The 56,239-nt window shown below is 43.6% G+C and carries 54 protein-coding genes; 30 read left to right on the top strand and 24 right to left on the bottom strand.

All coding sequences use genetic code 11. The annotated features are described in order from the left end of the window. Positions 1-14 precede the first annotated feature (14 nt). Both Q7P97_RS01275 and Q7P97_RS01270 read left to right on the top strand, forming a co-directional pair. Positions 15-956 carry a thymidylate synthase gene (locus tag Q7P97_RS01275; protein WP_303965375.1) on the top strand — a complete coding sequence of 314 codons (942 nt, stop codon included), beginning with the start codon at positions 15-17 and terminating at the stop codon, positions 954-956. A gap of 13 nt (positions 957-969) precedes the next feature. Further along, complete coding sequence (locus Q7P97_RS01270; protein ID WP_303965373.1) at positions 970-1,452, top strand: dihydrofolate reductase; 483 nt, start codon at positions 970-972, stop codon at positions 1,450-1,452. Positions 1,453-1,461: 9 nt separating this feature from the next. Here Q7P97_RS01270 and trhA read toward each other — a convergent pair whose 3' ends face one another. Beyond that, positions 1,462-2,097, bottom strand: a complete 636-nt coding sequence (gene trhA / locus Q7P97_RS01265; RefSeq protein WP_303965380.1) for a PAQR family membrane homeostasis protein TrhA — start codon at positions 2,095-2,097, stop codon at positions 1,462-1,464. Positions 2,098-2,179: 82 nt separating this feature from the next. Here trhA and Q7P97_RS01260 point away from each other — a divergent pair, with 82 nt between their 5' ends. The 10 genes from Q7P97_RS01260 (at position 2,180) to Q7P97_RS01215 (ending at position 9,786) form a co-directional block, all read left to right on the top strand. Next, complete coding sequence (locus Q7P97_RS01260) at positions 2,180-3,016, top strand: DegV family protein (RefSeq protein WP_303965370.1); 837 nt, start codon at positions 2,180-2,182, stop codon at positions 3,014-3,016. A 25-nt stretch (positions 3,017-3,041) separates the two neighbouring features. Then, entirely contained in the window at positions 3,042-3,845 is an 804-nt protein-coding gene (locus tag Q7P97_RS01255; protein WP_303965368.1) for an SGNH/GDSL hydrolase family protein, read from the top strand. An 8-nt stretch (positions 3,846-3,853) separates the two neighbouring features. After that, a complete protein-coding gene (locus Q7P97_RS01250) occupies positions 3,854-4,426 on the top strand; it encodes a YpmS family protein (RefSeq protein WP_303965365.1) in 573 nt (190 codons plus the stop codon). A gap of 13 nt (positions 4,427-4,439) precedes the next feature. Next, on the top strand, positions 4,440-4,970 hold the full coding sequence (msrA, locus tag Q7P97_RS01245; RefSeq protein ID WP_099692862.1) for a peptide-methionine (S)-S-oxide reductase MsrA: 531 nt from the start codon (positions 4,440-4,442) through the stop codon (positions 4,968-4,970). Then, complete coding sequence (gene msrB, locus Q7P97_RS01240; protein WP_303965361.1) at positions 4,967-5,392, top strand: peptide-methionine (R)-S-oxide reductase MsrB; 426 nt, start codon at positions 4,967-4,969, stop codon at positions 5,390-5,392. The genes msrA and msrB overlap by 4 nt, the downstream gene beginning before the upstream one ends. Before the next feature lie 15 nt (positions 5,393-5,407). After that, on the top strand, positions 5,408-5,632 hold the full coding sequence (locus Q7P97_RS01235) for a YozE family protein (RefSeq protein ID WP_303965358.1): 225 nt from the start codon (positions 5,408-5,410) through the stop codon (positions 5,630-5,632). Positions 5,633-5,709: 77 nt separating this feature from the next. After that, positions 5,710-6,414 carry a purine-nucleoside phosphorylase gene (deoD, locus tag Q7P97_RS01230; RefSeq protein ID WP_303965356.1) on the top strand — a complete coding sequence of 235 codons (705 nt, stop codon included), beginning with the start codon at positions 5,710-5,712 and terminating at the stop codon, positions 6,412-6,414. Between the two features lie 75 nt (positions 6,415-6,489). After that, positions 6,490-7,986: a lmo1851 family serine protease gene (locus Q7P97_RS01225; RefSeq protein ID WP_099625242.1), complete on the top strand. Its 1,497-nt coding sequence runs from the start codon at positions 6,490-6,492 to the stop codon at positions 7,984-7,986. Between the two features lie 64 nt (positions 7,987-8,050). Beyond that, positions 8,051-8,950, top strand: coding sequence for a CobW family GTP-binding protein (locus Q7P97_RS01220; protein ID WP_303965350.1), 900 nt, complete (start codon positions 8,051-8,053; stop codon positions 8,948-8,950). A 179-nt stretch (positions 8,951-9,129) separates the two neighbouring features. Further along, complete coding sequence (locus tag Q7P97_RS01215; RefSeq protein ID WP_303965348.1) at positions 9,130-9,786, top strand: CAP domain-containing protein; 657 nt, start codon at positions 9,130-9,132, stop codon at positions 9,784-9,786. Positions 9,787-10,118: 332 nt separating this feature from the next. Here Q7P97_RS01215 and Q7P97_RS01210 read toward each other — a convergent pair whose 3' ends face one another. Beyond that, positions 10,119-11,477, bottom strand: a complete 1,359-nt coding sequence (locus Q7P97_RS01210) for an MATE family efflux transporter (protein ID WP_303965345.1) — start codon at positions 11,475-11,477, stop codon at positions 10,119-10,121. Positions 11,478-11,559: 82 nt separating this feature from the next. Between Q7P97_RS01210 and murG the strand changes: the two genes are divergently transcribed. From murG to Q7P97_RS01190, 4 genes are all read left to right on the top strand, one after another. Continuing rightward, positions 11,560-12,633: an undecaprenyldiphospho-muramoylpentapeptide beta-N-acetylglucosaminyltransferase gene (gene murG, locus Q7P97_RS01205; RefSeq protein ID WP_303965342.1), complete on the top strand. Its 1,074-nt coding sequence runs from the start codon at positions 11,560-11,562 to the stop codon at positions 12,631-12,633. Between the two features lie 186 nt (positions 12,634-12,819). Continuing rightward, positions 12,820-15,630 (top strand): 2-oxoglutarate dehydrogenase E1 component, encoded by a 2,811-nt coding sequence (locus Q7P97_RS01200; protein ID WP_303965339.1) that lies wholly within the window; start codon positions 12,820-12,822, stop codon positions 15,628-15,630. Positions 15,631-15,729: 99 nt separating this feature from the next. Next, positions 15,730-16,953, top strand: a complete 1,224-nt coding sequence (odhB, locus tag Q7P97_RS01195) for a 2-oxoglutarate dehydrogenase complex dihydrolipoyllysine-residue succinyltransferase (RefSeq protein WP_303965336.1) — start codon at positions 15,730-15,732, stop codon at positions 16,951-16,953. Between the two features lie 63 nt (positions 16,954-17,016). Beyond that, entirely contained in the window at positions 17,017-17,214 is a 198-nt protein-coding gene (locus Q7P97_RS01190) for a DUF6501 family protein (RefSeq protein ID WP_303965333.1), read from the top strand. 273 nt (positions 17,215-17,487) lie between these two features. On the opposite strand, the gene Q7P97_RS01185 is transcribed toward Q7P97_RS01190, so the two are convergent. Together Q7P97_RS01185 and Q7P97_RS01180 are read right to left on the bottom strand one after the other, a co-directional pair. Beyond that, positions 17,488-18,678 carry a toxic anion resistance protein gene (locus Q7P97_RS01185; protein WP_303965330.1) on the bottom strand — a complete coding sequence of 397 codons (1,191 nt, stop codon included), beginning with the start codon at positions 18,676-18,678 and terminating at the stop codon, positions 17,488-17,490. Then, entirely contained in the window at positions 18,668-19,327 is a 660-nt protein-coding gene (locus tag Q7P97_RS01180) for a 5-bromo-4-chloroindolyl phosphate hydrolysis family protein (protein ID WP_303965328.1), read from the bottom strand. Before Q7P97_RS01180 ends, Q7P97_RS01185 begins: the two co-directional genes overlap by 11 nt. Before the next feature lie 234 nt (positions 19,328-19,561). Between Q7P97_RS01180 and Q7P97_RS01175 the strand changes: the two genes are divergently transcribed. Together Q7P97_RS01175 and Q7P97_RS01170 are read left to right on the top strand one after the other, a co-directional pair. Beyond that, positions 19,562-19,855, top strand: coding sequence for a DUF1033 family protein (locus tag Q7P97_RS01175; protein ID WP_303965325.1), 294 nt, complete (start codon positions 19,562-19,564; stop codon positions 19,853-19,855). 210 nt (positions 19,856-20,065) lie between these two features. Further along, a complete protein-coding gene (locus tag Q7P97_RS01170; RefSeq protein ID WP_085426218.1) occupies positions 20,066-20,266 on the top strand; it encodes a cold-shock protein in 201 nt (66 codons plus the stop codon). 47 nt (positions 20,267-20,313) lie between these two features. On the opposite strand, the gene Q7P97_RS01165 is transcribed toward Q7P97_RS01170, so the two are convergent. Both Q7P97_RS01165 and Q7P97_RS01160 read right to left on the bottom strand, forming a co-directional pair. Next, entirely contained in the window at positions 20,314-21,000 is a 687-nt protein-coding gene (locus Q7P97_RS01165) for a hypothetical protein (protein ID WP_303965318.1), read from the bottom strand. Between the two features lie 167 nt (positions 21,001-21,167). Then, complete coding sequence (locus Q7P97_RS01160) at positions 21,168-21,926, bottom strand: hypothetical protein (RefSeq protein ID WP_303965317.1); 759 nt, start codon at positions 21,924-21,926, stop codon at positions 21,168-21,170. Between the two features lie 252 nt (positions 21,927-22,178). Here Q7P97_RS01160 and Q7P97_RS01155 point away from each other — a divergent pair, with 252 nt between their 5' ends. Next, complete coding sequence (locus Q7P97_RS01155; protein WP_303965315.1) at positions 22,179-22,544, top strand: helix-turn-helix domain-containing protein; 366 nt, start codon at positions 22,179-22,181, stop codon at positions 22,542-22,544. A 109-nt stretch (positions 22,545-22,653) separates the two neighbouring features. Here the strand turns inward: Q7P97_RS01155 and Q7P97_RS01150 are convergent, their stop codons facing one another. Beyond that, positions 22,654-24,252 carry an ABC-F family ATP-binding cassette domain-containing protein gene (locus tag Q7P97_RS01150; RefSeq protein WP_303965312.1) on the bottom strand — a complete coding sequence of 533 codons (1,599 nt, stop codon included), beginning with the start codon at positions 24,250-24,252 and terminating at the stop codon, positions 22,654-22,656. 150 nt (positions 24,253-24,402) lie between these two features. Here Q7P97_RS01150 and Q7P97_RS01145 point away from each other — a divergent pair, with 150 nt between their 5' ends. From Q7P97_RS01145 to Q7P97_RS01135, 3 genes are all read left to right on the top strand, one after another. Next, positions 24,403-25,581 carry an MFS transporter gene (locus tag Q7P97_RS01145; protein ID WP_303965309.1) on the top strand — a complete coding sequence of 393 codons (1,179 nt, stop codon included), beginning with the start codon at positions 24,403-24,405 and terminating at the stop codon, positions 25,579-25,581. Positions 25,582-25,655: 74 nt separating this feature from the next. Continuing rightward, positions 25,656-26,612 (top strand): LCP family protein, encoded by a 957-nt coding sequence (locus Q7P97_RS01140; RefSeq protein ID WP_303965307.1) that lies wholly within the window; start codon positions 25,656-25,658, stop codon positions 26,610-26,612. Positions 26,613-26,685: 73 nt separating this feature from the next. Beyond that, positions 26,686-27,882 carry an AI-2E family transporter gene (locus Q7P97_RS01135; protein ID WP_303965377.1) on the top strand — a complete coding sequence of 399 codons (1,197 nt, stop codon included), beginning with the start codon at positions 26,686-26,688 and terminating at the stop codon, positions 27,880-27,882. Between the two features lie 201 nt (positions 27,883-28,083). On the opposite strand, the gene Q7P97_RS01130 is transcribed toward Q7P97_RS01135, so the two are convergent. Beyond that, on the bottom strand, positions 28,084-29,037 hold the full coding sequence (locus Q7P97_RS01130; RefSeq protein WP_303965305.1) for a substrate-binding domain-containing protein: 954 nt from the start codon (positions 29,035-29,037) through the stop codon (positions 28,084-28,086). 161 nt (positions 29,038-29,198) lie between these two features. Between Q7P97_RS01130 and modA the strand changes: the two genes are divergently transcribed. From modA to Q7P97_RS01100, 6 genes are all read left to right on the top strand, one after another. Then, positions 29,199-29,990, top strand: coding sequence for a molybdate ABC transporter substrate-binding protein (gene modA, locus Q7P97_RS01125; protein WP_303965303.1), 792 nt, complete (start codon positions 29,199-29,201; stop codon positions 29,988-29,990). Positions 29,991-30,017: 27 nt separating this feature from the next. Further along, complete coding sequence (gene modB, locus Q7P97_RS01120) at positions 30,018-30,692, top strand: molybdate ABC transporter permease subunit (RefSeq protein ID WP_369823309.1); 675 nt, start codon at positions 30,018-30,020, stop codon at positions 30,690-30,692. Between the two features lie 17 nt (positions 30,693-30,709). Further along, entirely contained in the window at positions 30,710-31,378 is a 669-nt protein-coding gene (locus Q7P97_RS01115) for an ABC transporter ATP-binding protein (RefSeq protein WP_303965298.1), read from the top strand. A 117-nt stretch (positions 31,379-31,495) separates the two neighbouring features. Then, on the top strand, positions 31,496-32,041 hold the full coding sequence (locus Q7P97_RS01110) for a DUF6155 family protein (protein ID WP_303965296.1): 546 nt from the start codon (positions 31,496-31,498) through the stop codon (positions 32,039-32,041). A gap of 33 nt (positions 32,042-32,074) precedes the next feature. Continuing rightward, positions 32,075-33,106, top strand: a complete 1,032-nt coding sequence (fni, locus tag Q7P97_RS01105) for a type 2 isopentenyl-diphosphate Delta-isomerase (protein WP_303965294.1) — start codon at positions 32,075-32,077, stop codon at positions 33,104-33,106. A 39-nt stretch (positions 33,107-33,145) separates the two neighbouring features. Continuing rightward, entirely contained in the window at positions 33,146-33,520 is a 375-nt protein-coding gene (locus tag Q7P97_RS01100; RefSeq protein ID WP_303965293.1) for an rRNA methyltransferase, read from the top strand. A 1,121-nt stretch (positions 33,521-34,641) separates the two neighbouring features. Here the strand turns inward: Q7P97_RS01100 and Q7P97_RS01095 are convergent. The 14 genes from Q7P97_RS01095 to parE form a co-directional block, all read right to left on the bottom strand. Further along, entirely contained in the window at positions 34,642-36,642 is a 2,001-nt protein-coding gene (locus Q7P97_RS01095; RefSeq protein WP_303965291.1) for a helix-turn-helix domain-containing protein, read from the bottom strand. A gap of 144 nt (positions 36,643-36,786) precedes the next feature. Beyond that, positions 36,787-37,773 carry an electron transfer flavoprotein subunit alpha/FixB family protein gene (locus Q7P97_RS01090; RefSeq protein ID WP_303965289.1) on the bottom strand — a complete coding sequence of 329 codons (987 nt, stop codon included), beginning with the start codon at positions 37,771-37,773 and terminating at the stop codon, positions 36,787-36,789. Between the two features lie 30 nt (positions 37,774-37,803). Next, complete coding sequence (locus Q7P97_RS01085) at positions 37,804-38,577, bottom strand: electron transfer flavoprotein subunit beta/FixA family protein (protein ID WP_303965287.1); 774 nt, start codon at positions 38,575-38,577, stop codon at positions 37,804-37,806. Between the two features lie 33 nt (positions 38,578-38,610). Next, positions 38,611-40,053, bottom strand: coding sequence for an MFS transporter (locus tag Q7P97_RS01080; protein ID WP_303965286.1), 1,443 nt, complete (start codon positions 40,051-40,053; stop codon positions 38,611-38,613). 148 nt (positions 40,054-40,201) lie between these two features. Further along, positions 40,202-41,689 carry an aldehyde dehydrogenase family protein gene (locus Q7P97_RS01075; RefSeq protein WP_303965284.1) on the bottom strand — a complete coding sequence of 496 codons (1,488 nt, stop codon included), beginning with the start codon at positions 41,687-41,689 and terminating at the stop codon, positions 40,202-40,204. 18 nt (positions 41,690-41,707) lie between these two features. Beyond that, entirely contained in the window at positions 41,708-42,841 is a 1,134-nt protein-coding gene (locus Q7P97_RS01070; RefSeq protein ID WP_303965282.1) for an acyl-CoA dehydrogenase family protein, read from the bottom strand. 20 nt (positions 42,842-42,861) lie between these two features. Then, entirely contained in the window at positions 42,862-44,058 is a 1,197-nt protein-coding gene (locus Q7P97_RS01065; protein WP_303965280.1) for an acyl-CoA dehydrogenase family protein, read from the bottom strand. A gap of 31 nt (positions 44,059-44,089) precedes the next feature. Further along, on the bottom strand, positions 44,090-44,527 hold the full coding sequence (locus Q7P97_RS01060) for a Zn-ribbon domain-containing OB-fold protein (protein ID WP_303965279.1): 438 nt from the start codon (positions 44,525-44,527) through the stop codon (positions 44,090-44,092). Between the two features lie 11 nt (positions 44,528-44,538). Then, on the bottom strand, positions 44,539-45,699 hold the full coding sequence (locus Q7P97_RS01055; protein WP_303965277.1) for a thiolase C-terminal domain-containing protein: 1,161 nt from the start codon (positions 45,697-45,699) through the stop codon (positions 44,539-44,541). Between the two features lie 30 nt (positions 45,700-45,729). After that, positions 45,730-46,155: a MaoC/PaaZ C-terminal domain-containing protein gene (locus Q7P97_RS01050; protein ID WP_303965274.1), complete on the bottom strand. Its 426-nt coding sequence runs from the start codon at positions 46,153-46,155 to the stop codon at positions 45,730-45,732. Positions 46,156-46,169: 14 nt separating this feature from the next. Further along, positions 46,170-46,613 carry an FAS1-like dehydratase domain-containing protein gene (locus tag Q7P97_RS01045; protein WP_303965271.1) on the bottom strand — a complete coding sequence of 148 codons (444 nt, stop codon included), beginning with the start codon at positions 46,611-46,613 and terminating at the stop codon, positions 46,170-46,172. Between the two features lie 19 nt (positions 46,614-46,632). Further along, complete coding sequence (locus tag Q7P97_RS01040; RefSeq protein WP_303965270.1) at positions 46,633-48,783, bottom strand: acetate--CoA ligase family protein; 2,151 nt, start codon at positions 48,781-48,783, stop codon at positions 46,633-46,635. Positions 48,784-49,117: 334 nt separating this feature from the next. Then, a complete protein-coding gene (gene parC / locus Q7P97_RS01035; RefSeq protein WP_303965269.1) occupies positions 49,118-51,544 on the bottom strand; it encodes a DNA topoisomerase IV subunit A in 2,427 nt (808 codons plus the stop codon). Then, a complete protein-coding gene (parE, locus tag Q7P97_RS01030; protein WP_303965267.1) occupies positions 51,541-53,556 on the bottom strand; it encodes a DNA topoisomerase IV subunit B in 2,016 nt (671 codons plus the stop codon). Before parE ends, parC begins: the two co-directional genes overlap by 4 nt. A 231-nt stretch (positions 53,557-53,787) precedes the next feature. Here parE and plsY point away from each other — a divergent pair, with 231 nt between their 5' ends. Both plsY and Q7P97_RS01020 read left to right on the top strand, forming a co-directional pair. Then, positions 53,788-54,390, top strand: a complete 603-nt coding sequence (gene plsY, locus Q7P97_RS01025; RefSeq protein WP_303965264.1) for a glycerol-3-phosphate 1-O-acyltransferase PlsY — start codon at positions 53,788-53,790, stop codon at positions 54,388-54,390. 28 nt (positions 54,391-54,418) lie between these two features. Then, entirely contained in the window at positions 54,419-54,712 is a 294-nt protein-coding gene (locus tag Q7P97_RS01020) for a HesB/YadR/YfhF family protein (protein WP_303965261.1), read from the top strand. 21 nt (positions 54,713-54,733) lie between these two features. Here Q7P97_RS01020 and Q7P97_RS01015 read toward each other — a convergent pair whose 3' ends face one another. Continuing rightward, positions 54,734-55,051, bottom strand: a complete 318-nt coding sequence (locus Q7P97_RS01015; protein WP_303965258.1) for a hypothetical protein — start codon at positions 55,049-55,051, stop codon at positions 54,734-54,736. After that, positions 55,051-55,476: an acyl-CoA thioesterase gene (locus tag Q7P97_RS01010; RefSeq protein WP_303965255.1), complete on the bottom strand. Its 426-nt coding sequence runs from the start codon at positions 55,474-55,476 to the stop codon at positions 55,051-55,053. Before Q7P97_RS01010 ends, Q7P97_RS01015 begins: the two co-directional genes overlap by 1 nt. Positions 55,477-56,239: the final 763 nt, after the last annotated feature.

Genomic DNA, 56,239 nt, shown 5'->3' with positions numbered 1-56,239 from the left:
AGGGAGCTTGAAGCATGAAGCAATATTTGGATCTATGTCAACATATTCTGGATACAGGAACAAAAAAGGGAGATCGTACGGGTACGGGGACATACAGTGTCTTCGGTTATCAGATGCGTTTTGATTTAGCGCAAGGGTTTCCTTTATTAACGACAAAAAAGACGGCGTTTCGTTTGATTGTCTCGGAATTACTATGGTTTATAAAAGGTGATACGAATATCCGCACATTGATTCAGGAACGTAACGGGATTTGGGATGAATGGGCATTTGAGCGGTATGTGAAAAGTGAAGCGTATACAGGACCGGATATGACGGATTTCGGTCGCCGTGTACTTAAAGATGAGGAGTTCGCGGTTACGTATAAAGCGGAGCTCGCTTCATTTAAAGAGAAGATTTTAGCGGATGAAGAGTTTGCGAAGGAGCATGGTGATCTCGGACCTGTTTATGGTAAGCAGTGGAGAGCGTGGGACAGCGCAAACGGTGTCATTGATCAGCTGGCACAAGTGATCGACAGCATCAAAAACAATCCGGACTCCCGCCGCCACATCGTCACGGCGTGGAATCCTGCAGAAGTGGATGATATGGCGCTACCGCCTTGCCACTTGCTGTTCCAGTTCTACGTAGCGGACGGCAAATTATCATGCCAGCTCTATCAACGCAGTGCGGACGTTTTCCTCGGCGTCCCGTTTAACATTGCGTCGTACGCGTTACTTATTCATTTAATTGCGCATGAATGTGGTTTAGAAGTAGGCGAATTCGTCCATACACTAGGTGACGCACACTTATATCAGAACCATATCGATCAAGTGCATGAACAATTGTCGAGAGAACCAAAAAAAATGCCGACGTTGCACGTAAATTACGATGGACGGTCGATCTTTGATTTGACGACGGAGGATATTTCGATCGAAGGCTATGATCCGCATCCACGAATCAAAGCGCCGATCGCAGTATAAAGGAGGACATACATTGATTTCATTATTGGTGGCACATGATCTTGGCCGAGTAATCGGCAAGGACAATGAGATGCCGTGGTATATTCCGGAAGAACTTCAGTATTTCAAAGAGAAAACGATGGGCAAGGCGATGATCATGGGACGTAAGACGTTTGAATCGATCGGTCGCCCGTTAAAAGGTCGGTTGAATATTGTCATCACACGCAATAAAGATTACGAAGCGGACGGGGTAACGGTCGTTCATGATCTAGATAGTGCCGTGAAACTCGCGAAAGACTATGCCGACGAAGTAATGGTCATCGGTGGCGCGGAAATTTTCAAAATGTCAATGGCAGACGGTGCAGACAGATTGTATGTGACGGTCATTGAGAAAAATTACCCGGGTGATACGTTTTTCCCGGAATACGAAGAGGATTACACATTAACGAGTAAATCCGAGCCACATTACGCGCAAGACGGAACGGCGTATACGTATCAAATTTGGGATAAAAAATAACGTTCTCCTCTATACATAGAGAAGAACGCTAAAGAACATCGATGCGCTGCCTGCCATGACAAATAAGTGCCAGATCGCGTGATTGTACGGAACACGGCGTGACATGAAGAAGTACGCGCCAGCTGTATAGAATAATCCACCGATCACGAGCAACCAAACGCCTTCTGGCGGCAGTGCGTTATATAATGGTTTGATCGCAAGGACGATGAGCCAGCCCATAACGAGATAAAGGGCAAGCGACAGTTTGGCGAAACGGTGAATATAAAAGACTTTGAACAAGATGCCAAACAAAGTCAATCCCCAGATGATGCCGAATAACGTCCAGCCAAGTGCACCTTGTAACGTGATAAGCAAAAACGGTGTATACGTACCGGCAATGAGTACATAGATGGCGGAATGGTCGAGAATCGCAAAAAACGATTTCACTTTAACCGGCATACTATGTAGTAGCGTACTTGCGAGGAATAGCAATAACATGGACACGCCAAAAATCGTGTAGCTAGTTATGGCGATGCCTGTTCCTTGTTTCACACCTTTTAGAATTAGCAAGACCAATGCAGGTATGCTGAGTAAGAATCCAATCGCATGAGTGATCGCATTCCAGCGTTCTTCATGTAAATTCTTGTAATCGAATGATTCTTCCATTCTCATAAGCACCTCCTGCATCACACTATACCAAATACAGCGAAAAAAATCGCAGAAGCCACACGCTAAGGAGATAGAAATCATGAAAAAAATTCATATCGTCACGGATTCCACTGCAGACTTAACGGATGAACTGATTGAGCAATACAATATTCACGTGGTACCTTTAACACTGATCGTCGATGACAAGTCTTATATTGACGGTGTAGAGTTGCAACCTGATGAATTTCTCGACTTGATGCGCGACGCAAAAGAATTGCCGAAAAGCTCGCAACCAGCAGTCGGCGTATTCCAGAACCTCTATGAAGAACTAGGGGCGGATGGATCGCAAATTATCTCGATTCATATGACTGGTGGCATGAGCGGGACAGTGAAATCGGCGGAGACAGCAGCCCGTGCATCAGAAGCAGATGTTACGGTAATCGACTCGATGTATATTTCACATGCACTGACTTTCCAAGTGCTTGAAGCATGCCGACTCGCTGAAGAAGGCAAGACGGTAGCCGAGATTGTCGAGGGCATTGATCACGTCCGTAAAAGTTCCTCTTTATTTGTCGTACTGGACGTGCTGGATAATATGGTCAAAGGCGGTCGGATCGGGAAAGGGAAAGCGATGTTTGGCTCGCTTATGAATATTAAGCCAATTGCGTCACTAAAAGACGGAGTCTATACGCCGGTCGCAAAGGTGCGCAGCCATAAACAAGTAGTCTCTTATTTGTTTGACGAGTTTAAGAAGGAAACAGCGGGGAAAGTAATTCGTAGTGTCGGGATCGCACATGCGAACGGACTTGCGATGGCGGAACCGCTGAAGAATAAGATTGAAGAAATGGGTATACAAGTGAAGTTGACGTTCACAACACCGATTGTTAGTACGCACACCGGTGAAGGCGCAATCGGCTTCATGTATTACACCGACTGATTCTAACTACAAAGGATATGACATTATGAGAAGAATGCTAGTGCTGTGTTTCGTCTTCTCATTGTTCTTAGCAGGGTGCCAGGCCCCATTTAGCCAAAAAGAGACGACGCTTTCGGAACGTGAAACCGTCGCGTTCGAGCCATTCATTGTGCCGGAAACGTTTATCCCTAGACGCGTAAATGTCTTAGGCTTAGGCGATTCATTGACACAAGGAGTTGGCGACGAGCGCAAAGAAGGCGGATATTTCGGCCGTTTGACGTCGGACATGGAACAATGGAAAGGCATTATGGAAGTGGACGCTGTGAATTTAGCAAAACGCGGGCGGCGCAGCGACCAGTTTTTAAAGCAATTGCAAGATGAAGATGTACAACAAGCGGTCATTCAGGCAGATTATATCGTCTTTACGATTGGCGGCAATGATGTGATGAAAGTGGTAAAAGGGAATTTCATGCAGATGAAGATGTCGGATTTCTATAAAGCACTTGGAAAATTTGAAAATAGAATTGAAGAGTTGTTTGAGGTCCTTCGTCTCTACAACCCGGATGCCCCCATCATCGTAGCCGGTCTCTATAATCCGTTCTCCGTCGTAACGGACGAAGTACAAGAGTTCGAAGAAATTATTGGAGACTGGAACCGGTCGATCGAAGAACAAGTGGAAAAAGACGGCATGGCTTGTTTCGTGCCCGTGGAAGATTTATTTAATTCGAATGAAAACCTGGTTTATCACACAGACTTCTTCCATCCGAACAGTAAAGGATATGACTTGATGGAGGAGCGTTTTGTGGAAGAAATTAAAGGCTGTTCAGCGGTTGATCTGGAAGTGGAGTGAAGTACAAGATGAATATTTGGAAAGTAGCGTTTTTCAGCCTGGCAGGAATAATGGTGGCGGTGCTCGTAGGAGTAATCATCCTCATCAGTAGCGCCACTGCTTCTCCCCCTCTACCGGAAGATAAAGCGGTGAATGAAGCTGGCTATACATTGGCATTAAATACGACCAAAGATAATTTTGAAGGCATTGCGAATACCTATATACGAAAAGCTGTAAAAGGCGCGTTACCGGTGGAGCTTGAAATGGGTGATGATGTATTGTTGACATCTGAACTTACGGTGTTCTCGCATACATTACCGCTCGCGATGCATTTTGATCCGATTGTACGAGAAGACGGAAACTTAATTCTCAAACAATCGTCAATGGAATTAGGACATTTGACCATTCCACCCTCAACAGTATTGAAATTACTGAAAAATTCAGTGGAGCTTCCATCGTGGATGGTTGTCCGACCAAAAGAAGAGGAAATTTTCATCGATTTGAAGGATTTACCGATCTCTGGTGATGTTCAAGTCAAAGCTAAAGAAGTGAATTTAGAAAAAGATGAGATTATATTGGAAGTATTGATACCGAAAAACTAAGGAGGCAATAACGATGGCAATACAATACGCAACATTTGCAGGCGGGTGCTTCTGGTGTATGGTCAAGCCTTTTGACAAATATGACGGTGTCCACTCCGTAGTAAGTGGTTATACAGGCGGGCATACTGTCAATCCGACATACGAAGAAGTATGTACGGATACAACGGGACACCGTGAAGCGGTACGTATCGAATTTGATGACAGCGTGATCAGCTACGAAGAATTGCTGAATATTTTCTGGCAAGTGATGGATCCGACAGATGCAGGCGGACAATTCGGCGACCGCGGAGAGTCGTACAAAACTGCGATCTACACGAACTCCGATGAACAGCAGCAAGCAGCGGAAAAGTCAAAGCAAGCATTACAAGACAGCGGCAAGTTCAGTTCGCCTATCGTCACAGATATCTTCCCAGGTAAAGAGTTCTACCCGGCCGAAGAACATCACCAAGAATATTACAAAAAGAATCCAAGTCACTACGAGCGTTATTCAGTTGGATCAGGACGCGCAGGATTCATCGAAAAAAATTGGGGGAATCGTTCATGAAAAAAGACTTACGCAACGAATTAACGGAAATGCAGTATCATGTGACGCAGGAAAACGGAACAGAACCACCATTTCGCAATGAATATGACGCGCATTATGAAGATGGTATTTATGTAGACGTGGTGTCAGGTAAACCGTTATTCAGTTCAAACGATAAATACGACGCGGGTTGCGGATGGCCAAGCTTTACGAAGCCGATCGAAGCGGTAGAAGTAACGGAGCATTTCGATACAGCTCATGGCATGCGCCGCACGGAAGTACGCAGTAAAACAGCAGATTCTCATCTAGGACATGTGTTCCCTGATGGACCACAAGAGCAAGGCGGATTGCGTTACTGCATTAACTCTGCAGCACTACGTTTCGTTCCAGCGACAGACTTAGATAAAGAAGGCTATACAGAATACAAAGGATTATTTGAGTGAAGGAAGGTGACGGCGATGGATCGATCCTTTTACCATTTCGCACTACGCTATCGTAACGGCGGAAAAGATGACGCGAAGGCATTGTTTGCGGACAAGATGTTTCTCGATGCCGGTTTCCCGAAAGACTTAGAGGATTTCGATTCATTGTCTCGTTACGTCGAAGACATGGCGGACGAAGATTTACGTTCCACCACTTTTGATGAAATATACGCAATCTATCAAGATCTGTGCAGCAGGTAAATGGCGAGGGTTTCATTGCATCTCGCCATTATACACTGTATGATAAAAACAAAATAGTGAAAAGAGGCTAAAAAAAGATGAGTATACATATCGATGCAAAACTAGGCGATATCGCGGAAACCGTTCTTCTACCAGGAGACCCATTGCGCGCCAAATATATCGCGGAAACATTTTTGGAAGATGTAGTACAGTACAACGAAGTACGTAATATGTTTGGCTATACAGGAACATACAAAGGCAAGCGCATTTCCGTACAAGGTACTGGAATGGGCGTTCCATCCATCTCCATTTACGCAACAGAATTAATGCAGGAGTTTGGCGTACAGCAATTGATCCGTGTCGGTACATGTGGCGCGATTCAAAAAGACGTAAAAGTACGTGACGTTATCCTTGCGCAAGGTGCGACAACGAATTCGTGCCTAAACGATGTAACATTCGGACCGATCCGTTTTGCACCACTAGCGGACTTCGACTTATTGTTGAAAGCATACACTGCTGGTAAAGAAAAAGGCTTGCACTTGCAAGTAGGTAACATCTACACGGAAGACTTCTTCTACAATGAAAATGCTCAGCATGAAGAGCTAGCACGCCACGGCGTTCTGGCAGTTGAAATGGAAGCGGCAGCACTCTATACATTAGCTGCTCGTTACGGCCGTAAAGCACTTGCTGTTCTTACAGTTAGTGACCACATCATCACGGGCGAAATCACGACGCCTGAAGAGCGTCAATTGACATTCAACGACATGATCGAAGTCGCGCTAGACGCAGCCATCGCTGAATAATAGAATAGATAGAAACTAGCAAAAGACCGCTCTTGGCAGCGGTCTTTTGCAGGGATTTGGAAAGTAGGGAAGACAATGAACGAAAACGATTCGCATGAGAACGGGAAACAAGAGCCGGAAGCGCCGAAACCTAATCGCTATATACGGATCAAACCGTTTTCTCTGATCATGCTCATTTTTTTCCTTGTGCTAGCAACAGCAGCGGTTACCTTCATTGCACTGACAGTCGGTGACGAAAAGGTTGTAGAAGTCGTCAAACCGCAGCAAGTAGGCATGGAGCGAAAAGAGTTCAAGAAACTGTATGATGCATATGATCAACTGAAAGAAAGTTATTTTGACGAAGTAGACGATCAAGTCGTGATTGACGGCGCGATCAACGGAATGGTCGATTCACTAGGCGACCCATACTCCGACTACTTGAATGAAAAAGAAGCCAAACAATTGAATGAAAGCATCTCTTCTAGTTTTGAAGGAATCGGTGCAGAAATTCAAGAGTCAAACGGCTATATTAGCATTGTGTCACCTATCAAAAACTCTCCAGCTGAAAAAGCCGGTTTATTGCCAAACGATACTGTGCTTTCGGTAGACGGTGAAAGTATTCAAGGTCTATCTTCTTCTGAAGCGGTTTTACTGATTCGTGGGGAAAAAGGATCGACGGTGACATTGTCTGTACGACGCGGAGAGAAATCCGATCCGTTTGATGTGAAAATTGTCCGTGACGTGATTCCGATCAATACGGTGTATGCGGAAATGCTTGACGACAATATCGCGCATATCAATATCACATCGTTCTCTGAACATACGTATGAGGAATTGCTCGAAGCGTTGAATGAAATGACCGACAAAGGCATGGAAGGCGTACTCATTGACGTGCGTCAAAATCCAGGCGGTATTCTAAGCGGTGCTATCGATATTTCCGATCTATTTGTTCCAAATGGCAAAGTGTTATTCCAGACAGAAGAAAAAGGTAAAGCACCAGAAGCTTACCCTTCATCTGACGGACAAAAAGTAACAGTTCCTGTGGCATTGATCGTAGATGACGGCAGTGCGTCCGCTTCAGAGATCCTAGCAGGTGCGTTAAAAGAGTCTGCAGGCATTCCAATTGTAGGGGTCAAGACGTTTGGTAAAGGGACCGTTCAAACACCGACTCAATTACCAGACGGCTCGAACTTGAAACTAACGACCGCAAAATGGTTAACACCTGACGGTAACTGGATTCATAAAAAAGGAATTGAGCCAGACGTGAAAGTGCCATATCCTTCATATGCATCCCTACCGTACCTCGATTCATCCGAAGAGATGGACGAAGGTCTTGTCTCTCCTTCCGTACAAGCGGCAGAAGAGATGTTAGAAGCAGTAGGTTATGACCCAGGCGAAACAGACGGTCTCTACGACGCGGATACAGCAGCAGCTGTTAAAACGTTGCAGAAAGACTTAGAACAAGAACAAACAGGCATCTTGACTGGCGATACAACAGTCGGCTTAATGCAGAAATTACGGGACAAGATGAAAGATGATGATCCGCAATTGCTGAAAGCGAAAGAAGTCGTGTTAAAAGAAATCAACTCATAATCAAAGAAACACGCGTCCAGCAATCGTTGGGCGCGTGTTCTCTATGGAAAAGGATGATACAACTATGATCGATGTATATTTACTCAGCGGCTTTCTAGGAAGCGGCAAGACTTCACTACTCGTTAATCTTGTAGACCAAGTAAAGAAGTCCGGAAGACAACCGGCTGTTCTAATGAATGAATTCGGAGAACTGAATATTGACAGTCAAATCGTTGAAGATGCAGGGGACGTTCCGTTAAAAGAATTGTTGAATGGCTGTATTTGCTGTACGGGTGCCGAATCTACGGAAGCGCAACTGCAAGGTTTACTCGCGGATTATCCGGAGATTGACGTGCTGTTCATTGAAACGACAGGTGCCGCTCACCCGGTAGAAGCGTTGGACGCTGTATACTCGCCGTTGTTCGCAGAGAAACTAGACTTCAAGGGAATTGTCACCGTAGTAGACGCGAAGCGCTGGGTCGACCGTGACAAGCTCTCACCACGTATACAAGCATTATTCCTTGAACAGATCCGTCACGCCCACTTCATGGTGCTCAATAAAACGGATTTGCTAACGGACAATCAATTGGCTTTCGTGACGATGCAAGTGACACAGTTCAATAGTCACGCACCGCTCGTCCAGGCCGTCAACGCAAAAGTCGACTTCAGCTATATTGAGAAAATGGTGAATGTGGCGGCACCGAAACAGCCGATCACGTCAGGTAGTGGATTGCCGCTTGATTCAAAAGTGCTGTCGTTTGATACACCAATCAACCAACGACATTTTGAAGACTGGGTTCGCACATTACCGGAAAGTGTCTATCGCATGAAAGGGTATATCCAGCTCGAAGATACGCGGTATTCGCATTTATTCCAATACGCTTATGGCATGGTCAACTGGATACCGGAATACATGCAAATCCCGTCCAAATTGGTGATCATCGGAGAACAGGTAGACGGCATCGAATATTCGCCGAAAAACTAGTTGTCAATAGCTTTTTATTGTTAATAGTCCTCTCCGCTGGACAGAGTTACCAAAATTTCATCTCTCAGACTCTCATTTCATAGCTTCGCAGAGTTCATTGGCTAAATTGGCAAGATTGGCCAAGTTTCCTTCTTTTCTTTGACGTTATGCTAGGTTGCGTAAAGAAGGAGGGGAACAAGATGAAAAAACCTTTATCACTCATCTTATTAAGCTCAGCTATTTTATTGCCTACTCATGCAGCAGAGGCAAGTACGACGAAACAGGTGCAGACACAGACGTATACGTGGAATGCATCAAATCACCAAGTATATTCGTATTACTATGGAAACTACCACTACCAAAAGCCACAGCAGCCTAGTAGACCGGTAGAGAAACCAACAGTACAACAACCAACTCAACCAAACCAACCAGTGGAGAAACCACAAACGAACAAGCCAGCGCAGCAACAGACAGCGAACGTGTCCGCTACAGAGCAAGCCGTACTCGATTTAACGAATGCGGAACGTACAAAAGCAGGACTCAAGCCGTTGCAGATCGATGCAGCCTTGCAAAAGTCTGCGAAGCAAAAATCAGCGGATATGGCAGCGAACAATTATTTCTCTCATACGAGCCCTACATACGGTTCACCGTTTGACCAAATGAAGCAGAATGGCGTTACCTACCGTTCGGCAGCAGAGAATATCGCAATGGGTCAGCGCAGTGCACAGGAAGTCGTGAAGGCTTGGATGAACTCAGCTGGACACAGACAGAATATCTTGACACCAGGGTTTACGCATATCGGTATCGGATATGATGCGAATGGACAGTACTGGACACAGCAGTTTATACAGAAGTAAGAATATCAAAGGTCAATGGATTTATGTCCATTGACCTTTTTTTATTGGAGAGAGTTGGGGAGTGATAGCAAGTAGATACGCGCGGGGGGAGCAGGCTATGAGCGGTTACACGTCCGCTATGATCGCTTAGATTGTTTCTATGAGCGGTCACGGACGCGTATAGAGCGTTCAGCGGGTTTGATAGGGCGGTTAACTAGGTTCTATGATCACTTACACGAATTATTGAGCGTACACGTACTTCCCTAAGCATTTACCCACGTAACCAAAAATCACTACGCCTTCACAATAAAAAAAGGCCAATGGAATAAAAACCCCATTGACCCATAAACTTATCATGACTTCACTTCACGATACTTATTCTGTATAAACCGCAAACGGAACGACAGAATGACCGCACCGACCGTTAAGCCGGCAATCAGACCGACCCAATAGCCGAATGCGCCAAGTTCCGTAAAGCGTGCTAGCACGAACCCAGTAGGCAATCCAATCAGCCAGAACGACACGACACCAACCAAGAACGTCATCGTCACATCTTTATATCCGCGTAGCGCACCTTGAATCGGAGCCTGCACAGCATCCGATAACTGGAACAACGCTGCATAAATAAAGAAATGCACGGCGAGTGTAATAATCTCTGCGTCCATCGTATACATAGAAGCAATAGACTCACGAAACATTAGTAATATGAATATGGATAGGAAACTGAAAATCACGGCGAACGCTATGCCGAGATATGTATACTCGCGCGCGTCTTTCGTTTTATTCGCACCAATTGACTGACCGACTAGTATCGTCGTACCCATCGAGACGCTTAACGGTACCATGTATAGAAGAGACGTAAAATTAAGCGCAATTTGGTGAGCTGATATGACTTGTGCAGTATAGCTACTCATCAACAACGTCACGACAGAAAAGATACTTGTCTCGACGAAGATGGAAAGTCCTATTGGCACACCAATCAGTAAAATCTCTTTCCACCGTGGGAATGAAATCCGTTGCCAACCAGTAAACAGCGTAAACTCTTTAAAGTGGCGGGACGTCCAGGCAATCAATACCGCAATGAAAAATACGAGCCAGTACGTAAATCCGGATGCATACCCAGCACCCGCACCCCCAAGCTCAGGGAAACCGAAGTTACCGAATATCAAGAGATAATTCAACATGATATTGATCGGTGCTGATAACAGGATGATGAACATCGACACGCGTGTTGCCCCTAACGCGTCAAAGAATGAACGCAGTACAGTGTAGGCCATCAACGGAACCAATCCGATGCTCATACCCGTTAGGTAGGCGGACGCCACTTCTATAACCGGTGCATCCAGTGGCATTCTGGTGATAGCGGGTAACACGACCCAGTGGATCAAGACGAAAATGATTGCTGAAAGAGCGAGAGATACGTATAATGCTTGCTGGACAGTAGGGCGGACATCCTTTTTGTTCTTCGCACCGATTTGCTGTGCGATAATAGGAGTTAGACCCATAAGAATTCCGGAAAGGCCGGTATAGACCGGTATCCAGAAGGAACTGCCAATGGTCACGCCTGCTAAGTGGAACGTGTCGTAGCGCCCTGTCATGAGAATATCGAAGAACGACATCAAGTACAGCGCCACTTGCGTAATGACAATGGGAATCATGATCTTAATGAAAATGGATGTTTTTTGTTGCAAAGGGTTTGTTACAGTAGTCATAGTTTTGATTTCCTCTACTAAAGTTTTTACTTTGACTATTGTAGCATGAAAATATAGTAAGTAACGCGGAAGGATGGAATGAATGAAGCAACCGGTAGTCGTATTAACAGGTGGCGGGACAGCAGGGCATGTGTCCGTCAACCAAGCGTTAATTCCCATATTTTTAGATAAAGGATATAGTGTGCATTATATTGGTTCTCATGAAGGTATTGAAAAAGAGTTGATTGGAGAAGGTCATCCGGAAGTAGTCTATCACGCAATACAAAGTGGTAAGCTACGCCGGTATTTCTCAATGAAGAATTTTACGGATCCATTTCGTGTCGGAGCGGGTACGCTACAGGCACTCGCTATTCTCCGTAAATTGAAGCCGGAGATCATCTTCTCTAAAGGAGGCTTCGTTTCAGTGCCCGTTGTCATGGCAGCTAAACTTGCGAATGTACCTGTCGTTGTCCATGAATCAGACGTGACGCCAGGACTTGCGAATAAATTGGCCTTGCCATTCGCCTCTCAAATTTTTACGGTCTTTGAACAGACGTTGCAATATGTGCCGACAGCGAAATCTGCGTGCACGGGCCCGATTATCCGTCCAGAGCTGTTTACGGGTAACCGAGAAGAAGGGTTGCGTAGAACGGGTCTGAATTCGGAAAAGCCCGTGTTCATTATAATGGGAGGGAGTCAAGGCTCTGCTGTATTGAATGTGGCGGTGCGCAATGAATTGCCTGCTTTGCTTGAAAAATATCAGATCATTCATTTATGTGGCAAGGGGAATGTGGATGACAGTCTGGCGGTGGCGGGATACGTGCAGTATGAATATGTTACCGATGAATTGCCGGATCTACTGGCAGCTTCCGATTATGCGATTTCACGTGCTGGCTCGAATGCGATATTCGAACTTCTTGCAATCCATAAGCCAATGCTACTCGTTCCGTTAGCCGCTTCAAAGAGCCGTGGCGATCAAATATTGAATGCCAATTATTTTGCTTCTAAAGGATTGGCATTACAAATTGAAGAAGAACAATTCGAAGTTCAGCCTGTTACAGAACAATTCGACGAACTCGTAAAGGAGAAAACGCGATTGTTGTCGAATATTGAAAAGACGACAGAACCGAAGACGCCTGAAAAGATGGCAGAATTGATTTTGTCGTTCCAAAAATGAAAATGTACGCGAAGTACCTAAGAGGCGTAGTTTTCAGTATTATTTAATATATTTGCTAGTACTTTGCAGAAAACTATGCATATTAGGATTAATCCCTTTCAGTTCTAAGGTTTGCGTGCTATTATTGTATAGAAGTAGTGAAAATAAACACAACACGCCGGTAGGCAAATGTGGAGGTTATATTACATGTCGAACAATGTGGATTCCCATCGTTCCCCGTATGCTAATTTTTCGGGTCCAAACCTTGGGTATGTAATGGAAATGTACGATCTGTTTAAAACAGATCAAGATGCAGTAGATCCTGATTTAGCAGAGCTATTCAGGAATTTTGGTGCGCCTCAGATGGATGATTCAGGTCAAGAGGCAGTTATAGCGCAAGGTTCCCAAACGGATTTGCGTAAAGTTCTTGCCGTTTATTCTTTACTTGAAGCTATTCGTTCTTATGGACATCTTGCAGCTGATATTTATCCATTAAACGATCGACCTAAAGATACATCCCGTCTTGAACTGTCTTATCATGGATTGACAGAAAGCGATCTGGTCGGATTGCCAGCAACTTTGTTCTTGAAAAATGTTCCAGCGACAGTGGAAAACGGATTGGATGCAATGAATTACTTGAAGTCTCTTTACACAGGCTCCATCGCATACGAATTCGCACACTTGATCGATGAAACAGAGCGTACGTGGATTCAATCAAAAATTGAAAACGGCGACGTACAGTCAAGCTTGCAAGAAGATGAGAAAAAACAACTTCTTGAGCGTTTGACGGAAATTGAAGGATTTGAAAAGTTCATTCACCGTACATTCGTTGGAGCTAAACGTTTCTCTATCGAAGGTGTGGACACATTAGTTGTCTTAATCGACGAATTAATGCGTCGTTCTGAAGAAGCGAAAATGGAAAAAGTGCTAATCGGCATGGCTCACCGTGGACGTCTGAACGTGTTGACACATAACTTAAATAAACCATATGAAATGATGTTCGCAGAATTCGCAGGCGTACCTGCTTCACCGTTCTTGCCAAAAGACGGTTCTTTAGAAGTAACACGCGGCTGGTTCGGCGATGTGAAATACCATATGGGAGCTCTTCATAAAGGCAAATCGGGAATGAACCGCTTCTTAGCGTATAACCCGTCTCACCTTGAAGTAGTGAACCCGGTGATTACTGGACAGACTCGTGCTGCACAGGAAAACACGGATAGCCCAGGTATTCCAAAGCAAGATACTAACAAAGCATACGCGATCCTAGTACATGGTGATGCGGCATTCCCAGGACAGGGAATCGTACCGGAATCATTCAACTACTCACGCGTTCGTGGTTTCAGAACAGGTGGATCGGTTCACGTCATCGCCAACAACACTATTGGCTTCACGACAGAATACTATGATTCCCGTTCTACACACTATGCATCTGATCCAGCAAAAGGCTTTGAAGTGCCTGTATTCCACGTGAATGCAGATCACCCAGAAGAAGTTTTAGCTGTTGCAAAACTGGCATTCGAATATCGCCAGCAGTTCGGTAAAGACGTATTGATCGATTTAATCGGTTACCGTCGTTACGGACACAACGAAATGGACGAGCCACTAGTGACGAATCCAGTGATGTACAACGAAATCCATAAACACCCGACAGTTCGTCAAATTTACGGACAACGCTTGGTCGAGCAAAAGCTCATGACAGACGAAGAAGTAAAAGCAATGGACAAGTCGGTCAACGCAATTATGCAAGAAGCTTACGATCATGTTAAAGAACAATCTGCAGATGCACCACAAATTTCCAATGCAACACCGGAAGTGGTACAAGCTGGACTTCCACGTGATCTAGAAACAGGGGTTTCGGAAGATCGCCTTCGTAAAATGAACGAAGAGCTATTAACGTATCCGACTGATTTCGCTGTCTTCAGCAAATTGGATAAAATCTTAAAACGACGCCAAGAACCATTCAATGGTAAAGGCAAAATTGACTGGGCGCATGCTGAGCAATTGGCATTCGGTTCCATCATTCAAGACGGTAAACCAATCCGTATTTCTGGACAAGATATCCAGCGCGGTACGTTTGCACAACGTCATTTAGTCCTACATGATGAAAAAACAGGTGAAGAACTTGTTCCGTTGCATCATATTAGCGGATCTAATGCTTCATTCGTGGCTTATAACAGTCCATTAACAGAAGCAGGAATCGTCGGATATGAATTCGGTTATAACTTAGAAGAAGACAAAACAATGTCTATTTGGGAAGCACAATACGGTGACTTCTCGAACATGGCACAAGTGATGTTCGACCAGTTCGTTTCTTCAAGTTATGCGAAGTGGGGACAGCAATCCGGCCTAGTGCTATTGTTGCCACATGCATTTGAAGGACAAGGACCAGAACACTCCAGTTCTCGTATTGAGCGTTTCCTACAGCTTTGTGGAGAAAACAACTGGACAGTCGCGAATATCTCCAGTGCAGCAAACTACTTCCACGTATTGCGTCGCCAGTCGAAAATTCTCGGCAGCGAAGCAGAGCGTCCGTTAGTAATTGCTACACCTAAGTCTTTACTTCGTCACCCATTAGTTGGAGCAGACGTTGAAGACTTAACAGAAGGTCACTTCAAGACAGTTCTTGAGCAACCTGGTACAGGAACTAAACCTGAAAAAGTGAAAAAGATCTTGTTCGCAAGCGGTAAGATGGCAATTGACTTGGCTGAGAAGATCAAAGACGGCGAAGGATTTGACTACTTGCACGTAATCCGTGTGGAGCAGCTATATCCATTCCCATCCGACAAAATCAAAGAAATCGTTGCTCGTTTCCCGAAAGCAAAAGATTTAGTATGGGTTCAGGAAGAGCCGAAGAACATGGGTACATGGTCATTCGCTTATCCGTTCCTAGAAAAACTAGCTGACGGCAAAGACATTTCTTATGTAGGTCGTATCAAACGCTCAAGTCCTTCTGAAGGCGACGGTGCTTCTCATAAAAAAGAACAAAACCGAATCATTGAAGAAGCTTTGAAAAAGTGATATAACAAATAAAGAATCTTTACAGAAAAAAGTAAAAAAACTACTTATACAAAGTAGCTTATCCGTTTAAAACGGTATACCTACGAGGAGGAATTTATTGTGGCAGAGATCAGAGTACCTGAACTAGCAGAATCCATTACAGAAGGTACAATTGCAAAATGGTTGAAACAACCTGGTGAAAACGTGGATAAAGGTGAATTCATCGTTGAATTGGAAACAGATAAAGTGAACGTCGAAGTCATTTCAGAAGAAGCGGGTGTATTGTCTGAACTATTGGCTGCAGAAGGCGACACAGTTGAAGTTGGCCAAGTAATCGCGATTGTAGGCGAAGGTTCAGGTGCACCGGCACAACAAGCTCCACAAGCAACTGAAGCAGCAGCACCAGCACAAAAAGAAGAAACTCCGGCTCCAGCAGCAGCTGTAGCAGAAGAGACTTCTTCTTCAGACCGCACAATTGCAAGTCCAGCAGCACGCAAGCTTGCACGTGAAAAAGGTATCAATCTTGCTGACGTATCACCTGTTGATCCAATGGGTCGCGTACGCGCACAAGACGTATCTGCTCACAACAACGCTCCAGCACCTGCTGCGGCGGCTCCAGCTGCTAAAGTAGAAGCGAAAGATGATGGCCGTATTACGCGTCAGAAAATGACTCGTCGTCGTCAAACAATTGCTAAGCGTTTGCTTGAGGTAAGACAATCAACAGCCATGTTGACTACATTCAACGAAATTGATATGTCGAAAATGATGGAACTTCGTTCACGCAAAAAAGACCAGTTCTTCGAGCAAAACGATGTACGTCTAGGCTTCATGTCATTCTTCACGAAAGCAGTCGTTGCTGCATTGAAGAAGTACCCATATGTTAACGCAGAAATCGATGGCGATGAAATCTTATTGAAGAATTACTTCGATATCGGTATCGCAGTATCTACTGACGGCGGACTAGTTGTACCAAACGTAGTAGATGCAGACCGTAAGAGCTTCGCTGAAATCGAAGCATCTATCGGCGAACTTGCGAAAAAAGCACGCGACAACAAGTTGACAATGGCTGATATGACAGGCGGTTCATTCACAATTACAAACGGTGGAGTATTCGGTTCACTATTGTCTACTCCAATCCTAAACGGTACACAAGTAGGAATCTTGGGTATGCATACTATTCAGAAGCGTCCAGTAGCTGTTGGTGACAATATCGAAATTCGCCCAATGATGTATGTTGCACTTTCTTACGATCACCGTGTAATTGATGGTAAAGATTCAGTTGGATTCTTGAAGATGGTTAAAGAGTTGCTTGAAAACCCTGAAGACCTTCTACTAGGTTCTTAATTAACACATTCCAAGCGACCCGCTAATCAGCGGGTCGTTTTTATTTATGAGAGGAGAGGTTTTATGTCATATTTACAATGGTTGGATGAGCCTACTTTGAAAACGGTGACGTGTACGCACACGGATGCAGCGAAGTTTTTCGTTAGTAATATGCTGACGGTGGGGAAGTCGTATGACGTGAAAAACGAGACCGAGGAGTTTATTTTCGTAGTAGACAATTCCGGCAAGGTCGGCGGGTATTATAAGACGTATTTTGAGTGAATAAATAGAGATAGGGAGACAGTTCTTAATTGAACTGTCTCTTTTTGTGTTTTGAAGTTCGATTTGTGAGGAGTTAGTGGAGGCAATCGCGGTGCCGCTCATTGATTTGGTCAAGTGATCTTAGAACCTAGTTAAGTGCTCTATGACGCCTCTTATCCGCTCTATCGGAGTCTCCAGTCGCTCATAGAGACTGGACAAGCGATCATAGAGAGCCCACAACCGCTCATAGCCTGACTTCAAGTGTCACTACTTACATCAAAAAAACCGTCTCTCTTAAGAGGGACGGTTTTGTGACTCTTCGTATACAGCGAGTAAACGTGTCTTGAGGTCTTGTTCCATTCTGGCAATCTCGGTCTCGGCAGCTTTTCGTTTTGCGCGACCGTCTGCTTGGATCAGCAATGTCTCTTCGATTGTCTGGATCAAGTTCTCTTGAGTGGTTTTCAATGTATCAATTTCAATAATGCCTTTTTCATTCTCTTTCGCTGTTTCAATGCTATTCACTTTCAACATTTCAGAGTTGCGAAGTAGTAAATCATTCGTTGTCTTCGTCACAAGCTTCTGAGACTCCACAGCCTTTTGCTGACGGTTAAGTGTTAAAGCAATCGCAATCTGGTTCTTCCAAAGAGGAATGGCTGTCATGATGGACGCCTGAATCTTCTCAGCTAACGTTTGGTTCGTTTGTTGGATCATTCGAATCTGTGGCGCGCTTTGAATCGTGATTTGGCGTGATAGTTGCAAGTCGTATAGGCGTTTTTCAAGACGATCTACAAATTGCGCCATGTCATTGACTTCTTGAACCATCATTTGATCATCTGATGCCTGTGCTTTTTTATGCAATTCTGGAATAATCGTGCTATTGATTTCGTCAATTTTTAATTCTGCAGCTGCAATGTAGACGTTCAGTGCTTGGAAGTACGTTTTGTTTTGTTCATACAAATTATCCAGCATGCGGACATCTTCCATTAAACCACGTTTGGAGTGCTCTAGTTGAACGCTTATTTTATCGACTTGTGTGCCGAGTTTTTCGTATTTTGTCATGATTTCTTTAATAGGGCGAGTAGCCTTGTTGAATAAACGACTTAGTCCCGATTTCTTTTTATCCGACAGATCATCTGTATCGATTTCGGATAGCTTGGCCATTAATTCGTTCAGTACATCACCGACAGGGCCGATATCTTTGCCTTGAACATGGTCAAGCATTTTGTGAGAGAAGTTGGAAAGTTCATTTTGTGCATTGGCGCCATAGGAAATGACGGCTTCGTAATTACCGACAGGAATCTGTGAAGCCAATTGTCTTGCTTTGACTTGTTCTTCCGGTGTTAAACGGTCAATGAGTTTGACAGGTGCTGTGTCATCCGCAAGCGAGTTTTCCATCTCTTTTGGAAGTAGGCTAGCGTCCATATCGAACGGATTGCCGAGTAAGTCGTCTACTGATTTTTCTTCTAGTGTGTTTTTATCTGTCATTAGAATGTTCCCCTTTCGATTCGAGCAACGGTTTGTTTCTCTTGAGTGTAATGTCCACATAATCAATTTCCATGCGTAGTTTCTCTAAATCGGTTGCTACGGCATTTCGAAGATCACGCTCCATTTCGAGACTTAAATCGGCTAATGTTTCGCGTGTATGCTGCAAGGCAACTTTGATCTCTTGATCTTTTAATGGTTGATTCACTAGCAAGCTATACTTTGAAGTAAGTTCTACGACGGAGTCCAAGTGAGCATAGAAAAAGCTCTCGACTTGATAGAACTTCCGTGGGTTGTTTTGGACAATTTTGATAATACGTCGAGCCATTGAAGACATGTCATACACTTGTCTAAATGCTTGAATCGAACGTACTTGTCCATACATATTACCGAGTTGTTTCAGTTTTTTCTTGGATTCACTCAATTGTTGTTCAATATGTTTATATTCAGAGCGAGCCATACCGAATTGCTTCAGTGTGGAACGTAACTGCAGTTCTTTAATGGCTACGTTGCCTCCTGCATACATGGCAATCCCGATTGCGGAACCTAGGAAAAAATTGATGCTTGTCCCGCCGATGAGGGTGAACCATGTCAGGAAACTAGTAGGCGCCATAATTAAATGTCGTGTAAAAAAGTTTTTTATATTCGTCATGATTGTTCAGGCCACCTTCCATTCTGACTCTATATAATACTTACGGATTAACAGCGAAAAGGTTTCATTTATCGTGCAGACAGTAAGGTTACTTGAGCCTATCTTAATTATAGCCGAAAATGGTCGAAAACTCATATATTACGCCACATGAATCATTTTACTTTGAATAGTGGGAAGGATTTGCTAAAATGAGAATCATTCCTGCATAGCGCAAGATAAAGGAGTGCATACTGAATGTATGAAGTTGTATACATGAAGGCGGACTTTGAGCCGTGGTGGATGTTTGAAGAGTGGAGAGACTATAGCGTCACGTCCAAAACATTTACGAATGAAGACGAAACACAGGCATATATTGAAGAAGTGATCAGCAAGATGGAATCATACTTTGAGCATTATGAAGTTCGTAAAGGTTGTTTCCACGCATTTTGGTCCACAACCGAAAAACATTATTGCGATGGCTGTGAAGGAGATTTACAGTTATATCACGGTATCGTTGTTTTACTAAATGGTGAACCGAACATATCGTAAGAACATTCTGTAAAAAGTGTTATTTTTTTATTGACAATCAAGTTAAAGATGTTATACTTAACGTAAGTAAATTAATCGAACGACCGTATGCTAAGTGATTCACCTATTACAAAAGTGATCGGCGACGTCGGTATCTTTTGTAATACGTGAATTTTTTGCTTTGCTAAGGTTCGTGTATTAATAAGTACGTATATTTTTGGAGGTTATCGAATGAAACAAGGTACAGTAAAATGGTTTAACGCAGAAAAGGGCTTCGGTTTTATCGAAGTTGACGGAGAAGAAGACATCTTTGTACACTTCTCAGCAATCCAAGGCGACGGATTCAAATCTCTTGACGAAGGTCAGCAGGTTGAATTTGAAGTTGTCGAAGGAAACCGTGGTCTACAAGCAGCTAACGTTGTTAAAATCTAAACCACTTGAAAAGGCGCCCATTGCGGCGCCTTTTTGTTTGCGAAAAATTAAGGTTGTGTCACGGTTTCAAGACTAGAAGTAACTACAAATTCTTCTTCGCCTTCAATAGACATCGTAGATTCACGTTTTACTTCCCCGAAATCTTTCACGATATAAATCCTATTTACAAAGTCTTCTCCCGCTTGCTCGATGACGACAGCATCTTCAAATTGCTGATAAGGTGTCTCTACTGATGCATTCATCTCGACGATCTTCCAATCATCAAACGTAGTTCCGACTTCAATAGGACCTTTCAAATACGTGCGGATCGGCTCCATGGATTCCAACTCTTCTACAGGAGGCACGCCAGCATCCAATTCAATATGTTCTTCCTGTAAGACTTGAATTTCATCGCCGTTCAGCTTATATACTTTTTGAACGAATGTACCGCCATTGTTTTCATGAATCACCACATAGTCTTGAGTAGGTCTTGCCACGGTGATATCTAGTTCAGCATATTCGTTCCCAACACCTTTATAATGGGCGCTGGAGCCGTCGGGAAGAAAGTACTCCATCAAAGACACATCGGTCAAATTCGCATCGTCATTTTGCTGATCTGTCTTGTCATCGGTTTTCCCTTCAGTACCTGTTTCGGAAGATTCGGTCTTACCGTCAATCGACGTTGCGGGCTTATTTGAGCATCCAGCGAGCACGAGAAGCAGCATAGCCATCAACAACCACAGATTACGTTTCATAATGAAAAACCTCCTTTTATTTTGTGTTATTCCCTTATTAGTAGAAGCTATTCATAACTTGCGAAGAATAGGGAAGAGTAAACGATCTAGTATCAAGAAAAAGACTACCCAAAGGTCGAGCTCCTGGATAGTCTTCCTACATAGTCTATTTATTATACTTTTATTAATTAAGGCTGCGTCATATTTTCTAAAGTGGACGTTACAACGTAATCCGGTTCTCCAGCGATTGTCATGATCGACTCCCGTTTTACCTCGCCAAAACCTTCGGCCAAATATAGTCTATTGACGAAGTCTCCATCGATTTGCTCTACAACTACCACATCATCAAACTGCTGATAAGGCGCCTGTAGGGAAGCGTCGACTTCTACAATCGTCCAATCATCAAATGTCGTCCCCACTTGAATAGGTTCTTTCAAATACGTTCGAATGGGAACGAGCGCATCCAATTCAGCTGTTGTTGGCAATATTACATTGAAATCAACAAGTTCTTCCTTCACAAGTTGAATCTTGTTATCTTCCAATTTATAGACCTTTTGAATGTAAGAACCACCATTATTTTCGTGAATGACGACATAATCGGGTGCTGGTCGGGATATAGTATTAGCCATTTGGGCGAATTCATTCCCGACACCTTCGTAATATACACTCGTATCGTCAGGAGGGAAGTAATCCAACAAGGAAGCAGGAATAGCTTGTGGATCAGCTGTTGTTTCAGGTTCCTCCACGGCATCTTCTTGGATATTTTCATCTATTTCAATTTCTGCATTGGGAATAGTCACTTCTGGTTCGATGCGTTCAAATATCGCGTCATCATCAACGGGTGGAGTAGGGGTAGTTGTATTATCAGTCGATGCAGGCTCGGACCCACATCCAGCGAGTGCAAAAAGAAGTGTAGCTGTCAGAAACCATCCAGTATGTCTCTTCATAAGAAAACCTCCTTTTATTCTTATAGTATTCCCTTAATTGATAGAAAAAATCACAAAATAGTTTTTTTATACTCTTCATTAATACCAATCTGTTTCCACCATCAACAACTAGGAACATACGGTCTATTATCCTATTGAATAGTTATAAGAAACCTGGTTCCAAATAATCCTAGTTCTTTACAATTCTCCTCGCACGACATAATTTGCTATACTATAACTATCACACGTACAGCAATCAAGGAGGGAAGATCAATGAAGAGTACATTTGTCATTCGTCAGAGAGCTTTTCTGAAGCTCTACATGCTACATAAAGCAGAAGAGGGGAACTTGTATGGTCTACAAATATTAGATGACCTTCTAGACCATTTCAGAGACCTTGGTTACCGTCCGACTAAGTCTGAAGTATATAAATCGCTTCATGATTTACTTAACGACGGCCTGATTGTTAGACATCCGGTTCATAAGCAGGGGACGGAGATGCAGACACTCTACATTTACCGTATAGGAGATCTAGAAAAGGTGAAAGCGTATAAAGACTTAATCAAGTTTGAACTAGATCGATCCATATCGTTACTAAACAGAGCGTTAGTAGACAACTACTCGCAAAAAAGAAAATAATAAAAAGGAAAAGAGGAGCTACGGCTTTTCTTTTTTTTCATATAGTTTGTACGAACGAAAAAAGACTATCCTAGAAATTGTTTCTAGGATAGTCTCGAGATTACCTATATTATGCTTTCAGACCTTTAAACTCCAAATACTCATCATATGACATCGATTTATCAAAGATTGTTCCATCATCATTGATCTCGATTACACGATTAGCGATTGTTTGGATGAACTGATGGTCATGAGATGTGAAGATCATAGCGCCTTTAAACGCGATTAAACCATTGTTAAGCGCTTGGATAGACTCCAAGTCCAAGTGGTTTGTCGGTTCATCAAGCAACAAGACGTTCGCACTTGTAAGCATCATTTTTGATAGCATACAACGAACTTTTTCTCCACCTGATAATACGCTAGGACTTTTCTTCACTTCTTCACCAGAGAATAACATACGTCCAAGGAATCCACGCAAGAATGTTTCTGTTTCATCTTCAGGTGAGTATTGACGCAACCAATCGACTAGCGTCTGCTCTGAACCTTCAAAGTACTCCGAGTTATCCATTGGGAAGTATGCGTTAGTTGTTGTAACGCCCCATTTAATCACTCCAGAATCCGGCTCAGTTACTCCAGCCAGCATATCAAGCATTGCAGATTTCGCAAGTGGGTTACCAATCAAAACGATTTTGTCTTCTTTATCGAGTGAGAAAGAAGCGTCTTTAATCATTGTTTTGCCATCAACTGTTTTCGTAACATCTTTAACAGATACAACATCGTTACCGATTTCGCGTCCCATTGTAAAGTTGACGAATGGGTAACGGCGAGAAGATGGTTTGATGTCATCCAACTCGATTTTTTCCAATGTCTTTTTACGAGAAGTGGCTTGTTTGGATTTCGAAGCGTTGGCACTGAAACGCGCGATAAACGCTTGCAATTCCTGAACTTTTTCTTCTTTTTTCTTGTTAGACTCTTGAGATAGTTTCAACGCCAATTGGCTGGACTCGTACCAGAAGTCATAGTTACCAGCGTAAATCTGGATTTTACTGAAATCAAGATCCGCAATATGTGTACATACTTTATTCAAGAAGTAACGGTCATGGGAAACGACTATGACAGTGTTTGGGAAGTTGATTAAGAATTCTTCTAACCAACGAATTGCTTTAGTGTCCAAGTTGTTTGTTGGCTCATCCAATAGCAAAACATCTGGCTTGCCGAATAATGCTTGTGCAAGCAATACTTTTACTTTGTTGGATCCGTCCAGTTCAGACATTTTGGAATGATGCATGCTTTCAGGAACGCCAAGACCTTGAAGGAGTACAGAAGCTTCAGATTCTGCTTCCCATCCATTCATATCTGCGAATTCGCCTTCAAGTTCAGCTGCACGCATTCCGTCTTCATCGGAGAAGTCTTCCTTCATATAAATAGCATCTTTTTCTTTCATCACTTCATACAGCTCTTTGTGGCCCATGATGACAAGATCCATTACTTCATATTCTTCGTATTCAAAGTGGTTCTGTTTCAAGACAGCCATACGCTCGTCTTTTCCAAGAATAACATTACCTGTTTGAGGTTCAAGTTCACCTGACACGATTTTGACAAATGTAGATTTTCCTGCGCCATTCGCTCCAATTAATCCATAGCAATTACCTGGATTGAACTGTATATTGACGTCTTCGAATAGCTTGCGGTCGCCGAAGCGAAGACTTAAATTACTAACTGCTAACATATATAATATCCTCCTAAGTTCACAATGTTCCTAGTATACATTAAAATTACGTGAAATGGAATGTTTGAACTAGTACTGTTTACAAATTTGATTTACGATATAATGATGATAGATGATCTATACGAATTATGAGTAAAAGGAGTCTTGGTATTGCGCTCTAAATCTAGTCAAATTCTTTTATTATTTGCGATCTTCCTAGTCGCGCTCAATTTACGACCAGCCATTACATCTATTGGGCCCATGCTGGATATTATTCGAGATGATTTGGTGTTGTCTAACACGCAAGTGAGTCTCTTAACTGTTATTCCAGTCATTTGCATGGGGGTATTCGCCATGCTCGCACCGATACTGAATAAAGCGATCGGCTTAAATAAGACGATGTACTTGATGTTGCTGTTACTTGCTGTAGCAACTGGGATCCGCTTTTCGGTTACGTCATTTAGTGTGTTATTATTGACAGCTTTCGTTGCGGGAGTCGCGATCGCCGTCATTGGACCTTTGCTGTCCGCGCTAATCAAACAGTATTTTCCGATGCATGTTGCAGTCGTAGTCGGCATTTATTCATTCGGTATGGGGATGGGGGCGACGTTAAGTACAGGATTAACGGGGGTCTTTTATGAAAAAGCCGGGTCCTATTCATTTGCGCTAGCCATTTGGGCCGCTATTGCGATTCTGGGTATGGTTGCGTGGACAATCACCGCCAAGCATCCAATTGAAGTGAAGCAAGTGTCAGAACAACCTGTAGTAAAAGGGGAGAATCCATGGCGTAGCAAGAAGGCATGGAGTTTCCTTGTATTCTTCGGTTTACAGACGGCACTGTTCTTCTCCGTTTTAACCTATCTCGTTCCGATTGCTGTATCGAACGGCATGACGCTTTTACAGGCAGGGACATTGCTTAGTTTGATGACGGTTGTGCAGATCTTCATGAACATCGGTTTCCCGATTATCTTGCAGAAGTTTACAAGTAGAACGTCAGCACTTGTTGTGATCCTCGCACTCGGTATTGTCTCGATCGGCTTGATGTGGACGGCAGATCCATTGTGGTTCGCAATCGGCGTACTCGTGATGGGCATTCCACTTGGTGGATTATTCCCGATTTGCTTGCTTATGCCAATGGACGCTACTGATACAGCCGAAGAAACGAATTCTTGGACTGCGATGATGCAGACAGGGGGCTTCATCATAGGTGGAATCTTGCCTTTACTCATCGCTTCCTTATATGACTACACAGAAAATCATTACGTTACATTGTTCGTATTTCTTCTTTTATTTGTGGCAATGCTAGGACTAGCGTTGCAAATAGGTCGATCCGCCAAGCAAAGCTCGTGACTGGACGCAACCCGTTGTGAACAGAAACGTCCTGATAACTGGATACACACGGATAATGGAGGAATGAACGCTATATGGATGAACACTTCGACGAACAGCAGCCACATCGCAGGAAAAAGAAGCGTAAATTACGCGTTGGCAGAGTTTTTATAACAGCAGTATTGCTATTCACTGTAACGATGTCGGCTTATAGCTACTTTCAATATAAACAAGGTAAGGCGATGACAGCAGGCAGCAAGATCAATCCTGGAGAATTTCAAGGTGATTTGCTAAACCCGCAAGATCCAACGACAGAGAATTATTTATTGCTCGGCGTCGATAATGATGGATCAGGAAAATACCGTACCGATACGATGATGGTATTATCTTGGGACCAAACTGCTGGTACCGCGCATTTAATTTCATTTATGCGAGATATCTACGCACAGATCCCGGGGTACCAGTCGTATAAATTGAATACCGCCTATTACTTGGGTGGTGTCCAAACTGCGAAAGAAACGATTTCGGGGATGTTCAATATACCCATTCATCATTACGCAGTCGTCGATTTCGATAATTTCGAATCCATTATGGACATTGCATTTCCGAAAGGTCTTGAAATGAACGTTCAAAATGAAATGTCTGAAAAGATCGGTGTCACGCTAAAACCTGGCGTCCAGCGATTAAACGGTAAAGAGTTACTTGGTTATGCACGATTCCGCGCAGATGATGAAGGGGACTTCGGGCGGGTCAATCGCCAGCAGGAAGTCATTCAAGCAGTGAAGGACGAGCTATTCAGCGTATCGACGGTCTTGCAAGCACCGAAAGTAGCGGGTGCACTCGATAACTTCATTGAGACGGACCTCACTTCAAAGGATGAACTAACTAGAGTGCTGACAATTGTTGCAAAACGAAAATTGGATCTTCAGACTTTACGTATTCCAGTTGAAGGAAGTTATTCTTTTACTTCCTATAGTCACGCAGGATCTGTAATTGATATTGATTTAGATAAAAATAGAGAAGCGATTCGTTCGTTTTTAGCTACACCATAACGGATCGAATAAAGGGGGGAGTGAAACATTGAGGCAGCCACCAAAAAAGTCTTCTTTACGAAACTTCTGGTCGATTCCCTCGACTTCACCGGTTGTTGGATTTCTCGGTGGTCAATCTACATTGTTTGTTTTACTTTGTTTATTGTTCATTGGATTGATCATCTTGGTCTTCACTCAAGTTTCATTTATTTTTTATCCGATTAAAGTATTTTTCTCAACTGTTGTTTTACCGGTCGTACTCGCGACGATTTTGTATTACTTAATGCGTCCAATTCTTCGGTTTTTGGAAGAACGTCTGCGTATACCACGCGTCTATGGAATCTTGATTATTCTTCTAGCGGCTGCAGGTTTACTAACATTAGTGATTTTCTTAGTATTACCGTTCCTGCGTTTACAGACGATCAATCTATTCGATGAATTCCCAACGTATTTTAAACAGTTAGTTTTGGATACGGATCAATTTTTCCGCAATTCCATATTTTCGCCGGTTTATGAAGGATTCAACTTTAACGTGAATAGCTTCCTTGATTCCGGTTTTGAGAGTATCGGTACGTTCTTCACGGAGACCATAGGTGGAATCGCATCAGGTATTACGTCATTCGTTTCTGCTTTAACGGGAATCATCTTGAGTGTTTTCACGGTGCCACTCATTCTGTTTTACTTACTGAAAGACGGCGAGAAGTTACCTCAAATGATATTGCGCATGTTGCCTCCGCGTTTGCGAGACGATGCATCCATCATTTTCCGCGATGCAGATCGACAAATCAGTGCGTATATTCAAGGACAAATTCTGGTTGCTATTGCGATTGGAATCATGGTGTCGATTGGCTTCCTCATTATTAAAATGAAATATGCGTTGTTGCTTGGGGTACTTGCGATGTTCACGAGTATTGTACCGTATTTAGGTCCAGTGATTGCCATCACGCCCGCAGCTATCATCGCGATTGTCACGTCACCGTTCATGCTGGTGAAGCTTGCGATCGTTTGGACGATTGTGCAAGTAATCGAAGGGAAGTTCATTTCACCGCAAATTATGGGGAAATCACTACATATCCACCCAATCACAATTATTTTCGTCCTATTGACAGCCGGCTCGCTATTTGGAGTTGCTGGGGTGATTCTCGGGATTCCTGCGTATGCGTTGCTGAAGGTAGTCGCAACGCATATGTTTTACTTGTTCACGCTGCGCTATAATCGTTTCGAGACAGATGAAGAGATGTATTATGATGCAGATTCGCTTGAGGAGTATTATGAGGTAGATAGAGAGTAACCCGCCGGTAGAAGGCGGGTTATTTTTTATTTATGAAAGGGGGGTGATTCGCTCATAGAATGGCGTAAGTGCTCTTAGAATACAGGTATCCGCTCTATAGTATGCGTTATCCGCTCTATCACGCGCCACGAGCGCTCATAGAAATTTCTAAGTGATCATAGAACCCCTATAACCGCTCATAGGCACACGATTTCAAACACCTCATCGCGTCTCATACAACACCGTCCCCGTCTTCGTCACGTCATACCCACCAATCGCTGTGAGTTTCTCTTTAAACGCCACAGAGCTCAATGTCTCGATTATGAGCTCACGCAGTTTTTCGTTTTCAGTTGTTTTAATTAGCACCAAATCATATTGCTCTTGAATCAACGGAATGAAATCCACGCCGATCAGCCGAGCCGTTTTTTCAATTCCGACACCTACATCTGCTTGTCCGGAAGCAATACGTGTCGCAATGGCCATATGATTCAACTCCTCATCATCGTACCCTGCGATAGAACGCCCCGTAATTCCCGCGAGTCGCAGTTGTTCATCGAGCAATACACGCGCTCCTGAGCCTTTCTCGCGGTTCACAAGGCGTACGTCTGCACGATCGAGGTCTGACCAGTTCTGCAGTTGTTTCGGATTATCTTTCTGTACATATAATCCAGCAGTTCTCCCAAGCAGATGGATCACCATATAGGAACGGCCCGTTAGCAAACGGTTAATATAGGGCAGATTGTATTCGCCTGTCTCACCGTCGAATAAATGCGTACTGACGATATCAGCTTGTCCTTGATACATTTTGACAAGACTATTCAGACTGCCTGAGAACGATCGTAATGGGCGGTAAAGACCCGTTTCTTCTAAACTACTGGCTATGATGTCCAGACTCAGGTCTTGGCCACTAATGATCACTTGATTGTTCGTAACTGGCTCAGGTGCTTGAACGTGTTGAATTACCGTGTGTGCAGGAGTGGAGTTGGATTCACCGCCGCTTTTCAGTCGCTCTTTATATGCAGCCAAATCTACTGCATCGACTCGCATTTGTCGGCCTACACGATAAGCTCGGATCTCACCTTTCTTAATAATGTCGTAAACCGTTAATTTCGATACTTTCAGTAATTGCGCAATTTCATCAGTTGTATAGGAAATATCATTATTTAGATTTGTCATGTCGCAACCCTCCAAGAATAGTACATCTATCTTCCAACAATTCGTCAATAAAAGCAAAATTGACAAGTTTTTCTAAGCATATTATGATAAAAGTAAATATAATTAGTTATATCTAGATATGTCTAGTTATAGCTAATGAAAAATAAAGGGGGTTAAACAAAATGAAACGTTTTTTACTTTCTACTTTGTTCGTTATGCTGTCCATTTTTCTGATAGGATGTTCAGATACGAATAAAAACACTGATGCAACAGATCAAGAAACACCTGAAGCCGAAATATTAGTCTCAGCTGCCGCAAGCTTAACCGACGCACTTGAAGACTTGAAAGCAGATTTTGAAAAAGCCAACGAAGGAGTTACCGTTACATACAACTTCGGAAGCTCTGGTAAACTGGCAACCAATATTGAGAACGGCGCACCTTCTGATGTCTTCTTATCAGCAAGTTCAAAAGACATGAATGAACTGGAAGACAAAGGCTTACTCATCCATGAATCAAGAAAAGACTTTACTGAAAATGCGCTCGTATTGATTGCACACAAAGATTCCGATAGTACAATTTCTTCATTCGAAGAGATTGATCCGGCAGCACTCGATCATTTCGCAGTAGGTGAGCCGGAATCCGTTCCGGTTGGACGCTATACGAAAGAGACATTTGAAAACTTAGATTTATGGGAGCCTTTGAAAGAAAAGTTAGTTTTAGGGTCCGACGTACGGCAAGTTTTGACACATGTGGAAATGGGCAATGCGGATTACGGTGTCGTGTACTCGAGTGACGCGTTTGTATCGGACGATGTGAAAGTATTGGCCGAAGCAGACACGGATTGGCATGCGCCAATCGTCTATCCAGGAGCTGTTGTTAAAGACTCGAAGCATCAGGAAGCTGCACAGCAATTCCTTGATTATTTAACGGGTGCTGAAGGTAAAGAGGCATTACAGAAGTTTGGATTTAAGTAATTGAAAGGGGGAGAAGGCGTGCTGGAAATGGATTACTCTCCATTGTTATTATCTTTAAAAGTGGCTGCCATCTCCACTTTCTTCGTATTTATAGTTGGTGTGTTCATTGCATATTTGCTCGCAAAGCGTGATTTTTTCGGAAAAAGTATATTGGAAGCATTGTTTTTGCTGCCACTTGTCTTACCCCCGACTGTTGTTGGATTCGGTCTACTTATTTTATTCGGCAAAAAAGGCTGGATTGGTAGTTGGTTACTTGAGTGGTTCGATTTCCAGATTGTCTTTACGTGGATTGGCGCTGTCATTGCTTCGATTGTCGTGTCATTTCCGCTAATGTATCAAAGTGCTGCGGCCGCTTTTGACAGTTTAGATGAACGGCTATCCAATGCTGCGCGTACGATGGGCGCTTCTGAATGGCGCGTTTTCTGGTCAGTGGTGTTTCCGCTCGCTTGGCCTGGATTGCTGGCAGGGTTGGTGCTTTCATTCGCAAGAGGACTTGGGGAGTTTGGGGCTACGTTGATGTTGGCAGGGTACATACCGGGTAAAACCGATACCATTCCAATGGCGATCTACTTTGCAGTGGAGTCGGGCCAGATGGAAAAGGCGACATTTTGGGTCGTCATCATCATTACATTCGGATTTAGTTTGATTTTATGGGTGAACTGGTGGAGCAAACGTAATATGAGACGTTTTACAAAATCATGAGTCTAGGGGGAATCGACATGTTGCATGTAGAAATTACTAAACAACTCGCACACTACGAGATGAATATTCACTTTCAAATGTGTTCAGAGATTCTTGTATTAGTTGGTCGATCAGGCTCTGGTAAGACCACTATCCTGAACAGCATTGCGGGGCTTACACACCCAGATTCCGGCATGATTCTTTCAAAAGAACAAACCTTTTATGAAACCGGTGAAAAACCATTGCCAGCTCGTGATCGTCAAATCGGTTATGTATTCCAAGACTATGCGTTATTTCCACATAAGACAGTGGAGAAAAATATTTGGTTTGGTGTCAAAAAGAATCGCCGAAAAGAGAGTAACGAAACCATTCGTGAGTTACTTCACGTACTAGGCATTGAACATTTATTGCAGAAGTATCCGCACCAAATCTCGGGTGGTGAAAAGCAACGTGTTGGCTTAGCGAGAGCGTTAGCTACACAACCTTCCGTACTATTGCTCGACGAACCGTTATCCGCTCTCGATAGAGAAACACGTAAACTGTGTCAGGATGAGTTATTACGCCTGCACGACCGTTGGAAAATCCCTTTCATTGTCGTTACGCATGATTTAGATGAAGCGGAACGTCTTGGAGACCGGATTATTTATTTAAATGAAGGACAAATTCAAGATGAAAAGTGGAAAAAGCAATTAATTTCCACCTATTAGCACACACAAAGCTCCGATTTCATATCTGAGCTTTTTTATGTTTTGTGTAATCTTCGGAGAACCGCTATAATGCTTAGTAACTGATAATTATAGTACTGTATGAAAGGTCGAGCTTTTATGAAATTAAAAGTTAGTGAGCTTAAGAAGCACTTAAATCAATTAGATAAAAAACAGCTGATCCAACTGATTGCGGAACTCCATAAAACGGACGAAAAGGCACAGCAGTTTTTCATGATGCAATTTAATAGGGAAGATGCAACAATAGATTTATTAGAAAGAACAAAGAAAAGTATAGATAAGAACTATTCTATGGGACCTCGCGGACAGTTGTATTTAGATTTTCCAAAGATAAAGAAAGAAATCAACGAATTTGAAAAACTTTCGAATGACCTAGAGAAAACAACCGATTTGCAATTATACTTTGTAGAATCAGGGACTGAATTCACGTTAACTTATGGTGATATCGATGAACGTTTTTACAATGATTTATTGAATATATTTGTAAAGGTAATCGATGCATGCGAAAATAACGAGAAAATTTTCGAGCACTTTGAAAACAGATTATATAAAGTAGTTTCCCGAAGTGAAAATATAGGTTGGAGTTACGGAATCGCGATGGAACAGTTATACAGTTCACTAAGTCATTTATATGAAAATGAATAATTGTATGCACTATGCTAGATAGGAGCTAAAATCATGGGCAAGAAACTAAATGATCGGAAAGCACAGCACATCCAGATTGTATTGGATGAACACGTAACGGGAAACTCGATCACAACAGGCGTGGAACAATATGAATTTTTACATAATGCTTTACCTGAATTATCATTTGAAGACATCAATATGGATCAAGACTTTCTAGGCAAAACATGCAAAACTCCTTTTTTGGTCAGTTCAATGACTGGTGGGGCAGATTTTGCGGAAACGATCAACCGTAATCTCGCACTTGCTGCAGAGCAACGAGGCTGGGCACTTGCGCTAGGTTCTACGCGCGCTTTAATTGAAAGTAAAGCATTCAGGCCTTCATTCGCATTACGAAAGTACGCTCCAAACGCACCAATTATCGCTAACTTAGGTGCCGTACAGCTGAATTATGGATTTTCTGCCGATGAATGCCGTCAAATTATCGAATATACCGATGCAGATGCGTTAGTACTGCATATCAATGTCTTACAAGAAGTCATTCAACCTGAAGGAAATACGAATTTTAGTGGATTACTTTCTAAAATCGAGAAATTATGCAATGAATTAACGATTCCTGTTGGCATTAAAGAAGTTGGATGGGGAATTGATGGGGAAACCGCGAAGAAGCTCCTAGACATTGGCGTGTCATTCATTGATGTAGCGGGTGCAGGCGGAACATCTTGGAGTCAAGTGGAAAAATACCGTACGACACCGATCAAACAACAAGCAGCGGCAGCGTTTAGCGAATGGGGAATTCCGACAACGAAATCACTTCAGCTAGTCAAACCTTATATGAATGAAAAATTACTCGTTGCAAGCGGTGGACTTCATACGGGTGTTGATGCAGCAAAATGTATTGCGCTCGGTGCAGATTTTGTCGGTTTTGGACGTGCAATTCTGGAAGAAGCCACTATATCCGCTGAAAGCGTTTTCCAAACAATGGAAGTACGTGAATTAGAATTAAGAATGGCGATGTTTGCGACGGGTTCAGCGAATATCCAAGCATTGCAACAAACCGATCGATTACAAAGGATAAACTCGTGAATGATCTGCGAGTTTATGACGATCTAGGAGGTATAAATTATGTGGAAATTAGTGAGTGGTAGAATGATTCAAACTACAGATGAATCACGAGTTAAGTTTCGAACAAATATTAGTCAGGAGATTTTAGAGAAATTAGAGGAATTATCAGAGCGACATAATACACATAGCAATTATTTGCTGGAAAACGGTTTGTGGAATGTATTGGCTGCAGGAGTTATTGAATACGATAAGAATTTGCGTCCAGCAGATCGAATTCAGTATAAAACAACGTACGATAAAGAATTGCTTGAATCTGTGAAAGAGTTTGCTAAGGATCATAAGTTGTTCATTAACGATGTCATCGAGTACAGTGTAGGATATATCGACTTCAAAGATATAAAGACTAAAGAGTATAAGAATCGCTTGGAAAGCTAGGGCGAGAAGGATACGTGGAGAATGGAAACTATATAGATCGTAGAACGCCCCGAACATAATATAAATTATAGGAAGTTGTGTATCACTTAGAAGTATACTTGCGATAGTGAGATATTTGCGATTTTTTCAATGATTTATGCGCCAGACTTATTATAATTACTTAACAAGTTTACTTCAAGGTTTTTAATGTTTAGGTGTTGTTTAATGCTTTCTTAACTAAACACTATAAAATGCTTTATGATTGCTCTGCGATTCATATTTCATTTTTCATCTGGATGATCGATCTCATTATCTCAGCTTAATTTAACCAGTCATTTATAGTCTCTCTTTAACTCCGTGTTGAATTCGTTAATTGACCTGTCGCTTTTAAAACTCTTGACACGTACTATCATGGCAATTACCTTATCGTCCACTATTTGATCACCCTTTCCCTTGCAATTGATTGAACTTCTTATTATTTGTTTGTTTATGTACTTGCAGTCCCTCTCCTTGATTACTTTACGTGGGATAGTCGATGTTTATTTGATATCATGATGCGAGGAAAATTATGTGAATAAGGATTATTTGGAACCATGTTCAATAAGATTACACATAGCATATAGACTTTCCGATACATATAGACCGTTCTTAGTCTATCACTTTTAACGCTTGTATGTTCGTATTTTATTTTTGTTGCTACATTTACTGATCATTTTCCTTAAATAAATGAAAATGAAATTGTATAAGTTGATAAGAAAATCTGTTTTACGTACATGTTGTCAATGTGGCACAGCGAACCTTTTACTCGAATCATGACATGTAATACATCGCAAATAAGATTCTCTTCATAAAATATCGATCCACTGTCCCCCCTTGATTACAACACGTGAGATATTTATTGCGTTCCCGATTATATGGCGCGAACAATAATGAACCAGACAAGGATTATTTGGAACCAGGTTTCTCAAGAATTTTAAGTCTATTAGTTATTGCTTTTGACGATAAAAAAGCAAAACTCGACAATTTACGAGCTTTGCTTAGTATACCCTAGTATGGCGTCTGTATGTTCGCTTTTTTATTTTTTATAACAAATATTTTTATCTTCATATTATTGTAAGTCGAAACTAAAAAAAGACGCGAGTTTAGTTTAACCATTCCTTCATCTTTTTATAGACGCTTTGCGATGGCAACGCCCCGCCTCGTTCAATATTACTTATATAGGATGTCGAAATTTTCAATTGATCGGATACTTGTTTAAGTGTCAAGCCACGTTTGATGCGGCATTCCTTAAAATCACTACCTATGTTTTTGCAGATTTTTTCTTTAGGTTGCTCTAAGGAAAAACTGGTTGTCGTCTTGACCGATTTCTTTCTCTCGATCGGTTCATAATAGCTCACAATCTCGTCAGGTGGTGCGATGATGATCGTAGCATCTAACCATACGCGTAGCCATCCTTTTTTCGACATGCTGTCTTCGTTCCATTGATTGTATTGCCAAAACGTAATGACACCTTCTTCTTCTAGTAGATCTAGCGCTTTCTCCAGACGGTCGCGAATGCGTGACGGAGCCTGTGTATCAATTTGTATACCTATTTTTTCGAGCAATGTGCTGATTTTATGTGGCTGCAAGTAGCTTGCTTTGCGTGCTTGTGTACGCCAGCGCCAGCTAATATACCGAATGAGTTTTTTCTCCCATTTACGCTGGTATGGATTTAGTTCGATCGCTTGATTCGGCAGTAGTTTCACTTGTCTGGCAGAGCCTTGTAAGAAATGATTGAATACTTCTCCGAGCTTGATAAATAAATGTTCCGATACTACATCTTCAGTGAATTCGAATGGACTTCCGTCTTCATTCGTGAAAAGAAACGCACGTCCTTGCATGTTCTTAGTAATCGGTTTGCCTTGTTCATAGACTACTACACTATCAAGTTGCATCCATAGTGCTTGTATAATCGAAAGCGCTTTCAATACTTGAGTGCGTTGTTCTTTTTCATAGCCACCTCGTCGCCCCGTGCCCCCGAGTTTGGTTTTGAGTCCACGAATTGTTAATAAGTCATCAATCCGGACTTCTACTCGTTTGTCTGCTTGCGGTGATTGTGCCAAATACATATGACATAGCGAATCGAGTACGTCGACATCGACTTCTGATAACGTATGGGCATAGCCATGCAGTAGATTCATTTGGCTTGCAGTACGGCTCTCTTCATTCGGAAGCAGTTGCAAAGAACCCTCTAATTTAGGACCATGAATAGTTGCGCGTGGCCATTGATCCGCTTCGCATATGAATTTCTGGTTAGAAATCGCTTCTGTAATGAATTGATACACAGCATTACTCATGACAACAAGATTATTTGTTTTTACTGTAGCTTCAATCGGCTGATGCATGGAAAAATTCGGGCTAACCCCGAGTAATTCATTGATCTGCTCCATGGAGTTTTTTTCAGATTCAAACGCCACGAGTATTTCAGAAACCATTTTTTCAATATACGCGTTGACGTCAGTAGTAAACGTATTCAGAAAGCTGTCATTAGAAGCAAAACTTTTGCTCATTTTCTCGAGGAATAAAGCATTTAACTCTTCTTTATCAAGAGCGTTCAACGTATCATAACCATGTTTTACGATTAACTCGTTGACGGTATAATTCTTTAAATACGTTCTGTACCATGTGCTGAATACATTCCAAGAATTTTCATCGTTAAGTCCGACGTGTGCACGTAGCATTTTATCGTATTTATCATGTAATTTATTGATAATGTCCCATTTGAGTGTCGGCTTATCCGCAAGTAACGGCGCCAGATGACTTTCATAAGTGCTGAAAAATTTAGCGATCATGAACTCTGTCGCTTTCGCTAGTAGTTCACGTCTCGCATCTACACGCATCTTGAAAAATAAATCAACGTTGTCATCGTAGTTTTGCTGACGGACGACGAATGTTTCGTTTTTTACTCTCGGGAAAATGCGGTTGGCATCTACTTTTTTTCGTACGTTCTCAGAAGGAAAGTTTAGTAAATAATTATAATCAAAAAAATTGGGTTGGCGATCATGAATGATGATCACTTGGAATCGGTCGATTTTATTAGCGATTGATTGATGGTGGATTAGTTCGTAGTTCGTGTCATTCAACAGTAAATCGTAATTGATCAAAAATTGTCCCCCCGATAAACCGTAATTTCCAAGTAGTATATCATGAGATTACAGAATTATCTATATGCTCTTACAGGAATAAAAGCAGCTGAGGCAAAAACAAGCCGTACAGTTCACGATTTGAACTGTACGGCTTGTTACAATTTAAGATGTGAGCGCGCCTTCTAGTTTCATTTCTTTAATCAGTAATGGAAGGACTTCAAATAGATCTCCGACGATTCCGTAATCTGCCATGTTGAAGATGTTCGCCTCTGCATCACTGTTGATGGCGACAATTACTTTGGAGTTCGACATCCCAGCCATATGCTGAATGGCACCGGAGATCCCTACCGCAATATAAAGGTCTGGCGTCACGACTTTACCTGTTTGACCGATTTGCAAGGAGTAATCACAGTAATCTGCGTCACACGCGCCACGAGAAGCCCCTACAGCGCCTCCAAGCAGTTCTGCTAACTCATACAATGCATTAAAGCCTTCCGCACTTTTAACGCCACGTCCGCCTGCGATAACGATCTTTGCTTCGGATAGGTCGACGCCTTCAGTTTTCTTGCGGATCACTTCTTTGACAATCGTTCGCAAATCTTTGACATCTACTTCTTTTGCAGTGATATCGCCTGTACGGCTTGCATCGTGCTGTAATGCTGAAATATTATTCGGACGGATGGTGGCGAACAATAGTCCGTCGTCTTTCATCACTTTCTTCTCGAACGCTTTACCGGAGTAGATCGGTCTAGTGAAGACTACTTGATCGTCCTCTTTTTCAATCGCCACGGCATCTGATATCAAACCGAGTTCTAAGCGACTTGCGATTTTAGGAGTGACATCTTTACCGATGGAAGTATGGCCCATGATGATACCCGATGGATTTTCTTCTCGCATGACTTCCATAATGACTTGACCGTAGCCTTCAGAAGTATAATTGCTTAAGTTTGCGTGAGTTACTGTAATCGCACGATCGGCACCATACTGAATCATGTCGTTAGCCGGTTTTTGTAAATCACCGTCTCCCATGACCAATGCTATAATTTCCGCATCGACATCCAGTTGTTTCGCGGCTGCGATCGTCTCATAACTTACTTTTCGTAGATCTCCTTGTTGCAATTCACCGATTACTAGTATTTTTTTACTCATGATAAAACTCCTTTCCGTCTCTAGGCGTAGTTACATTACTTTCGCTTCATTCCTCAATAAATTGACCAATTCTTTCACTTGGACTTCTGTTTCGCCAGCTAGAATACGTCCAGCTTGTTTTGTAGGAGGAAGGAACACCGCAATAGTTGCTGTCTTGGCCGCCACGTCGTCTTCATCCAGGTCTAGATCATCTAGCTCCAGCTGCTCAAGAGGCTTCTTCTTCGCTTTCATAATGCCTGGCAGTGAGGTATATCTCGGCTCATTCAATCCTTGCTGGCATGTAACGAGAACGGGAAGTGATACTTCGATTCTTTCTAGATCGCCTTCCACGTCTTTTTCGATTGTCGCTACACCGTCAGCGATTTCTAGTTTGACAATCGTCGTGATGAACGGCATGTCCAAACGTTCAGCAAGACGCGGACCGACTTGGCCGCTTGCCTCGTCGATCGCTACGTTGCCTGCGAGGATCAAATCCGCTTCTCTTTCTTCAAAGAATTTCTCGAGAATTTTCGCTGTCGTGAACTGATCGCCTTCGTCTAGGTCGTCATCCGTATTGATGAGTACTGCGTGATCGGCTCCCATAGCGAGCGCCGTGCGTAGTTGCTTCTCCGAGTCCTGATCACCGATTGTGACGACGGTTACCCTACCACCGTGCTCATCACGCTGCTGAATGGCTTCTTCGACGGCGTATTCATCGTACGGATTAATAATGAATTCTGCACCGCTCTCATCAATTTTGCCACCTGACACGGTAATGGCTTCTTCCGTGTCGAATGTTTTCTTCAATAAGACATAAATATTCATAGTAAAGACTCCTCTCTGTACGCAACAGCAAATTTAGTTAATTTCTTCTATTTTTAAAGGTTTCGGTATGATTTTCGTCCCGAGAAGGTCGTCTTCACCCGTATGGATTCCAGGAATAGTCCGCGGAATTAACGGTAAGAACAACAATGCGATGACGACGAAGCCCAGGATGACCCAGGAAGTACTGACTACCGCTCCGACATTGTTACCACTTGCACTGAAGATCGAGAAAGCGACTAAAGCAAACGATGCGCCCATTCTCTGTGCCAGACTTTCAATGACTGTATTTGTAAATGTCACGACATTCATTCGTTCAATGGACGCTTCCGAAACGATCAAGCCTTTTACTGCGGGTGTTTGGAAACCGACGCCAATCCCAATTAGACTCATTGAAATGAACAAATAGATGAACGATGTCGTTAGTGTCACGAAATTCAACATGATAATCCCGGAAGCAAATACGAGAATTCCTGAGCCTATAATCGTTCGGGCGGAAAGTTTCTTCAAAATTCTTCCGCTGAAGTACGCTGCGACTGATGTACCGAGGAATACCGCCATCTGTAAAAATCCAACCGTCGTAGCCGCTTTCCCTTGTACGTTCTGGACGAAGAATGTCAGTAAGTACATGATGCCTGTGTATCCAAGGAAAATGAATACAGCAATCGTCGTTGGAACCCAGAAATTACGGTTTACGGCATACTTCAAATCTAGCAATGGGGCTTTTTGTTTCTTCTCTACGAAGATCAAGATAATCAATGCCGAAACGAATACTAGCAATGATGGGATCCACATACCGGATTCGATACCGAAGCTATTGATGAATGTCGGAATCGTAAGTAGACCCAATAACAGGATAATAACGAAAGCCAATCCAAGAACATCCAGCTTCTTTCTTGCTGGTACTTTGACATGTGGGACAAAAGCGAAGAGCGCAATTCCTACTCCGCCAAGAACAGCAGTGAACATAAAGCTCGCTTGCCAGTTGGCATTATCAACGATCATGCCGCTAATGATTGGTCCGAACACTGAACCGATCGTAATGAATGCCGCAAACGTTCCAATTGCTTTAGCACGCTGTGTACCTACCATGAATTTTCCGGCATAGGCAATTCCCGATGGTGCAATCGCCGCTCCCGAGATTCCCTTAAAGAACAACCCAAGAACAAGCACCCAAAATGAAAACGAGAACGCTACAAGCAATGAACCGATGACCATAAAGATTCCACCGATCAAGATCACAATCTTCAATCCGAACGAATCGCCGATCCATCCGAGTAACGGCTGGAAACCTGTCAATCCGATAGCCAAACCAAGTTGCATCCACACGGCATAGCCCGGCGTTAGATTAAATTCCGCTATCATATGCGGATAAGCTGGAAGATGGGTCGCTAAACTTAACATAATAAAGAACGCTCCGAAACTGATGAACAAAAAACCTCTATTAATCGATTGATCCTTCAATGCCGCTTCACTCATATAGTGGCCTCCCTTTATCGATGTTGTACTAGTTTGTAAGCTTTATTTATTATGTCAAATCTAGCTGAGGTCTAAAAATCTGCGGGAGGAGGCATGCTTGCAGCAAAACCGAAGCTCTCCCGCCACAGATCTTATCGTTACTAGTGGATTAGCCTATATTGATGACACACGCTTTCTCCTGTGTATAATCAAGAATCGAGTCTGTACCGTAACCACTTTCCTTTACACCACTAAACGGCAGATCCGCTCCCACTCTAGCGTACGTATTGACCCATACATTGCCCGCTTGAAGCTTATCTATCATCCGGTGAGCACGACCTAAGTTCTGCGTCCACACTCCAGCCGCTAAGCCGAAGTTCGTATCATTCGCAATTTGAATCGCTTCTTCTTCCGTATCGAACGGAATCGCGACCGCCACCGGACCGAAAATTTCTTCACGAGCTAGTCTTGTGCTGTTATCCGCTACCTTTACGAGTGTCGGCTGTACCCAGTAGCCGTCCGCGTATTCCGGCTGACCAGGTAAAACTGCTTCCCCACCATACTGTCCACCGAAGACAATCTCGTAATCGTCTTTTGATGCTTCGTCGATATAGCCGCAAACCGACTTGAATTGCGCTTCATTGGCGATCGGCCCCATTGTATTCGTCGTATCGAGCGTATTACCGTGCTTAACGAATTCCTTGTCTGTCATTAACTCTTTCAAGCGTCCGACCACTTCGTCGTAAACGGAACGCTGGATTAGCATGCGTGACCCACCTACACATATTTGACCCGAGTTTGGTGTGAAGATTCCGTTGATCAACCCGTGTACCGCTTGATCGATATTGGCGTCTTCAAAGACGATATTCGGTGACTTACCACCGAGCTCAAAAATCAGTGACTTCGGTGAATGGGCAGTAGCCTTCGTAATTCGTTCAGCCGTTGCCTTAGAGCCGGTCAAACTCACTTTATTCACTTCCTCGTGACTGACAAGATAATCTCCAATTTCGCGACCTGCCCCGGAAATGACATTGAGTACGCCAGGAGGCAGAATTTGTGCAATTAGTTCACCGTAACGTAAAGATCCAACCGCTCCACTTTCAGCTGGCTTGATGACGACGGTGTTTCCTGCTGCGAGCGCATAGGCTGCTTTGATCGTGAACGTAAACAGCGGTGCGTTCCAAGGTAAGATACCAACGACTACTCCATACGGTTTACGCTTCGTGAAGCCGAAATCCCCTGTACCCATCTGTACGGTACGCCCTTGTGCCCCTACTAGTGTGGCTGCCCCTGCTGCGTCGTACCAAACTTGCTTCAACACTTCCGCGAGATAACCGTATTCATCGAGTACCCAGCCATTGTTGCGTGTTTCGAGTTCCAGTAGCTCTGTAGCATTGTCAGAAATCATGTCTCCGATCTTGCGCATATAATCTCCGCGTGTACGTGCCGGTAGATTCGACCAATCTTCAAACGCTCCACGTGCCGCTTGAATAACAAGTTCCGCATCTTCTTTCTTACTGGACGGAATCTTCGCCCACACTTCACCTGTAGACGGGTCGATACTGTTAGATACTTCCCCGTCCTTCGCTTGTACGGACTTGCCGTTGATGATATTACCGTATGTCGTCAATTTGGATTTCTCGGATACATTCGTCATATGGTTTCCTCCTTCAAATTACCAGCCTAGTGAAGCGACTACTTTTTCTTGATAGAAAGGGGTAGAGCCTAAATACTGATCATAATAGCGAGCACGCTTAACATATAAATGGCAATCGATTTCTTCTGTGAATCCGATGCCGCCATGGACTTGGATATTATGTGCCGAGACTTCGATGAATTTTTCCGTCGCATATGTACGGGCGCTATATACTGCTGCTTCACGGTCAAATTCTTCTGTATCGACTACCCAGTTGGCATAATGGCTCAGTGAACGAGCGATTTCAAGATTCACTTTCATGTTCACAATACTGTGCTTGATCGCTTGGAAACGTCCGATCGCTTGACCAAATTGCTCTCGAATCTTCGCATATTCCGTCGCCATATGGACGACTTGCTCCATTGCGCCGACAATGTATGAACTAAGTGCAGCGTTAAAGTACAATAGACCTTCTTGAAGTTGCGTCCATCCTTTATCTACTTCACCAATGATTTGCTCTTTAGTGATGACCAAATTTTCGAATTCCATCTTCGCTACATGTTTGGATTCGTCAAACGATGATTGTTTCTCGATGTTCATGGCTTCCGTCTTATCGATCAACACAAGTGAAAGTCCGTCTTCTAGATCTTCTTGGTTTGTGCGTACGAGCACGAGGAATGCATCCGCAAGTTCCGCTTCGGGTACAAGCGTCTTCGTGCCGTTTAGTACGTACTGTCCATCTTTCTGCTCCAAAGTACAGTGGATACCTGCCGGGGAGAAGTCGTTGAATGGTTCCAGTGCTGCGAATGAAATCCACTTTTCTCCTGAGGCGATCGCCGGTAAATACTGTTGTTTTTGCTCCTCTGTCGCATATTTCTTGAGAATCGGCACTGCCAATGCAGAAGTTTCCATGAATAAGCCGGGTACTAACGAACGGCCCATCTCTTCAAACGTTGGAACGAGATCGAGTGCCTCGAGGTCCATGCCGTCATACTCTTCTGGAATGTTGATGCCGCTGCATCCGAGTACAGATAGCGTCTTGTACACTTTCTTCAAATTTTGCGGATTTTGGTCGATCATTTCTCGAGCTACTTGTGTGCCACCGAATTTATCTAGCATTTTGCGAATATGTCCACGAAACATTTCTTGCTCTTCTGTTAATGAAAAGTCCATAGTTCATCCCTCCACATCTATTAACGTCCCATGTCTTTTGGTAATCCGAGTACCCGCTCGCCAATCGTATTGCGCTGTACTTCACTCGTACCGCCACCAATTGTCTGTCCGAATGAAGCGAGGAATAAATGCTGCCACTTCGGATCCGCTGCAGCATCCTTATCCAATAACACACCTTGGTGTCCTTGAATTTCCACCGCGAAAGCAGAAAGTGCTTGATGTAGCTCCGTAACGACCAATTTATCGATAGACGTTTCTGCACCTGGTTGACCGTTCTTGATCGTCGTTGTTAGGTTTTTATAGTAATTGAGTAGCGATCCACGCACGCGGGCATAGAAATTTGCTAATTTCTGTCTAACTGCTGGATTTTCAATTAATGGACGGCCGTTTACTTTATACTGCTGTGCCAGTTCCACCGTATCGTTGAATTGTTTTTCGAGTGTAAAGAGTTCTGCACCGATCCCTGTACGCTCATGGAGCATTAAAGCAATCAATACATGCCAGCCTGAGTCCACTTGTCCAACGATATCCGCATCTGTCGCTACAGCATCTGTCATGTACACTTCGTTAAATTCTGACTCTCCATCCATCTGAACAATCGGAAGTGTTTCGACGCCTGGCTGGTCCATATCCATCATGAACACGGTAATACCGCGGTGTTTCTTCTCTGGATGTGTACTCGTTCTCGTCAGCAAGAAGCATTTATCCGCCACATGACCAAAACTTGTCCAGACTTTCTGACCATTAATGAGCCAACGATCACCATCTTTTACGGCACGTGTTTTAAGTCCGGTTAAATCCGACCCTGCGCCCGGCTCTGAATAACCTTGGCACCAGATTTCTTCACCTGTTAAGATTTTCTTCAAATATCTTTCTTTTTGTTCGTCAGTGCCGATGTCGATCAACGTAGGACCTACCATGTGGATCCCGATATAGTTAATGAGTGGCGGTGCTTTCACGCGCACCATTTCTTGATGATAGATGATTTCTTCCATCAAGCTCGCGTTGCGTCCACCGTATTCTTTCGGCCACGCGATCGCTGCCCATCCGCCTTCGTACAATGTATTTTGCCATGCGCGTAACACGCGGGAGTATTCATCAAGATCTTCCGGTAAGTCTCGCTTGCCTTCTAGCCAACCTTCAGGAAGATTGGCCTTGAGCCATGTTCGTAGTTCAGCTCTAAATTTTTCTTCTTTTTTCGTGAAAGAGAAATCCATACTCGCTCATCCTTTCTATCTCGTCTATCGATCAGTTCGCGCTTGGAATCCACTGCGGCAATGCACGGTCTTCCGTAATATCAACCCATGTCATGCGGATAGGCATGCCGATCTCCAAGTCTTTTTCCTCACACTGTAAGATGTTGCACATAATTTTCACTTCCGGCACTTGATCGAGCTGTCCGAGTGCGATGATGGTCGGCAATTCATCTTGGAAGCCCGGTAGGAATGGACGATAGGACACGACGTATGAATAGACTGTCGCTGTAATATCGTCACCTAACTGTTCAAAGCGGACATTTTCACTTCCGCACTTTGCGCACGTAGGGCCTGGTGGTTGTGAATAGGCATTACAGTCCTCACATTTTTGTAGCGCCAATTGATGTTTGTCTGCTGCATCCCAGTACGGGGCATTATCTCTATCTTTTAATGGAATGGGTTTTTGGTACGCTGTCGTTGCTTGTGTCATAGTTATTCCTCCTAGTTTCGTAAGATCATAGCGCCTGCAATATCCGGTCCAGCCCAACCGGTACAAATACCGATCTTGCAATCTTCTACTTGGCGGTCGGTTCCTTCATAGTCATGGCGCAGCTGTCTAACGATTTCAATCGCATTATTCATTCCGTGCGTATAGCCTTCGGATAACATGCCACCCGCTGTGTTAGTTGGGAGCTTGCCGCCGATCTTCAAGTTACCTTCTGCAACGAAATCTCCCACTTCTCCGCGTTTCGCAAATCCGTATGCTTCAAGCTGTCGCATCACGACCCAGCTGAAACAGTCGTAAATCGAGGCCACGTCGATATCATCCGGTGTCACACCCGCGTTTTCATAAAGTTCTTTCGCTACATAATCTGAAGCGACTTGGTCAATGTCATTCCAGTAGTGTACGTGCGGATGACATTGGCGTGCGGACATTCCCATAATGTAGACGGGTTTTGACGTGCAGTCTTTCGCTTTTTCTGCAGACGTTACGATGATCGCATTGCCTTCATCTAGCTCGAGACACGAATCATGGATATTAAATGGCGAACTAATATCTGGTGTAGCGAGATACGTTTCCATCGTTAACGGCTTACCGTGTAAGAAGGCTTTCGGATTACGTTGTGCATGCTCATAGAAACTCAAGCACACATGTCCGAGATGTTCTTTCGTAATACCCGTTTCATGCATGTGACGCGTCGCGTACATACCGAACCATTGTGACGGACTCGCTGAACCATACGGAATGACGAAGCTTCCGCCAGCCAGTGCACCTTGAAGCATATCCGGGTCATAGCCGCGTCCTACACGTGTCCCTGAGCTTCCGTTTAATGAACGGTAGATCAACACCGTATTGAGTTGCCCCGCTTCAATGAGCGCTACGGCATCCGCAATCAGCATCTCTGTACTTGCTCCGCCACCTTGGATATCTTTGACGTATTTCGGTCGTACACCGAGATACGTTGCCAGTTGGTGAGAAGCACAAGAATCTCCTTCGTTATAGTTCATGAATCCGTCGATGTCCGTCGCTTTCAAACCTGCATCTTTTATCGCGGCTCTTGCAGCATCAAGTGCTAAATGAAGAGGTGTTGTCCCCGATTTTCTTGAGCGTTCGCTCTCTCCTACACCTACAATGGCATAGCGGTCTTTAATAGTTCCCATAGTTATATTCCTCCTAATTCACGATAGCTTTTACGTTAGTTGCAAGATGGCGCTACCTGATCCGACGACTTCTCCAGATACTTTCTCGGCGGTCAGTTCAAGCGCGACACATCGCTTGCCCTCTTCTTCGTATGTTCGTTCCACTACACCCACGCAACGAATTTCGTCACCTGGCATTGTCATTTTGCCGAAACGCATTTTTAAATTTGCGACCCGTGCTTCTTGACCGGCAAGTTTCATGACGTACTCGCCAAGGAAACCCATGACGAGCATGCCGTGTGCAATGACACCGTCCATGCCGATTTTTTTTGCGAAATCATCGTCGAGGTGCAACGGGTTAAAATCACCGGAAGCACCTGCATATTGGGCGAGCTGTACTTTCGTAATCGGTGGCTTCACCATGGGTTCAAGTTTTTGATCTACAGTTAGTTCTTCCAACACCCAATCTTTGATCATATGATGTCCCTCCATTAGTTCGCTAGTGAGCGATAGACGATATTCATGCGGCTAATACAAACGAGTTCGCCCGTTTCGTCTTTCATTTCCGTATCGAGCTTCAAAAACTGCATCTTTCCACTTTTGCCTTCTTTGTCATACAAATCGCTTACTTTGATCTGGCAACGCAGTCGGTAACCGATACGGATCGGCTTGAAGTATAGGAATTCCTGCTCGCCCTGCAACATTCTGCGTTGATCGAGGTCGAGTGGCATTTCCGTCTTGCCGTCATTCATCGCGATCGGGAATGTGGGCGGTACGATCAGTCCTGCGTAAGCCGATTGATTGGCGTACGTCTCGTCTGTATAAAGTGGATGCTCGTCGCCAATCGCCGCGGCGAATTGACCGACATGTCGTCGTTCTACTTCAAAGACATATTCATTACTCGTTAAGCCAATGACGCTTTGATCTAAGTCCATTTTCCATCCTCCTCATGAGTTACTTTGTAATGATCAGTGCATCTGCCGCCACGATGCCATTTTCGTACACGATGAGCGGGTTGATATCGATTTCTTGTATTTCATTCGAATAATCTTGAATCAATTCGGACACTTTCAACAACACGTCGATGATTGCTTCTTGGTCGACAGGCTTTTTATTTCGTACACCTTTTAATAGTTCATAGCCTTTAAGACTTTCCATTTTATCGATCGCATCTTGTCTGGTGATCGGTGCGACGCGGAATGATACATCTTTGAATACTTCAACGAATACACCGCCGAGACCGAACATGATAACCGGACCGAATGTCGGATCATTCGTAACGCCTACAATGACCTCCACGCCTTCAGCTAACATTTCTTGTACGGACACGCCGTGAATAGTCGCGGTTGGACAGTTTCGTGTGGCATTTTGATACACTTCGTCATACGCTTTTCTAACTTCTTCCGCGTTTTGTACGTTCAAGCGAATACCGTCTACTTCCGTCTTATGCGGAATGTCAGGTGAATCGATTTTCAGCACGACAGGATAGCCGATATCCTCCGCAAATCGTACCGCTTCTTCAGAAGACTGTGCGATTGCGCGTTTTGCTGTACGAATTCCGTATTCGTTCAAGATTTCGCTTGACTGCGACTCACTTAATGTCTGGTTTTCCAGTAATAAGTGGCGGATGTTCGTTTTATTGATTTTCTTAGGTTCCGCTTGCATTCGCTGTTCTTTAGCTTTCTCGTACGTTTCTCTATATTCGACGAGCTTGGCAAGTGAGCGGATCGGGTTCATATCACCTCTAACGAACGCGATACCGTGATCTTCTAAATAACCGACACCTTTAGGAACGGACATGCCTTCAAGTGGGAATGTCGTCACGAGAACGAACTTATCGGAGTTCTCGCAAAGCTGCACAAATTCTTGTAGCTCGGGCGTGTTTTCATCCCAGCCCATTGGGAATTCGGAGAAGATGATGATATCCGTGTCTGGATCGTTGACGAGCACTTTCAATGGTTCAATAAATAGTTCGGGATGAGTAATCGACGCTGCTGCAGTCAGATCAATCGGGTTGGAAGCGCTTGCATAACTAGGAATATTTTTCTCGATTTCTTTTTTCACTTGATCGCTTAGTGGATGAATGTTCAAACCGTATGATTCACAGCGATCGGCTTCGTTGATGCCTCTTCCACCGGAGCTCGTAATGATGACCGCATTTTTTCCTTTTGGTGTCTTTTTCGACATGAATAGCTTAGAGAAAGAAATAATATCTACGTAATCTTCTACTCGAACAATACCGGTTTGTTTGAAGAATCCGTCATATACTTGATCGGCACCCGCTAGTGAACCTGTGTGTGACGCTGCGGCTCGACTGCCTGCGCTGCTTCGTCCTGATTTCATGATGACCATTGGTTTGTTGATTTCGAGCGCGAATTTCGCTAACTTACGTAACTTCTCGGGATTTTTCTCTCCTTCTAGATAGCCGGTTGCGATCGTCGTATTCGGGTCATGCAGCATGTATTCCATGACGTCCGCAAAGCCTACATCGGCTTCATTGCCGACACTGACAAAATAGTTGAACGTTAAACCTTGCTGGGCAGCGGCGATATACGTTAACACGCCGAACGCTCCACTTTGTGTGACGAAGCCTGCTTCACGCTTTTTATTTAACGGCATATTCGTCAACCCTGGCGAGAAGGTTCCCATCAAACCATTCGTTGTATTGAGTAAGCCGACACAGTTCGGTCCGATAATGCGGATATTGTACGTGTCGGAAATGTCTTTTAGACGTTGTTGTGCGACGACACCGGCTTCCCCAATTTCGGAATAGCCTGAAGCAAAGACGATCGCCGCTTTGACACCGCTTTCACCGCACTCAATCAAACATTTCTCCACTTGGTCGATCCCCACACAAAGAATAGCTAGATCTACTGTATTCGGTACATCCTTAACACTTGGGTAACATGTCAAGTCTGCAATTTGCTGCGCACTGCGATGGATCGGATAAATATCTCCTGCAAACCCTCCGTCAAGTAGCGCCTTTAGCTGCAAGTATCCAATTTTATTTGGATTCTCGGAAGTTCCCAGAACCGCAATCGTACGTGGATGGAATAATGGATCCAATTCTAAGTTCGATACCACTTCTTCATTTATCAATTTCATATACTCTTCACCTCTCCACTCTCATATCTGCTAGTTGTTTGTCTAACTTGTATCAAATCATAGCAAAGCACATTATTTACTATTTTTACTTTTTTAAGATTAAGTAATTAATGTTATTAGCGCTGGAAAAGTTTGAATACGTCCTAACGAAGCATTGAAAATACAGCGTTTTTCATTCTCATTATTTTCTGACTAGAATAGATACACCCGACTTCTATGCAAGATCACCACGACATGGAAGAAAGATCATCGCTTTTTTCCTGTATGGAACGCAAAAAAGAGCTGCCCAGCCAGTCGGATATAACGACTAGCGGACAACTCTATGCGTATAAACTTATTTACGTTCTTTTTTCACCGTAGAAACTTGCACAATCTTGCCGTCCTTCGCCTCATCTACGACAGCACTTCCTGTCGACTGACGAGTCGTGTTCTTTAACGACATCGGATCGATTTCTACATTGTGATTCCGTGTCGTCAGCAAGACCATTTCTTCATCGTCTTTCACTGTCTTCATCGCAATTATGCGATGTGGATTAGACTTCAATTCTTTCACTACCGTTACGCCTCTAAGTGCTCTAGAACTCACTTCAAACTCGGAAATATTCATTCGCTTCACCGATCCACGCTGGGTAGCAATAAAGATGTTCCGCGTTTGTGGTGTAATGACTTCAAACGCCACGAGCGCGTCGTCGGCTTTCAGATTAATTCCTTTGACGCCGCCTGTACGAATACCCGTAATGGCGAGCTCCGATAGCGCAAATCGTAGGGCATAGGCTTGTTTACTTACTAATAATACGTCTTCTTCACCTGTGATAATCCGTGCACCAACTAGTCGATCGTCTTTTTTGACGTTCATTGCTTTGAATGAACGGTTAAAACGCTGTACTTGGTAATCGATCAACTTGGATATTTTTACGTTGCCATTGGAAGAGGCAGTTAAAATGCTGCTTGTTTCATCGAATTTCTCTAGCCCGATGACGTCGACTAGCTCTTCGCCTGGCTCGAGTCCCGCGATACTAGATATATGCTGTCCTAAATCACGCCAGCGTATCTCAGGAAGCTCGTGGACTGGTTGGTAGATGTAGTTACCGAATGATGTGAACAACAGCAAGTGATGCTGTGTATTCATCGCAGATTCGAATAGAGTATAGTCGGACTCCTTCATTTCCTGGCCTTTGCCAGCAGACGCGGAGTATGAACGCATGCTTGTGCGCTTGACATAACCACTTTTTGTGACGGACACCATGACTTCTTCGCTCGGAATCAAGATATCAAGATCTACTTTTAGCTCTTCGATTTTTTCTTCAATTACAGAACGACGTGGTTCAGCAAACTGCTTGCGGATCGCTTTGATTTCCTTTACCAACACGGATTTCAGCTTCGCTTCGCTTGCAAGAATCGCTTCTAATTCTTCTATTAGATTGCGCAATTCTTCTTCTTCACACTTTAATTCCGTAATATCTGTATTCGTCAGTCGATAAAGTTGCAATGAAACGATGGCTTCTGCTTGAACTTCCGTGAATTCATACGCGTTGACCAAGTTCAATTTTGCATCTTTTTTATCTTTTGACGCGCGAATGGTCTTAATGACTTCATCGAGAATGGATAAAGCTTTCATTAAGCCGTCTACGATATGTAATCGATCTTTAGCTTTACGAATATCAAAAGTAGAACGTCGTGTAATGACGTCTTTTTGGTGGTCGATATACGCGTCAAGAAGCATTGGAAGAGACATTAGCATCGGACGTCTGCCTGCAATGGCGATCATATTGAAGTTGTATGTGATCTGTAGATCGGTATGCTTCAATAAGTACTGCATGATCGCAGTGCCGTCCATTTCTTTCTTCAACTCCACAACAATACGCATTCCGGTGCGGTCGGATTCATCACGGATTTCCGCGATGCCATCCAATCGACGATCGTGGCGCAGTTCATCCATCTTTTTGACCAAATTCGCTTTATTGACGTCATACGGAATTTCCGTGATGACGATTTGAGATTTACCGGCTTTTAATTGCTCGATTTCCCATAATGCACGAATGATGAAACGTCCTTTTCCTGTCTTATAGGCTGTGCGAATTCCGTCTGTTCCTTGGATAATCGCGCCTGTCGGGAAGTCTGGTCCCGGAATAACCGTCATCAGCTCATCTACGCTGACGTCCGGCTTCTTTAAGCGCATCAAGACCGCATCGATGACTTCATGCAGTGCGTGAGGTGGAATATCAGTTGCATATCCTGCTGAAATACCTGTACTACCGTTGACCAACAAGTTCGGAAAACGTCCAGGTAAGACGGTAGGTTCCAGTTCCGTATCATCGAAGTTAAACGCAAAATCGACCGTTTCTTTGCGAATATCGCGCAGCATTTCACTCGCAATAGCGGACAAACGTGCTTCGGTATAACGCATCGCAGCCGCGGAGTCTCCGTCGACCGACCCGTTATTTCCTTGCATGTCCACCATTTCATGACGCAGTTTCCACGACTGACTCATCCGGACCATCGCGTCATAAACGGATGTATCACCGTGTGGATGATAGTTACCGATTACGTTACCGACCGTTTTCGCAGACTTACGGAACGCTTTTTCATGTGTATTGCCTTCATGGAACATCGCATATAAAATACGACGTTGCACCGGCTTTAATCCGTCCCGTGCATCTGGAATCGCGCGGTCCTGGATAATATATTTACTATAACGCCCAAAACGATCACCAATTACTTCTTCCAAGGGCAGATCTTGAAACGTTTCTGACTGTGTCATTCCGTATCCCCCTCAACATGTATATATGCATTGTCTAAAATATTATGTTCTTCAATCAAGCCGAAATCGACGTTTTCTTCAATCCATTTACGACGTGGCTCCACTTTATCACCCATCAATGTGGTCACGCGACGCTCGGATTTTGCTCCGTCTTCAATCGTTACCCGAATCAATGTCCGTGTTGACGGATCCATTGTCGTTTCCCATAATTGATCGGCGTTCATCTCACCAAGACCTTTGTAGCGCTGAAGCATATAGCCTTTACCGACTTTTTCAATAGCCCCTTCAAGATCATCATCTGTCCATGCATAAGCAAGCTTTTCACTTTTACCGGTCCCTTTAAATACTTTAAATAAAGGCGGCAGTGCGATATACACTTTACCCGCTTCAATTAACGGTTTCATATAGCGATAGAAGAACGTCAACAGCAACACTTGAATGTGTGCGCCATCGGTATCGGCATCGGTCATGATGATGACTTTGTCGTAGGCGGCATCTTCAATTTGGAAATCTGCACCGACTCCACCACCAACTGCATGAATGATCGTGTTGATTTCTTCGTTTTTCATGATGTCTTCAAGTTTCGCTTTTTCCGTATTGATGACTTTACCACGCAGCGGCAAAATCGCTTGGAACGTACGATCACGACCTTGTTTTGCCGAACCGCCCGCTGAGTCACCTTCCACGAGATATAATTCATTCTTCGCTGCGTTACGTGATTGTGCCGGAGATAGTTTACCCGACAACAATGTATCGGATTTTTTCCGTTTCTTGCCTGAACGCGCATCTTCACGCGCTTTTCGTGCAGCTTCACGTGCTTGATGTGCACGGATCGCTTTACGGACAAGATTTGCGCTCAGTTCCGCATTTTCTTCAAGGAAATACAGCATTTTTTGCGATATGACGGCATCTGTCACCGTTCGTGCTTCGCTCGTACCGAGTTTTCCTTTCGTTTGACCTTCAAATTGCAAGATTTCTTCTGGTATACGTACGGAAACAATGGCTGCAATCCCTTCGCGAATATCGGAGCCATCGAGATTCTTATCTTTTTCCTTCAACAAGCCAGCTTTACGTGCGTATTCATTGACGACACGTGTCATCGCGGCTTTCGCACCGGTTTCATGCGTTCCACCGTCTTTCGTCCGGACATTGTTGACGAATGAAAGAATCGTTTCGGCATAGCCATCGCTGAACTGGAACGCAAACTCGACTTCAATGCCGTCGACTTCGCCTTCTAGATACGCTACTTCATGCAACACTTCTTTTTCTTCATTCAAATACGTAACAAACGCTTCAATACCGGATTCGTAATGGAAAATATCTTGTTTATCTGTACTTTCTTCTTTTAGCGTAATCTTTAAACCTTTCAATAGAAAAGCGGACTCACGCAATCTTTCTGCCAGTGTGTCATATTGATATTTAATCGTAGAGAAGATCGTCGTATCCGGTTTAAAATGAATGGTCGTGCCGGTTTCTTTCGTTTTACCGATTTCTTCAAGCGTCGTGACCGGTTTTCCTCCATTTTCAAAGCGCTGAAGGAATTTCTTACCTTCACGATAGATCGTCACTTCTAGCCACTCGGATAACGCATTGACAACGGATGCCCCTACGCCGTGCAAACCACCACTCGTTTTATAGCCGCCTTGACCGAACTTTCCGCCCGCGTGCAAAACGGTCATGATGACTTCAGCAGTTGGCTTGCCCGACTCGTGGTTACCCGTTGGCATACCGCGCCCGTAATCTCGCACACTCACACTGCCGTCTTTATGGATCGTGACATCAATTTCATTACCGAAGCCAGCTAGCGCCTCATCCACTGAGTTATCGACGATTTCGTAGACTAAGTGGTGAAGTCCTCTCGTATCAGTCGAACCGATATACATTCCGGGTCTTTTTCGTACCGCTTCTAAACCCTCTAAAATTTGAATGGAACTATCATCATACGTATTTTGTATTTTCTGTTTCGTCAAAATGAAACCCCCGTCAAACAAATGTTCTGTTATTTTAATCATACATCTTCTGATAAACCTTGTCAAATCAACGTTTTGTTTCAGCTCAACCTATTGTATAGAAGAAATGTACGGAATGCAACGAGCAAACCGTGACAACGTTCTGAACGATTTAAACAGAAATTCCGCTTTTCGTCTATTCTTCATCTTCCTCTAGAATTCTATTATTGTCCAGAACTTATGCATCTGCTACACTTATACTAAAATATTTTATCATGCATAAAGGGGTTCACTATGGAAAATTACTTGATCATTCTGGCAGCCTATTTGCTCGGTTCGATCCCTTCCGCACTATGGATCGGCAAGCTTTTTTATGGAACTGACGTTAGACAGCATGGCAGTGGAAACATGGGGGCAACGAATACATTTCGCGTGCTCGGGAAAAAAGCTGGCATTGTTGTGACATTGCTAGATATTCTCAAAGGAACAGCAGCCGTCCTCTTGCCACTATTACCATTGTTCCACGACACAGCGATTCATCCATTACTTCTTGGAATCGTTGCAGTGCTCGGCCACATCTTCCCTATTTTCGCAGGACTTCGAGGTGGAAAAGCGGTTGCTACTTCAGGTGGTGTATTACTTGGCTATAATTGGCCTATATTTTTATTGGTCGTCATTACGTTTTTGATTGCGTTAAAACTAACGAAGATGGTATCGTTAACATCCATCATCGTATCCGTATTGGGACCGATTTACTGTCTCGTTTATTATTTTATGGGTGGCGACCTGTATTTATTTTTAGTCGTCTCACTGATGGGCTTCTTCATTTTTTACCGTCACCGCGATAATATGAGTCGAATTAAAAACGGAACTGAACCGAAAGTGAAATGGCTATAGGTACTCTACTGGAAAGGATGGTTACAGCATGAAAATTCACCTGTCCGAACAAGCAATACAGTGGTTTGAAGAAGAAATGGATGTTTCTTCAGGCGATTATATAAAGTTTTACGCACGTTATGGCGGCTCTAGTAAGTTACACGAAGGTTTCTCCATGGGACTTACGAAAGAAGATCCCGACGAATTAGCGTTCGAAAACGTCATAAATGGTGTTCATTATTATGTAGAAGAACGCGATGTGTGGTTCTTTGATGGGCATGATCTATATATCGATATGGATTCATCAACTGACGAATTATCCTTTGATTATCACGTGGCGTAATTAAAATGGTAAGCACAACTCTTATAATGAGTTATGCTTACCATTTTTTAATCGGGTTAATTGGTGTAATTGCCCTTCTTGCTTCAAAATATCCACTTGACGCTCTCCTAGAAGGTCGAAATGTGGATATTCTTCGCGTGCATGAATCCACTCGGGTTGCAATCCGTACTGTTTTCCCCACTTTATAAGCTTTTCGACATCACTGCAACCTGCTTTTGTAACCGTGTTGACGGTTGGGAAACGGTCATCTAGCCAGTAATGTGTCAAGAATGCTATTTCTCCACACTTTACCGCGTGCTTCCATTCTTTTAATTGCTGTCGATCAATTCCGAACGCCATTAGCCTTCCACTCGCTGAATCTTCGTGTACATAGCGTCCCACTCCGGATGAATTTTACGCATTGATACTGGGCGGAAGCTGTCTTTTTTTACTACTACGTGCTCGGAAACGGCTGTTGCGGCAATCGATCCGTCAGCATGTAGGATTTCATAACCGTACACTGTACGGAGCTTGCCGTGCGACTCCACCCATGTTTTGACTGTAATGGTCTCGCCGTATGTAATGGACGTCTTGTACTTCACAGACAGCTCTGTCACGGGCGATAGGTAGCCTTCGCGCTCTAGCTGTGCGTATTCGTATCCAAGGTCTTTGATCAACGAGGTACGGCCAATTTCCATCCAAACTAAGTAGTTGGCATGGTAGACGACGCCCATTTGATCGGTTTCTGCGTAGCGTACTTCGATTTCTTTTTCACTGGTAAACATGTGATCACCTCATGGTCTAGTATAGCGAATGGGAAAGTGGATTGCTTGTGATAGACATTGGAATGGGTTAGGAATTTAGGGAGAGACGCGTTTGGGATTTGTGCTTCGGAGAGGGACGCTCCAATCCTACCTATAGACTGTTAGTACTTTTAGACTTCATTGTAGTTAGTGACTGACTTAGTTATACTTTTTAGCTTTGTGAATTTCGGATGAAAATGAGACACGTGATGGCAGGGCTATGAGCGGTTGCGGGGTTTCTATGATCGCTTGTCGTGTGTCTATGAGCGACTAGGAGCCTTGATAGAGCGGTAAAAAGTGGCCATAGAGCACTTAACTCCTACCTATGAGCGTTTGACTAAATCTATGAGCGGCACTGCGATTGCTTTCACTAACTCCTCACGAATTGAATTTCAGAACACGACAAATAGTTGATCGTAAGTGCAAGGCGGCGACTCCTAGTGGATCAGCGTGAGACTTGAGCCCCCGCAGGAACGCAGTGACGAGGAGGCTCAAGCCACGCCCACAGGAAAGCGTCCGCCTGGAACGTCGATCAACGGGTGCTCCCACGTTACGCCCTCACTAAGCCAATGAAAACGCAAAAAAGATGCCCGGCTTAGCCGGGCACCCTCATCTATTTCTTATTACTTAGCTGCTAATTTATTACGTAGAACCATTTGAAGGATTCCGCCGTGACGGTAGTAGTCCACTTCAACTTCGGAGTCGAAACGTGCTAGTACTTCAAATTCAGTTTCCTTGCCGTCTG

Source organism: Sporosarcina ureae (assembly GCF_029267015.1).
Taxonomy (GTDB): domain Bacteria; phylum Bacillota; class Bacilli; order Bacillales_A; family Planococcaceae; genus Sporosarcina; species Sporosarcina ureae_D.
This window is presented reverse-complemented; position numbering and strand designations above follow the sequence as displayed.

Bases quoted from the DNA above. Each gene is read 5' to 3' on its own strand.
- Q7P97_RS01225 (WP_099625242.1), top strand. From the start codon at position 6,490: ATGAACGAAAACGATTCGCATGAGAACGGGAAACAAGAGCCGGAAGCG.
- Q7P97_RS01200 (WP_303965339.1), top strand. From the start codon at position 12,820: ATGTCGAACAATGTGGATTCCCATCGTTCCCCGTATGCTAATTTTTCG.
- trhA (WP_303965380.1), bottom strand. From the start codon at position 2,097: ATGGAAGAATCATTCGATTACAAGAATTTACATGAAGAACGCTGGAAT.
- Q7P97_RS01020 (WP_303965261.1), top strand. From the start codon at position 54,419: ATGAAAATTCACCTGTCCGAACAAGCAATACAGTGGTTTGAAGAAGAA.
- Q7P97_RS01045 (WP_303965271.1), bottom strand. From the start codon at position 46,613: ATGGACTTAGATCAAAGCGTCATTGGCTTAACGAGTAATGAATATGTC.
- Q7P97_RS01050 (WP_303965274.1), bottom strand. From the start codon at position 46,155: ATGATCAAAGATTGGGTGTTGGAAGAACTAACTGTAGATCAAAAACTT.
- Q7P97_RS01180 (WP_303965328.1), bottom strand. From the start codon at position 19,327: ATGACGAATATAAAAAACTTTTTTACACGACATTTAATTATGGCGCCT.
- Q7P97_RS01210 (WP_303965345.1), bottom strand. From the start codon at position 11,477: ATGACTACTGTAACAAACCCTTTGCAACAAAAAACATCCATTTTCATT.
- fni (WP_303965294.1), top strand. From the start codon at position 32,075: ATGGGCAAGAAACTAAATGATCGGAAAGCACAGCACATCCAGATTGTA.
- murG (WP_303965342.1), top strand. From the start codon at position 11,560: ATGAAGCAACCGGTAGTCGTATTAACAGGTGGCGGGACAGCAGGGCAT.
- modA (WP_303965303.1), top strand. From the start codon at position 29,199: ATGAAACGTTTTTTACTTTCTACTTTGTTCGTTATGCTGTCCATTTTT.
- Q7P97_RS01160 (WP_303965317.1), bottom strand. From the start codon at position 21,926: ATGAAGAGACATACTGGATGGTTTCTGACAGCTACACTTCTTTTTGCA.
- Q7P97_RS01140 (WP_303965307.1), top strand. From the start codon at position 25,656: ATGGATGAACACTTCGACGAACAGCAGCCACATCGCAGGAAAAAGAAG.
- Q7P97_RS01130 (WP_303965305.1), bottom strand. From the start codon at position 29,037: ATGACAAATCTAAATAATGATATTTCCTATACAACTGATGAAATTGCG.
- Q7P97_RS01165 (WP_303965318.1), bottom strand. From the start codon at position 21,000: ATGAAACGTAATCTGTGGTTGTTGATGGCTATGCTGCTTCTCGTGCTC.
- Q7P97_RS01235 (WP_303965358.1), top strand. From the start codon at position 5,408: ATGGATCGATCCTTTTACCATTTCGCACTACGCTATCGTAACGGCGGA.
- Q7P97_RS01060 (WP_303965279.1), bottom strand. From the start codon at position 44,527: ATGACACAAGCAACGACAGCGTACCAAAAACCCATTCCATTAAAAGAT.
- Q7P97_RS01190 (WP_303965333.1), top strand. From the start codon at position 17,017: ATGTCATATTTACAATGGTTGGATGAGCCTACTTTGAAAACGGTGACG.
- Q7P97_RS01040 (WP_303965270.1), bottom strand. From the start codon at position 48,783: ATGAAATTGATAAATGAAGAAGTGGTATCGAACTTAGAATTGGATCCA.
- Q7P97_RS01080 (WP_303965286.1), bottom strand. From the start codon at position 40,053: ATGAGTGAAGCGGCATTGAAGGATCAATCGATTAATAGAGGTTTTTTG.
- Q7P97_RS01085 (WP_303965287.1), bottom strand. From the start codon at position 38,577: ATGAATATTTATGTCTTATTGAAGAAAACATTCGACACGGAAGAAGCC.
- parE (WP_303965267.1), bottom strand. From the start codon at position 53,556: ATGATTAAAATAACAGAACATTTGTTTGACGGGGGTTTCATTTTGACG.
- msrB (WP_303965361.1), top strand. From the start codon at position 4,967: ATGAAAAAAGACTTACGCAACGAATTAACGGAAATGCAGTATCATGTG.
- Q7P97_RS01010 (WP_303965255.1), bottom strand. From the start codon at position 55,476: ATGTTTACCAGTGAAAAAGAAATCGAAGTACGCTACGCAGAAACCGAT.
- Q7P97_RS01150 (WP_303965312.1), bottom strand. From the start codon at position 24,252: ATGTTAGCAGTTAGTAATTTAAGTCTTCGCTTCGGCGACCGCAAGCTA.
- Q7P97_RS01215 (WP_303965348.1), top strand. From the start codon at position 9,130: ATGAAAAAACCTTTATCACTCATCTTATTAAGCTCAGCTATTTTATTG.
- Q7P97_RS01175 (WP_303965325.1), top strand. From the start codon at position 19,562: ATGTATGAAGTTGTATACATGAAGGCGGACTTTGAGCCGTGGTGGATG.
- Q7P97_RS01250 (WP_303965365.1), top strand. From the start codon at position 3,854: ATGAATATTTGGAAAGTAGCGTTTTTCAGCCTGGCAGGAATAATGGTG.
- Q7P97_RS01255 (WP_303965368.1), top strand. From the start codon at position 3,042: ATGAGAAGAATGCTAGTGCTGTGTTTCGTCTTCTCATTGTTCTTAGCA.
- Q7P97_RS01220 (WP_303965350.1), top strand. From the start codon at position 8,051: ATGATCGATGTATATTTACTCAGCGGCTTTCTAGGAAGCGGCAAGACT.
- Q7P97_RS01070 (WP_303965282.1), bottom strand. From the start codon at position 42,841: ATGGACTTTTCATTAACAGAAGAGCAAGAAATGTTTCGTGGACATATT.
- Q7P97_RS01170 (WP_085426218.1), top strand. From the start codon at position 20,066: ATGAAACAAGGTACAGTAAAATGGTTTAACGCAGAAAAGGGCTTCGGT.
- parC (WP_303965269.1), bottom strand. From the start codon at position 51,544: ATGACACAGTCAGAAACGTTTCAAGATCTGCCCTTGGAAGAAGTAATT.
- Q7P97_RS01100 (WP_303965293.1), top strand. From the start codon at position 33,146: ATGTGGAAATTAGTGAGTGGTAGAATGATTCAAACTACAGATGAATCA.
- Q7P97_RS01090 (WP_303965289.1), bottom strand. From the start codon at position 37,773: ATGAGTAAAAAAATACTAGTAATCGGTGAATTGCAACAAGGAGATCTA.
- Q7P97_RS01055 (WP_303965277.1), bottom strand. From the start codon at position 45,699: ATGGGAACTATTAAAGACCGCTATGCCATTGTAGGTGTAGGAGAGAGC.
- Q7P97_RS01185 (WP_303965330.1), bottom strand. From the start codon at position 18,678: ATGACAGATAAAAACACACTAGAAGAAAAATCAGTAGACGACTTACTC.
- Q7P97_RS01260 (WP_303965370.1), top strand. From the start codon at position 2,180: ATGAAAAAAATTCATATCGTCACGGATTCCACTGCAGACTTAACGGAT.
- Q7P97_RS01065 (WP_303965280.1), bottom strand. From the start codon at position 44,058: ATGGATTTCTCTTTCACGAAAAAAGAAGAAAAATTTAGAGCTGAACTA.
- Q7P97_RS01110 (WP_303965296.1), top strand. From the start codon at position 31,496: ATGAAATTAAAAGTTAGTGAGCTTAAGAAGCACTTAAATCAATTAGAT.
- msrA (WP_099692862.1), top strand. From the start codon at position 4,440: ATGGCAATACAATACGCAACATTTGCAGGCGGGTGCTTCTGGTGTATG.
- Q7P97_RS01015 (WP_303965258.1), bottom strand. From the start codon at position 55,051: ATGGCGTTCGGAATTGATCGACAGCAATTAAAAGAATGGAAGCACGCG.
- modB (WP_369823309.1), top strand. From the start codon at position 30,018: ATGGATTACTCTCCATTGTTATTATCTTTAAAAGTGGCTGCCATCTCC.
- Q7P97_RS01075 (WP_303965284.1), bottom strand. From the start codon at position 41,689: ATGACGAATGTATCCGAGAAATCCAAATTGACGACATACGGTAATATC.
- plsY (WP_303965264.1), top strand. From the start codon at position 53,788: ATGGAAAATTACTTGATCATTCTGGCAGCCTATTTGCTCGGTTCGATC.
- deoD (WP_303965356.1), top strand. From the start codon at position 5,710: ATGAGTATACATATCGATGCAAAACTAGGCGATATCGCGGAAACCGTT.
- Q7P97_RS01155 (WP_303965315.1), top strand. From the start codon at position 22,179: ATGAAGAGTACATTTGTCATTCGTCAGAGAGCTTTTCTGAAGCTCTAC.
- Q7P97_RS01275 (WP_303965375.1), top strand. From the start codon at position 15: ATGAAGCAATATTTGGATCTATGTCAACATATTCTGGATACAGGAACA.
- Q7P97_RS01115 (WP_303965298.1), top strand. From the start codon at position 30,710: ATGTTGCATGTAGAAATTACTAAACAACTCGCACACTACGAGATGAAT.